Below are 57,671 nucleotides of genomic sequence, written 5' to 3'. Positions count from 1 at the left end.
GAAAGCAGCTTTTCTGTCTGGGCATCGCAAGCGTCTTTTTTATAGCCATTGATAAGCATAGGAAGCGCGATATTTTTCTCAACATTCCACTCCTCGATGAGCTTATAGTCTTGAAACACTATGCCGATTTTCTGCCTTAGGCGCTGGATATTGCGCTCTTTATGCTTAGTAAGATTGATGTCGCATACGCTTAGATTCCCACTCATAGGAGTGAGCGCGCCATAGAGCGAGCTTAGCAGCGTGCTTTTCCCGCTCCCACTAGGTCCTGAGATAAAAACAAAATCCTTGCGATTGATTGTGAAACTCGCATTGACAATGACAGGCTCTTCACGCTGATAGCCAAGCGTGAGATTGCTAGCTGTGATGATACTCATAGTCGCTCCAAAACTTGGGTTAAAATACGCACGAACAACGCATGGGCTTTGTAATTTAGCTGCGTGGGTATAGGGGGCTCTGGGAGATAGCAGCCCTGCCCGGATTCTGCAAAAAGCACAAGGCGGCTACACGGATAGGCAAAATCCCCAAAACTCACCAGCAGCGCAAATCTGCGCGCAGTGCTTGAAGCATACATATCAACAATACGCAAAAAACCACGCGCACTAGATTCTGGCTTTAAACCTGCCTTAGCTTCCAGTGCGGATTCTGTGCCAGAATCTTTGGTAACACTCAAACCAAAATCCAGCTTGCCAAAATCCAAATCACCAGAATCTAGCACAAACTTTTGCGCACAAAGCCAATCCGCTATGCGCGAAAGCCTCACAAATCCATCTGCCGAGGACTCCGCTTCAAGCACCTTTGCCAAAAGGGATTTTACCAATTTTTCATCAAAACTAAACGCAAAATTTTGCGCACTAGATTCTAGTGTGGTGGGAGAATCCACAATCACATCTGCACTAGAATCTTGCTCAAACCCCTTGCTAGAATCTCCGCTAGCATTGCCCCTAGAATCTGGTCGCACGATGATAGTATAAATATCCTTGCTCTGGCGCAGCCAGCGTGCTTCATATTTACTTGTAATCGCTTGGCTTTCATTGATACTATGGCGCACGCAAAAGGATTTAGGCGCAGTAGATTCTAGCGCGTTTGCCTCTTCGAGCACATCGTTGAAATATTCCCTGTCATCTGTGCGAAACTCCAGCATACCAGCCAAATCCAGCACGCGCAACGCTTCTTGCAAAAGCTTGCCATTAAGCACACGGCGGTGCTTGGCTTTATTCCAAGGCACTGGAAAGTGAATATATATCTCGCGCAGGCTATGGCTTGGCGCACATGAGAGAAATACACGCGCATCAAGGCAAGAGAGATAGAGATTCTCTAGTCCTAGAATCTCTATCTGGCGTAGCACCTGCTCAATGGAGGGCGTATGGATCTCTAGCCCTAGCACGAGAGCATTGGGATTTTGCCTAGCTAAGTGAAGGATATGCCTACCACTGCCAAAGCCAATTTCTAGGATAGTAGAATCAAAGCGTGCCTTAGGTTCTACGGATTGACCAAAATCCAAAGCACTAGCCTCTCGCGCCACAAGATCCAAAATCTCCCTCTCTCCAAGCAAAAACGCACTGCTCACCTGCTGCTTTGACGAGCTTAGGGAGAGATTATCCTGTAGCACCTCATAGTGTGCGCTTAGGCGAGAGAGCGCATCTTTGGCTATACCTATTGGTGTGGGGCGCAGGGATTTTACGCATTTTAGCAGCACATCACACTCGCGCGTGATCTCATGTAGAAAACAAAATCTAGCAGAGCTCTGGTAGGTGTAGGGCATAGCGATAAGGGCGATATGTGGGGAGCGGATACTTGGGAGCTTAAATGCACCAGATTCTAGCTTGAAATCAAGAGTAGAACCAGAATCTGGCATAGTGATCTTGGCTGGAAGTTTGGCGATGAAATGTGGCATTATTGTAGTAGCAGCTCGACTTCTTTGCTTGGGAGCGACTCATTCCCCTCACTATCCACAGAGACGACTTTGTAGATATATCGCTTACCCTTGTGCATTTCTTTGTCAATAAAAGTCGTTTTTATCGTGTTGCTAAAGCGCAATGGACTGCCTAGTCGCCCCTCGTAGCGATAGACAGCATAGGCTTTCACACGCGCATTATTGATGACTTCCCATTCAATCAGCGCATGAGAGTTTTGGATCGTGCCCTTGGTGATTTTGGGCGTGGGTGGTGGCGGGAGCGTAGCGCCTTTAGTCGCACCATTTGCCAAATCGCTTGCGACATCTTTGTCATCAATCGCACGCACCTTATAGAAAATCACTGCACTATCCTTGCCCACTTTATGCGTATAGTAGTTTTTATTCACCTGCACAAGCGGTTTGTAATTGCCATCAAGGCTCGTGGAAGCGTAAATCTCATAGCGCGCTACATCAGGCACGACCTCCCAGCTTAGCTGGATTTTCTTGGCTAGATTTTGAGAGGCTTGGAGAGTGGTGATAGCTTTTGGTTTTTGGCGTGTAGCACCCTCTATTTCTGGGCTTGGGCGTGATTTATTCCCAGAGAAATCCTGCGCGATAATGCGATAGGTATAGCTCTGCGCATCGGCTAGATTCTCATCAAAATACTCTACAAGCAAGCGATGTTTAATCGTGCCGATATTGACAAACTCCCCGCCTGTATTTTTCGTGCTTGCGCCTTTGGTGCTTGTATTTTTGCGCTGGATAATGTAGCGCGTAATGCTAGGATTTGGGTGGGGACTCCAAATAAGCTTGATTTTTTTCGCATAATCGCTTGAGGCAAAAGCTTTTTCAATAGGATCGATATAGGAAGTTTTGACACGCAATGCTGGGGATTTTTGCGAGATAGCATTATCTGTGCCAAGCGTAGCGATAGCAAAGACATAGCCAGTCTCTGGCAGTAGAGAATCTAGCACAAAATGCGTGGCATAAGGGTTTTTAATCGTGGCAACCCGCTTGGTATTGTTATTAGCATTGATTTGATAGATAACAAAACCTTTTATTGCGTTTGGGTCAGCTACCCTATCCCATTCAAAGGCAATTGAACTGACATCTGCAATCGTGCGCACTTTGGTGATTGTAGGCAAGTTTGGATCAAGTCTATCTTGCGGATTTAGAAAGCTTAGCGAGGTGTTTTTGCTCCCGCAGCCACTAAGAGCCAGTAGAGTCAAACTGAGAAAAAGCCCGCAAAATAGTCTCTTGCTGGATTGCTTCATCAAATTCCTTTGCGCCAAAAATTCTGTGCGCGCATTGTAGCATATCTGTAAAAATACTCGCGCAAAATGCAAGCTTCTCGCCTGTGGCAGGGTGATTGAGATAGAGCAGATAGGCATGTAGCATGACACGCTCAAAGCCTTCGCCTTTATAGCCATAAAGACTATCGCCTAGAATATGGCGATTGATACTCTCTAAATGCGCGCGGATTTGGTGCGTGCGCCCGGTGTGGAGCTTGATAGCCACAAGTGAGATAGAATCTGTGCAAAGCAGTGGGAGAAAAGTGCTTTTAGAAAATCGCGCACCTGATCCAGCCCTGCGCATATTATCGACATTTGCCATTTTGAGGCGGTTATTTGGGTGGCGATCAAGCTGGCAAGTGATAACACGCGGCTCTCTTAGTGGAGCATCGATAAGAGCGAGATAGTAGCGCCCCATGCTACGCTCCTTTAGCTGCTGGCTTAGGTTTGCATGTGTGTGGTTTGTTTTAGCAATGGCGATTGCCCCGCTGGTCTGTTTATCGAGCCTATGCACAATCCCTGCGCGCTGCTCCCCGCCAAGGCTAGAAAGCAATGTGCCACGCGCCTGAAGCCAATCCACAAGCGTGGGTTCTTTCACGCTTGGCGCACCATGGACAACGAGATGTGGGGGCTTATTGAGGATAAGCAATTCGCCATCTTCATACAGGATTTCTGGAGAGATCTTTGGACAGATTTCAAAACATGCTTCTTGGGAAAATTCCATAAGCATGTTTGCCCCAGAATCTAACGGGGCGAAGTCTAGGGCTTTGGTTTCTGGGGCACTAGATTCTAGCAGGCTGATACAAATCTCGCTCCCTTGCGCGAGCTTGATTCCACACTTTTGCGTGTGCTTGCCATTGAGCATTACGCCATGACGCTTGATGAACTCCTGGGCTTGGCTTCGTGAGCTTCCAAGTGCGCGCGATACACACTCATCAAGCCGCACCCCAGAATCTACCAGCTCACATTCACGCCCATCTATCACCACCTGCACCACGCAAATCACCCCTACATCGACACGCAGGTAAAATCTGGCACACGGCTAGAGCGTGATTTGGAGCCTGGCATAGCAGAATCCAGCGCGCTAGAATCCGCCCCTCTAGATTCTAAGACAAGCTTGGCTAGACATTTTTGCCTAGGGATCAGCGTAGCTACTTCATCATATATCGACTCCACGACTGCCAGCCCCTCACTCCTTGCCATAATTGCACGCTTAATGTCCTTTGGACTCTCTATGAATGCAAAGGACATGAGATTTAGCCTAAATGCAAAATCTAGCAAAGCTTTAGCATTTTTAGGCAGGTGATTAAGCATGATTGCATCTGCGCCATACACGAGTGCCTGGAGCATCTGGTAAGGATTGATGAAATAGTCCCTAAGCACGATGAGTGCGTTTGTATAATGGCGCAAATACCCCACACACTCTAGCCCCTCGCCACTTGGGCGCGCCAACTCATCGCGTGCGAGATCTAGCACGATAAGCGCGGGCTGCTTGGCGACAATCCCCTCTAGTGCCTCAAATCCAAAACCTCGCACCATGACTGCAGGCATATTGACACTTGTAGAATCTAAGCTAGGAAACATCTCCTTAAAGCGTGGTGGGTAGGGATTATAGGAGAGTGAGCGCCCCAGCAAATCAAAAGGCGCTATCTCCTGCTCTCGTGCGAGATTCTGCTCCAAATGTGCAAAAAACTCGCTAGTAGCGCGCGTGCTACTAGCGCTATGATCGCGCGCTAGAGCAGAATCTAGCCCGCCAGAATCCAATGCTTTTAAATCTAATTGCCCAGAATCTAAGGAAGTCAAATCCATATCATCTACTCTTTTGTGCTTTTTGGTGTGGGGTTTTTAGGTGCTGGGCTTGGCAGAGATTCTTTAGCGGATTTGGCAGGATTCTGGCACACCCCTAGGATTTGATACTGATGTGCGCGCAGCTCCTCTTCTCTCTCCACCTGATCTTTTGGGATTTGGGCAAACGCCTTAAGCGCGTTTTCACAATCCCCAAGCTTGTAATACCCCCACGCCAGCGAGTCGATATAAGCAATAGCATAAGGCTCAATCACTAGAGCCTTTTTGACATACTCTACACCACGCTTAATATTAAGCTCATAATCAATCAACAAATAGCCATAAAAGTTATAAAAAAACGCATCTTGAAACACATCTCTCTGGAAAGAATCTTGCGATGTAGGCTTTTTCTTAGATTCTAAAGCTTCTTTTTGAAGAAGTGTAATGGCTTTGTCTAGCTTTTTGGCGATTGCTTGGGCGTCTGCTCGGGTGGGCTGGGAAAGCGCATTAAAACTATAAATCGCCTCTAGAGCGAGAAATCGAGGATTACCACTTTGCGTATAAATATGAGTGGCTTCTTTTTGGGCTTTGACAAAATCGCCCTGCATGACATACAAATCAAGCAGTAATCCCTTATCAAATGGAAATGCCTTAGCCACACCCTGGGCTTCTTGGTAGTCCTTAAGCACGATTAACACGCGCATGAAATTCGTCGCATTTGGGATTGTGGGGTTGGTTTTGTAGATTTCTTCAAAGACATTTTTTGCCATGTCAAGCCCCTGCAAATCCTCATAAAACCGCAAACTCTCCTCGCAAAACGCCCCCTCGCAGCCAACTTCAAGCAAATGCCCTGAAAGCGTAGCTAAGGCTTCCTGGTGCTTTTGCTGAAATGCCAAACACATGAACAGCTTTTTTAGCAGCTCTGTATTGCGATTTTCTGCATAGAGCGCAGCGTAAAGCCCCTGGGCTTTGGCGGCTTGCTGGTTTAGCATATACATATTGGCGAGCACTTCAGTGATTTCTGGCGTGGGCTCTTGCTTATACACGCGCTCAAGCACCTGCAAGGCTTTTGTGATTTGCCCTTGCTTGGCATAGCTATCAGCCAGAATCTTATTCACCACGCTATCGTCGCGATCGCCACTTAGCTTGATATATAGCTCGGCTAGCCGCTGGGCGGCTTCTAAGTCGCCTTTACCCATCGCTGCTTGAGCTGCAAGCCTAGCGTAGTAGGGCTCGTGCGTCTCATCAAAGAGCACGATAAACTCATCAAATGAGCTTGCAAAATCCCTATGATATAGGCTATCTGCCCCACGCAGCATGGCAGCGTCCTCGCCACTATGCGCCCAGAGCATAGCAGAGCATAGCATTACGCAAGAAGCCATACGAAAGAGTGCCCCTCTCATGGGTGCGCCTTGTTTGGTGGCTCTGCTTTGTTTTCACAGCGCACAACACCCGGGCAAAGTGCGCAAAGCTCCGCAAGCTGCTCTCTTGCCCTAAGTCCCTCCCAAAATGGAAACTCCCTGCACTGCGCTGGGCGAGTGGCATAAATCCCGCACTGCTTTTTTGCGGTGTCAAAAAACACGCACGCAAAGCCATCTTCATAAGGCTTTTCAATCAGTGAAAAGCGATAGCCCACCTTTTTCACATAGCGCAAGACAAAGTCCTCAAACCCCACCCCTAAAAATGTGGCGATAGATTCTGCTTCTTTGAGCGTGAGAAAGATATAGCCACTCTCGCCCACGCAGCACCGCCCTCCGCAGCTCCCACAAGCAGAGCTATCAAAGCTAAACTCAAAGCCCTCTTTATGCTCTATACTCATAGCCGCGCCTATGGAGTGATATTGTGGGATTTAAGCTTGATAAGCACGCGCTCAAGCAACGCCTGCTCGCTAAGCCCCACCGAGTGCTCGACACTCTTTGTATCGCCGTGCGGGACAAAAGTGGATTCTAGCTCAAGGCTATAAAGTGGCAGCAGCACCTCCCACGCGCTTGCCTGCTCCAATATCGCGCTACCCACGCCGCCATCTCTATAACTATCGCTAAAGACAAAGGCGATTGTATGACTGCGCAAAGTGGATTCTAGCTCTTGTGGTAGCGGCTTGCAAAAACGCAGATCAATAAGACTAGGAGCAAAGCCCAAATCACACAAAGCGCGATAGACTTTATCCGCCCTGCCCACGCCATTGCCATAGCCAATAAGCGCGATTTGCCTGCCCTGCTGCAAAACTTCTAGCTCACCTAGCACAAATTCCCTTGCTTTATAGCTACCTTCTTCTAGGCAGAAGGCATTGCGCGGATAGCGGTAGGCACAAGGCGCGCTAGAGAAGTTGTAGGCAAACTCTATGGCGAGCTTAAGCGTAGCATTATCACGCGGAGCGAAAAGCACAAGCCCCGGAATCATACGCAAATACGCAATATCAAAAAGCCCTTGATGTGTCTCGCCATCTTCGCCTACAATCCCAGCCCTATCAATGCTAAAGCGCACCGGCAGCCCCATAATCCCCACATCGTGGATAATTTGATCAAAGGCACGCTGCAAAAATGTCGAGTAAATACTCACAAAGGGGATAAAGCCCTCCTTTGCCATCGCCGCCATAGAGGTTACACTATGCTGCTCGGCAATGCCTGTGTCCCAGAATCGATTAGGATAAGTGTCAATTAGCTCGCCTAGCCCCGTGCCTCCGGGCATCGCTGCTGTAACGCCTACAACTCTTGCATCATCTTTAGCAAGTTTTGCTAGTGTGGTAGCATACACCTGCGTGGGCGTGGGCTTTGGGCTGGGCTTTTTGAGTGCCTGCCCTGTTTGGAGATCAAACGCCCCTACCCCGTGCCACTTCTCATAAGGACCCTCAGCAATCTCATAGCCCTTGCCCTTAATCGTTTGTGTATGCACAATCACTGGTCGCCCCAAATCCTGCGCCCTTTTAAAGCAAAAGATGAGATCACTAAGACTATGTCCATCAACTGGACCGATGTAGTCAATCCCCATTTCTTCAAACAAAATCCCGGGGGTGATAAGCTTTAGCGACTCTTCAAAGCGTTTGGCGAGATAAGTCGCAGAATCTGGCATTTTCTCTAGCCATTTTTTTGTGAAATTGCGAAACGATTGATACATTGGGTGGGAGATGATTTGCGATAAATGCTTAGAAATCGCGCCTATGGGCTTGGCGATACTCATTTCATTATCATTCAAAATAATAAGCATAGGGTATTTTCTATCGCCTAGCTCATTTAACGCCTCATACACAAGCCCAGCACTCATACTCCCATCGCCAATCAGCACAATGGGCATTGCTTTTTCACCGCGTAAAGCCATAGCCTTTGCCGCGCCCACACCTAGTGAAATCGAAGTCGAGCTATGCCCGGCGACAAAATAGTCCGCGCTTGACTCCCTAGGAGCGCAGAATCCACTCACCCCCCCAAACTTCCGCAAGCTCGCAAACTCATCATACCGCCCTGTTAGGAGCTTATGCGCATAGGCTTGGTGGGAGACATCAAAGATAAAGGGGGATTTTGTGTAGTCAAAGACATAGTGCATAGCCACGATTAGCTCCACTGCGCCAAGTGTCGAGCTCAAATGCCCACCATTTTGGCTCACAACCTCTAAAATTCTAGCGCGAATATCAGCGCATAGCTTCTCTAGCTCTGCTAAATCCATTTGCTTTATGGGTTTTTGGGGGAAAACTGCCATACAACGCCCTAGTCTTTCAAATTATCCAAAACGCTTTGTTTTAAAGTTTTATAGCGATTGGTGATAGTGCCATCGATGATCCCACCGCCATTTGCGATAATCACACCACCTTTGGTGATAGCATTATCCGCTTCTATTTTTAGCTTGGGGTGATCTTTTAGCTCTTGGGTTAGAGTGTGGTAGTCAAGCGGATTGACGCGGATTTGCACATCAGTGGCATCGGCGATTGAGCCTAGCAGCTCCTTTGCCAAGGCTAATGCCACAGCCGCGCTATCTTTCTCCACTTCTTTTGCGATCACCTCTCTTGCAATATCCACAGCAATGGCACTTAGCTCTTTCTCTAGCTCGCGCAAATGCGTCTGGGAAGCTTGCATAGCTTTGTCAAGATTGATAGCAGATTCTACAAGGGCGGCGCGCTCCTTTTGCACATCAGTCTCTAGGGCTTGGCGTGTTTTTTCTTCACCTTCTTTTAGCCCATCTTTGTAGGCGTCATTGCGTGCAGTATTGACCCTCTCCTCCATTTCAAGCTGCTGCTTTTCAAACTGGATTTGCAGCTTTGCAAGCGAGCTCGAGAGCTCATCGGTTTTTTGCAGCAGCTTTTCTATCAGCTCTTTTTCTATACTATCTTCTCCAATGCTCTGTGCTGCTGGGGGCAAGCTGGGGGCTTGAGCGGATTCTGGGGCTTTGGGCTTAGAATCCACTTCATCTGTCACAATAGGGCGGAACTCATACTTGCTGATTCTATGCTTTTCAATATGATTTTTGGTGATGAGACTATCTTCTGAAAAATTACTCAACGACATCCTCCTCTTCGCCTACTTGGATAAGCCCCTGCTCTGAAAGTGTCTGCACCGCTTCTACGATCTTGCGCTGGGCAGCTTCGACATCGCGCATACGCACCGCGCCCAAGAACTGCATTTCTTCAATGAATTGCTCACTAGCCCTGGTGCTCATTTGATCAAGGAATTTTTGCTTCAAGCTGTCATTGGCAGCTTTTAATGCCATTGTAAGGTCTTTTTTATCCGCGACTTTGAGAATCTCTCTAATAGCATTTTTATCAAGATTGACAATATCTTCAAAGGTAAACATCATCTCTTTAATCTCATTTGCTAGCTGCTCATCGATTTGCTCGATATAAGAAAGCGTGGATTTGGCAGCCTTTTGCCCAAGGCGGTTAAACATCTCCGCAACTGCCCTTGGACCGCCCACTTCGACTTTGTAGCTCGTTAAGGATTCTAGCTTGTTTTCTAGCACGGTGGAGACGCGCTTGACGACATTTGGTGAAATATCGCCGAGATTTGCCATACGGATAGCGATTTCTGCGCGCATATTATCATCGCTAAAATGCCCCAAGGTCTCTGCCGCACTGCTTGCGTCCATATGCGCAAGGATAAGCGCGATAGTTTGGGGGTGCTCATTGACGATAAAATCTGCAAGCTGTTGCGGGCGGATTTTACTAAGATAGGCGAAGTTTTTGGCAGATTGCATAGTTTTGGCAAGCTTGTCCAAAATCCGCTTGGCTTCTTCTGGTCCAAGAGCTTTATTAAGTAGCTCCCTAGCATAGTCAAGCCCACCGCTGTTGATGTATTGATTAGACTGAAAAATCGCATAAAACTCTTCTAGCACCGCACCGCCGATGGCTTTGTCCGTGCCTTTTAGCTGCATAATTTGCTTGGAAACTTCGGTAATCCCATCGATATCAAGGTTTTTGAAAATCTCGCTGGTAAGCTCCTCGCCTACTTGGATTAGCAAAATAGCGATTTTCTCCGACATTGAGAGCTCATCATATTGTGCTCTTTGGCGTTGATTTAGCTGCAAACTCATCAAATCCTCCTAGCTAGACTTCTCTAAGCCGATTTCATCGTGGATAAGCTTTTGGAATAGAGAGGCGATTTCCTCTGGTTTCTCCTGAATGGCAGCTTTGATTTTTTCAAGCAGCACTTCGTATTTCACCTCATCTTCACTAAATCCACCCCCACTAATGCCAAGCTGCTCTTCAACTCGTTTGCGAAGCTCGCCAAAGCGCGAGCTCGCTTCATCATCGTCATCATCAACCTCAAAGAGCGATTCAATCTTATCGTCTTCTGCATCTTGGACTTCAAGCATACGCTCTGCAAATGGCGCGATGACTTTTTTGTAAAAGATGAAGATGATAATGGCGATGATGACATATTTAAGCAGTGGGACATACTGCATCATGAAGCTTGTGGCTCTCTCGACAAATGTCTTTGGCACTTTGATCGCTTCGCCTTTGGAGAAATCCCAGTCAGACACAGTTACAGAATCCCCGCGCTTTTCATCAAAGCCTATGGCATTTTTGACAAGATTTTCAAGCTTGGCAAGCTCCTCTGGTGTAAAAGGCACATATTCTGAACTCTCTTGTCCATCATCACCCACCACCAACTTGTGCCCACCATTAACAAGCACGGAAGCCGTGAGGCGCAGCGGCTTACCCATAGCATGCTTAGTTGTGATTGTTTCAGTACCAATCTCGTTATTAGCGATATTTTCTGTCGTGCGTTCTTTGATTTGCCCATTATCAGAATCTAGATTCTGCACAGGACCGACATTACTCTCCACACCCGGAATCCCACCAATCCGCTTCTCGCCTGGACCCTGCTTCTCCTGCTCGAAATCTTTTGTTGAGCGCGGGACAACTTGGGCAGGATCGAATGTCTGCTTGACAGATTCTTGCTGATTCCAGTCGTATTGGAGATTGACGATTGCAACAACTTTGTTGGAACCTCCAGCACGCGGAGAGAGCAGGCGCACAATATTATCTGCGAGCTTTTGCTCATCGGCATGGACGATTGCCTGGCGCTGCTTAAGCACTTCATTGATTCCGGCAAGATCATTTTCCTCTCCAAGCGGAATCCCATTGCCATCAACAATTTTTACATTCTCTGGCGTGAGCTTTGGGATAGCAGCAGAAACGAGATTTTTAATCCCGGTAATTTGAAATGATGAAAGCGCACTGCCAGGCTTTAACTGCACCATAACAGCCGCTGTTGGCGGGATACTTGTGGAGACAAAGAGCGATTCTTTAGGGTTGGCAATCTGCACATTTGCTTTAAAAATCGGCTCCAAAGCTTCTATTGTGCGCGTAAGCTCGCCTTCCGTGGCGCGCAAGAATTTGACTTGCTGAGTGAAATCCGTCTCGGCGATATTATTGATATCAAAAACCTCAAAGCCCACTTTAGAGGTCTTAGGTATGCCTTGAGCTGCTAGCGCGATACGCTCTTCTGCCACGCGCTCACTGGGGATTTCTATCACATCACTACGCGGGATTCTGTAAGGGATTTGGTTGTCTTTTAAATACTGAAGAATTAGGGCATTATCCGAGGAATCCATGCCCTCAAACAGCACACCATAGGAATTTTGCACCTGCTTATTAGAAAAAACAAGCAAAAATACAAAAAACCCAATAAGCAGGATAATCGTTGCGGTGATGACGATTTTTTGCTTACCACTTAGGTTATTATAGATTTTAGTTATGCGTTCAAAAAGCGTTTTGGTATCCACTATTTGTATCCTTACAAAATTTTCCTATTACTACTTACTGCCATTCATGCTAGCTCGAGAATATCTCGCCAAGTGCGCATAGCACGCGATTATTTTGCTCCTGTGTGCCAATGGTTATGCGAAAGGCATTGATACCATAAGAAGCAAGATTGCGAATGATAATCCCCTCTCGCAAAAGTGTATCGCAAATCACAGAAGAATTATAAGGATTTGACAAAACAAAGGTGATGAAATTGGTATAAGATGGGATATAGCTAATCCCCCTAGATTCTGCAAACTCTTCATATCTGCGCATTTGGACAAAATTGCTCTCAATCGTGCGCTCCACAAACTCCATATCATCAAACACCTCACACGCTGCCACAAGGCTAAGCGTGGTGATATTGAAAGGTGCGCGAAGCTTATAAAGGGCTTGAATGATAGAAGCTTGCGCGATCCCATAGCCCACACGCATACCACCAAGCCCATATGCCTTAGAAAATGTCCCCAAATAAATCACATGCGAAAAGCGCGAAATAAGATCATGCGGGCAAATACGCTTGCTCGAATCTTTATATGCGGCAAATTCCTGATATGCACCATCAAGCACCACAAGCGTCTCGCCATCGCTCTCATGCCCTATGCGATCGATAAATTCATACACTTCATCGCGCCCTAGACACTCGCCCAGAGGGTTGTTTGGCACACAGAGAAACACCACATCAGGACGATGCTGGATAAAAAGCTCATAGAACTGGGCAAGATCGTGTGTTTGGCTAGGTGTTTTGATAACCTCTACGCCAATATGCTTGGCATAAATCTCATACATAGCAAATGTAACACCAGCGATGAGAATCTTGCTTCCCTTATGTGTTTTGGCATGCATACACAGCTCAATGATCTGGTCGCTCCCTGCACCAATAATACACTCTGTATCTTTAATGTGGTAATGCGCGCAAAGCCGCTCAATAAGCGCACGCATAGAATCATCTGGATAGAGATGAGCTTTGTGCGCATTGTCTTTAATCGCCTGCACCACGCGCGCAGAAGTGCCATAAGGATTTTCATTGCTCGCAAGCTTTATGATGTCCTGCTCGCGTAGCTCGAAGTTTCGCACAACTTCTTCAATAGGCTTACCCGCCTGGTATGTGGCAATACTGGCTAACTCTTCATTAAATCGCATAGGCTTACACTTGATTCCTTACTTTAGATTCTAGTCATTTCTTGCCCTGACTACTCGCATGCGATATTTACGCGAGCTCTAAGGCTAATAGGCTCACTCTGATCCAGCGGTAGGCTAATATCCTCTGGCGTGGTAAATCCCCCACTAGCCCTACGATTTGAAGCTAAAAACTGCGGCATTTCATGGCTCGAGACTAGGCGGCAGGATTTTTGTGTTTTCTCTGCATAAAATGCTACGCTAGAATCTATCTCGCCCAAAATCTCCCCGCGCAACGCGAGCGTGGCTTGCTTTATCTGCTCCTGGGTGATTGTGGGAGTAGGCGCGGAGATTTTGATCTTAAGCAATCCACTCTTAAGCGCGAGATAGTCAATTTCTTTTAGCATAGCTTTATATGCAGGCAGATTCTGGCTATATATTATGCAGCTAATATCGCTCTCTATGGCAAGAGCGGATTCTGTGCGCTTATGAAGCTTGGGGGTGGCTTTAATCTGGCAGAGATTGCCCTCTGTGCCACGCTCTTTACCAATGCGATCGGTGATTTTAGCAAGCACTGGGGTAAGCATAGATTCTGCGTTACTGGGATCGGATTCTACCTTTTTATATGGCTCGAAGCTTATTGCGCTTATGTAGCGCTCATAAGGGATTTGCATGGTGGCAGAGAGATCTAGTGTATATGTGGTGTTTAGACTCTCTGTGCGCAAAAGCGCCCTGATTTCTGGCATAAAAAACACAAAAATCCCACCACATGCAAAAATCAGCACACTAAACAGACAAATCAAAACATACTTAACCCAGCGCATTCCAGTCCTTTAAAGATATACAATAATGCCTGCATTATACCACTTAATCGCGCCAAATTTTGCCCACAAAAAGCAAAAAGCCACAAAAAGCCTAAGAATTAAGGGCGATTTTTGCTATACTTTCAGTTTATTTCACTACAATAATAGCAGCGCCAGGGGCTCCACACTAAAATAAGAGATTTCTTGAAGGATTGAGACTTTAGATGTGGAGCCTCACAGCATAAGCGCAAGAGGCTAAGTAAAGGATCACACATGGCAAAGCACGCAGTCCCTGATAGAATATTGAGAAAAATTTTTCAATCGCTACCAAATATCGATGAAAACCAGCTTAAAGCATTGCGCCCCTATGTCACGCAATGCACATACAAAAAGCTACGCAAGCTTTCGGGATTTATCAATCAAGATGTCATCAATGATTTGAAAAGGGAAACTCAATCACTCATGCAAATGGCAGCAGAGCTTACAAGCGACATCAGCTTTAGCAATCTTGTCGAAAAATAGCCACACAAGCATAGAGCAGGCGAGTCCAGCCCAGAATCTAGCAGCCAAAAAGTAGCCAGAGTAGCCTAGCCAACAAGAAGTCAAGAGACACAAAAGCGCAAGAGCTTGTCTCAAGTGAGCCTACGCCCAATATCATCAAAACAACACAAGCTAGACAATGATAAAAAAACTCCCAAATATTCTTACAATTACTCGCATCGCGCTTGCGGTGCTTTTGCTGTTTTTTCTCCTGCATAGCGATCTTGTCCTGCCTACTTGGGTGCATGTAAGCTGGGTTAATTACTTTGCTTGCTTGATTTTCTGTCTTGCGTCTTTGACAGATTTTTTCGATGGCTATATTGCGCGAAATTATGGAGTAGAATCCATATTTGGCGAAGTGTTTGACCCTCTAGCAGATAAAATGCTAATCCTTAGCGCATTTATCGGGCTTTTGATTCTAGAGCGTGCCAATGCATGGGCAGTGTTTATTATCCTAAGTCGCGAGTTTTTCATCACAGGTTTGCGCGTAGTAGTAGCCAGCTCTGGAAGGTCTGTGGCTGCAGGCTATCTTGGCAAATACAAAACAGGCTTTCAAATTGCGGCTATTGCATTTTTGCTCGCGGACTTTTTCCCTGGAGGCGAGGTGCTACTATGGATTGCGACATTTATGACATTCTACTCTGGCGTTGATTATAGTGTGCGATATTACAGAAGTATGAAATAATGGGACTTTTTAGCGCGTTTTTAGCTCTTTGCTTCTTAATATTTTTCCACGAGTTAGGGCATTTTTGCGCAGCCCGGATTATGGGCGTGAAAGTGGAGGTTTTTAGCATTGGCTTTGGGAAAAAAATTTTACACAAAACCATTGGTGGCACGCAATATGCCCTCTCGCTAATCCCCCTTGGCGGCTATGTCAAGCTAAAAGGGCAAGACGATCTCGACCCACTCAAACGCGACATCGCAGATGATAGTTACAGCAGTAAAAGTCCTTGGGCAAAAATCATTATCTTAAGTGCTGGTGTGGTATTTAATCTCTTGCTGGCATTTCTGCTCTACATTGCAGTAGCTAGTGCTGGGATCAAGGTTCTGCTGCCAGTCGTGGGCTCAGTGCAAGAAGACAGTCCAGCCCAGCGCGCTGGAATCTTACCGGGCGATCATATTGTGGGAGCTCGCGTTATAGATTCTGGGGATTCTAGCCTAGGCGTGCTGGATTTTGCTTCACCAGGAGAGCCTGCTTCATTGATAGAAATTCTCTCGTGGCAGGATTTGAGCGATATTATCTCACAAACACCCCAGCTAGATTCTAGCCCAGGATCTGGCGAGCTTTTTGCTCCACTTGCATTTGCGATTATGCGCATCACAGGTGATAAGACAACCAAACTCACACTTATCCTACGCCCAGAATCTAGTAGCCACCAAAATCTTTTTGGCGAGATGATACGCCAGCCTATGATTGGCATTAGCGCGCAAGGAGCTGTGGGAGAGATGCGGCTTAATTTCACACGCGCAGTGAAATTTGCCTATAAGGAGTTACTACGCTCCTCATTGCTGATATTTGAAAGTCTAAAAAAGCTTATTCTTGGCGTGATACCGCTTGATCAAGTCGGTGGTGTAGTAGGGATTGTTGATGTCATGGCAGAAGTCGCACCTAGTGGATTCTCGGCATTTGCTATGCTTATAGCGCTCATTTCTGTCAATCTAGCCGTAATAAATCTTCTGCCAATCCCAGCCCTTGATGGCGGACAAATCCTCTTTGTCTGCTATGAGGCGCTCATGCGAAAACCCATGAGCGATCGTGTGCTCTACGCCCTCACACTGCTTGGCTGGACACTCTTGCTAGGACTTATGGTGCTTGGAGTATATAATGATGTCTTGCGTATTGTTACAAGAAGCTTCTAACACATCAATCAAGAAGACAAACAATGAATAATCTTCAGCCCCTAAGTGTCAGCGCGCTTAATGCGCAAATAAAATCACTACTTGAGGCTACATTCCTGGAGGTATGCTTTGAAGGTGAGGTGAGCAACTTTACCCACCACCAAGCAAGTGGTCATCTCTACTTTAGTGTAAAAGATTCTACAAGCTCGATTCGCTGCGTGATGTTTAGAGGCAATGCACGCTCGCTTCATTGCATGCCAAGCAATGGCATGCATATCCTTGTGCGTGGTGCGTTAAGCGTGTATAGCGCTCGTGGAGAGTATCAAGTCATCTGCAAAAGCCTGCAAGAAGGAGGTATGGGCTCGCTGGCAGAGCGTTACGAGCAGCTTAAAGCCTCTCTAGAATCCAAAGGATTTTTTGCTAAAGAGCGCAAAAAGCCACTCCCGCCGTTTCCTCGCAAAATCGCCCTACTCACCTCGCTCTCTGGTGCAGCTTTGCAAGATATGAAAAAAGTCGCTGCCGCACGCTGGAGTCTCACTAAGCTTGTCGCTTTTGACACACTCACACAAGGCACGCAAGCAGGCGCACAAATCGCTCGCAACATCGCCTATGCTGATAGCTTTTTTGGCACAAAGGACGCCTTTGATATTATCGTCATAGGCAGAGGTGGGGGCAGCATGGAGGATTTATGGGGGTTTAATGAAGAAATTGTCGCGCAAGCGATTTTTAACGCACGCACGCCCATTGTCTCTGCTGTGGGGCATGAGATAGATTTTGTCATCAGCGATTTTGTCGCCGATTTGCGCGCACCTACACCATCGGCTTGTATGGAGATGATTTTGCCAGATAGGCAGGAGTGGCTCTTGCGCCTTGATGAAATTTCTGCCCAATATGCCCAAAACATGCAGCACACACTTTCTTACGCGCAAAGTCTCTGCACACAAATCGCCGAGCTCTATAAACACATAAGCCATGAAAGCAAACTTACACACGCAGGGGAGCAGATTCTACAGCTTCGCACGCTATTGGATTCTGCGCTTTATCACGAGCTGCGCCATAAAAGCGCAGCGCTAGAGGCGATAAATGCACGATACAGAGCGCTTCCACTCCTGCGCGAGAGGGAGCAGGAGCTTGAGCTGCTACACAAAGGACTACAAGCATTTGCTCCAAGTCGCTTGAAGCTAGAATCTGGGGCAGAGATACTACAAAACGGGCGCAAAACCCAGCTTAGCAAGCTGCGCAAGCATGATGAGATTGAACTCTGTGATGGCGAGTATCTCGTCAGTGCCAAAATTTTGGGGGTAGAACACCTAGAGACAGCAAGCTCTTAATGACCAAATCAAAGACCAAGATGTTTTTAGCCAATCGGGGCAGTATGATTTAAGCAAATCCAGCAAGCCCAGAATCAATGCAAATCCCGACAGCAGCCATTGCCCAGACTTTAGACTCTAAGTTTGCCCTAGAATCTAAAGGCGTGTCCTGTGACTAGAATCTAAACTTTTGGAGATTGTGAGTAGGGGTGGAGAATAGCTGGATTCGCAAGCAAGCACACAGAAGCCGGATCTTTGCCATCGTAGTCGATTTTGCTAAGTAGATCGCGTGCGATATTAAGGCGTGCTGCCTTTTTATCATTGGAATCCACGATAATCCATGGCGCATAGGGTGTATGCGTGCGTGAAAACATTTTCTCAAATACCGCTGTGTATTCGTCCCAGAGATCAAGCGACTTGGAATCGATTGGGCTTAGCTTCCACATGCGTAGCGGGTCAGTTTTTCGGCGCTTGATTCTGCGTTTTTGCTCCTCTTGCCCCACATCAAGGAAATATTTAAAAATCATCGTGCCACTGCTAATAAGCATTTGCTCGAGATTGCTTACTTGGTAGATAAATTGCCGATACTCCTCTTGCGTGCAAAACCCCATGACGCGCTCTACACCTGCGCGGTTATACCAGCTACGATCAAAAAACACAATCTCACCCCCACTTGGCAGCGTGCTGATGTAGCGAGTGAAATACCATTGTGTTTTCTCGATTTCTGTTGGCTTAGGAAGCGCAACTATGCGGAATCCACGCTGATTCAAATGCTCTGTGAGAGCCTTGATTGTCCCACCTTTACCAGCAGCATCTCGCCCCTCTAAGATAATGACAATCTTTTGATTAGTCTTTTTGACCCAGTTTTGGAGTTTGAGCAGCTCGACTTGGAGTTTTTCAATCTCTTTTAAATAGAACTCATCTTTAAGCCGTCCATTTTTCTTGTAAATATCTTTTGTGCGGGTTTTATCGGATTCTGGGCGGATTGTGATAGCCTTTTTCGTAGGCTTGGCGTCTTTTTTGTTTTGCATGTGTTGCTCCTTTGTGGGGTAAGGGATTATTATATGGGATTAAGTTAAAAGATACTTTAAAAGCTGTTTTTTCAAGCGATTTGGCTAGAATCTGGCACAAAAGCTGAATGTGCCAACCCCACTACCAAATCTCGTATCTTTAAAGGAGCAAAGGTGCAACAACAACTATCACAAAAATTAGCGTTCTTTCTTAATATGGATATGGATTCTGCTCGAATTTTATGTGCGGAGATGATTGCTCGATTTGGGCTAGTGTGGGAGGATAGAGGGGCATGTGCGCAAATTTGGGGCGAGCATGCCGAGCTAGAGCGATTTGAGCGCTGGGCATGTGGGTTTTTTGGCACTAATATAGGGTTTGGGCACACTCTGGAAGCTATAGCACTGGCTCGACTAGAAAATCTAGGGCTTAAACTCGCAACTGCGGAGAGCTGCACAGGCGGACTACTAAGCTATCGCTTCACTAGAATAAATGGCGCTTCTAGCGTATTTGTCGGCGGAGTGGTTAGTTATGCCAATGACATAAAGCGCGAGATGTTGGGTGTAAAGCCCGATGTGCTAGAGGATTTTGGCGCAGTGAGCGAGCCTGTTGTATCACAAATGCTCTCTGGCACGCTGGAGAGATTTGGCGCAGATGTGGCGCTAGCGAGCTCTGGAGTAGCAGGTCCAAGCGGTGGAAGTGAGCAAAAGCCCGTAGGGTGCGTGTTTCTAGGAGTGCAGGCACGCGGTAAGCTGCCGCTTATCGAGCGGCACTTTTTCCACGACAAAGTAAAAACCACTAAGGAAGCTAAGACAGAAGCTGGGCTTCTAAAGCAGCAAGAGCTTTTGGATTCTAGTATGGTTAGCGGAGATGGCACGCTATCATATCGACTTAGCACACGCGAATATATCCAGCTTCAAGCCAGCACCAAAGCCATAGAAATCCTTATAAAATATCTTGAATCTGGCTCCAACCCTTGACAAAGCGCGGCAAAAATCTTACAATCTCGCTTTTATTTTTGACCCGCTAGCTCAGCTGGTAGAGCAATTCCCTTTTAAGGAATGGGCCGTTGGTTCGAATCCAACGCGGGTCACCATTGATTAAGTAGTGGCCCCTTCATCTAGTGGTTAGGATACCACCCTTTCACGGTGGCTACAGGGGTTCAAATCCCCTAGGGGTCACCACTTTTTCTCTTCTTTTTGTTCTTGCGTTTTTTCGGTCGCTTAGCTCAGTTGGTAGAGCGCCACCCTTACAAGGTGGATGTCACAAGTTCGAGCCTTGTAGCGACCACCATTTATATTTGCTTTTGCAGATTCTACATATCTCCTTTGGAGCGGTAGTTCAGCTGGTTAGAATACCTGCCTGTCACGCAGGGGGTCGCGGGTTCGAGCCCCGTCCGCTCCGCCACTTCGCTATTCTTTTTGCTACTTGATTTTGATTGTATTCTCTCGCAAGCTATCTTGCTTTTATACATCATAAAATAACACACGAAACTGCAAAAATACATACGATATGGATTCTGTGCTAGATATTCATATCTTTTCTATAATGTGATTTAGCTCTATGGTTTTTGCTTTGTGATTGATAAGTGTCTTTTCAAGCGTTTCTAGGGACTTTGGGCTGATGTATTCTAGGAGTTCTACAATGTGGCTATATTTAGCGAGATTTGGGTCTTGTAAGCAGAATCTTTGAAGCATTTTGTGCGGTGAGCTTTGGGAGAAAAGCTCCTGCTCATACACGCCCAACGCATCAGCGATAAATGGAATCATATCTGCCTTTAGCTCGATATTGCCATTAAGATAGGCATAAATGCTAGAGATTGTGGGCGTCTCACCTGTTTTATTTGCACGCAAGCCTAAGTCTATAAGGCGATTGGCAAGCTCTTTTTTGCTTAGATTTTTTCGCTTTAGAATCTCATTTATGCGATCAATAACTTTCATTCTACTTTCTTCTACTCTTTGTTGGTTTATCAAAGATGTAGATTTTAGTCAGTAAATTATAGGTTTTATATATATAAATTATCGTTTATCAATAAAGCAGTTTCATACAATGCTAGCTCAAAATTTCATTGAAAAGGAGCTGTTATGGCAAAAATCTGTGTAGTAGCGGAAAATAGAGCAGAAGTAAAATGTTTCAAGGTAGATAAGGATTTTAAGGCAGATTTGCTTGTGTATGAGGTAGATAAAGACTTTAAAGCAAAGCACGATGGTTTGTGGTATTTTGTAGAAAAAGATTTTAACGCAACAACTACTATTGCTTGGGTAGATAAGGATTTCAAAGCCGATTTAAAAGTATTTTTTGTAGATAAAGACTTTAAAGCCAAATGGAAAAAGCCACATAAGCTTCAAAATAGACTTTAGCATTATGAATACTTTTATTCATTCTAGGCTGTTTCAAGGCTTAGTGCTTGGTGTTATCATTTTAGATTCTATAGTTTTGGGAGCATTGACATTTTCATTTTTGAAAAACAATTCTATTCTTATCGCTATTGATAGAATGTGTTTATTGTTTTTTTGCATTGAAATGTGTGTGAAAATCCTTGTGCTACGCAAAGAGTTTTTTCTCTCAAAATGGAATCTCTTTGATTTATGTATAGTGGTTTTATCTGTCTTACCGACGACAATCATAGGCAATATTGCTATCCTACGATTGTTTAGGGTGCTTAGAGCCGCGCGACTCTCTTCATCTGTGCCACAGCTTCGGTTTGTCATCGCAGTTATCACAAGGAGTATCCCCAGTGTTGTATCCATAGGTGTTTTGCTCTTGCTTGTGTATTATATCTATGCGGTGCTTGGCACACAGCTTTTTGCCACAGCTGCGCCAGAGTATTTTGGTGATTTGGGCAAGAGCTTTTTCACACTTTTTCAAGTGATGACAGGGGAGAGTTGGAGCGGAGCGATAGCACGACCTATTATGCGAATATATCCTTATGCGTGGATATATTTTATAAGCTATATGATCATTGTGAGTTTTATCGTGCTAAATATGGTCATAGGCGTGATTGTTGATAGTATTAGTGAGATAAAAGCTCAAAAACTAGAAAAGGAAAATAACAATGTATGACTACGACATAGACAAGCGATTTAGCGAGAAAAATGCGAGATGGTATGAATGCTACTTAGAAGACTCTCTCTACAAAAGCGATAGCGTAAGTGCGGGAGCAAATACAGGGAGTGGGGCTAAAGGCGGCAGGAAGCTAAAGGACTTTTACAACAAGCTTTGTCGGCATATTTTTGATATAAACCTTAACCTATGTGAGTGTGAGCAAATAGGAGACTTTCCTATCGTATATAATGAGCGTAGCAACTCTGCAGCTATCGCTATGGCACTCTCCCGCCTCACGCCTTATGTGATAAGCGAGTATGGGGTAGATTGCAGGGGTGTAAGCTTGGGGCAAGAGGGTGAAAAGCACAGGCGCACGATTGACTTCTGGTGTGCGATAGAGGATAATAGGTTTGATATATGGATAGAATCTAAGCATTTATGGCTTAATGTCGGCAAAAATACAAGGAAAGCAAGGTGGGAGTTTAGCAGCAGATGCATAAAGCGCATTAAAAAAGCCATTACACAAGTGCGCGATATAGGGCAGTTACAGCAAGCAGGAAAACTCGCGGATTATGATGACTTTAAACTCGCGCTTTTTTCTATCAATGTCTATTGTGCTAAAGAGCAAGCCCCGGATATGCAAGAGCTAGATTCTATTCCCTACGAAGTGGCAGAGATGATACAAAATGTCGCAAAGCAAATGGGTGCAAGCCCACAAGGTGTGCTATGCTCCGCCCTTGACTTACGCCCTAGTATTAACACGCCTAAGCAAAATGTCTATCATCTCTATGAGAAAGAATATCTCCCCTTTATCCTGCTTGGCGCAGTTGTGCTGCCCTAGCAAGCTTCCCTAGAATCGCCCTAGAATCTAGACTCCTACAAACGACAATAATGCTCATATACTCGCTTGATACCAGATTCTAGATCGATACTAGGCTTCCAGCCAAGCGCTATAATCTTGCTAGAGTCCATGAGCTTGCGTGGCGTGCCATCAGGCTTACTGACATCAAACTCCAGCTCCCCGTCAAACCCAACAATCTCACGGATATGCTCGGCTAGCTCGCGGATACTCACATCGCTACCATAGCCGATATTGATATGCGTATTGCGTATTTTTCTGGCTTCTTTAGCGCTTGGATCTTGCGCACCATAATCCGCACACCCATTAGAATCCCCGCCTGCTAGTGCAGGTTGCACCATATCTGCTAGCTCGCAAAAGTCGATATTTCGCAGCACATGCACACATGCTCGAGCCATATCCGCAGCGTGCAAAAACTCACGCCGCACATTCCCGCTCCCCCACACACGCACGCTCTTTGCGCTTATCCCATGTTTAGCCAAAAACCCCATGATAGATTCTGTATCAAGCTCTTGGCTAGTATCATAGCGACGCATATCACGCGCGATCCCATCTATATCGCCGCACTTTAAGAGCTTGGCTAGATGCATTTTGCGCAGCAGTGCGGGGAAAACATGAGAGTTTTCAAGATTGAAATTATCCTGCTCGCCATAGAGATTAGTAGGCATGACACTGATGAAGTTGCAGCCATACTGCAGCGCGAAGCTCTCGCAAAGCTTCATGCCAGCGATTTTAGCGATTGCATAAGGCTCGTTAGTGTATTCTAGCTCGCTAGTGAGCAGGGCAGATTCTACGATTGGCTGGGAGGCAAGCTTAGGGTAGATACATGAGCTTCCTAGGAAAAGCAGCTTTTTCACACCATGTTTGTAGGCATTGTATATCACAGCGTTTTGGATAGCGAGATTTTCGTAGAGAAAATCTGCTCGATAGGTGTTGTTGGCGTAGATTCCGCCGACTTTTGCCGCAGCTAGGATCACATACTCTGGACGCTCTTTAGCGAAAAATTTCTCCACTGCACCCATATCGCCTAAATCTAGCTCTGCATGCGTGCGCGTGATGAGATTGGCAAATCCCAGATTTTGTAGCTCCGCTGTGATTGCACTGCCCACAAGCCCTCTATGCCCCGCGACAAAAATCCTAGAATCCAACTGCATACACACTCCTTAAATCGCCACATTTGTGAAGCGCGCATTATAACAAAATCGCGCAAACTCGCAGAAGTTGTGTATAATACGCGCTTCTAAACCCCACAAAACAAATCATTACAGAATCTTGGGAGAGTTGCGCGATGGGCGGATCGAACTTGCTGCGGTTTTTGGTGGTAGTGGCGTTAGGGCTTTTTGGATTTTTTCTCTACACGCTAGATTTATTTACCAGCACACCCATTACCGCCCAAGCATACTTGCACCTAAGCCCCACCGAGCAAATCGCCATAAGCGACAAATCCGCCTGGAATCCAGATCGCAGAATCTCAATCGAAGTCCAAAGTCAAAGCAAGATCAAATCCTACAAGATCAAAGCCACCACAGGCGATGGGCTTGTCGTGCTAGAGCAAGAAGAAGTCGTTACCAACCGCCCAGAGAAGCTTAAAATATGGCTACCGCGCCCAGAGATCGATCTGCCTGATAACACAAAGCTACGCTATGAAGTAGCTATTACAGATTGGAGCAATGCGAATTTTTTCAGCGGTGCGACTTTGCTAAAGCAGCTAGATTTTATCATTAACGCCAAGCAGCCTACCATCACAATCCTTGCCCACTCGCCCAAAATCAGCTACGGCGGTAGCGCGCTAGTGGTCTTTAAAATCGATAGTGTAGATATCAAAGATATCCAAATCACCAATGGCAAAAACACTTTTATCCCATTCCCTTTTGTGCGTGAGGGCTATTATGCTGTGATTTTAGCCTGGCCCTTGGGCAACACAAACTTCAGTGGCAGAATCCAAGTTTCTGACACCGCGCTAAATACCAGACGCATTACTATTCCATTTATCAAAGACACTTCCCCGCGCTATCAAGCCTCCACGCTTAAATTGCACGAGCATTTTTTGCGCGAGAAAATGGATAGCTTAATTAGTGAGGTAAAGGCGATCCGCTATGAGCCTAAGCTTGATGAGCTAGATGATGATTTTGAAAAGTTTGTGTATATCAATGAGCAAGTGCGTTTAAAAGATGAGGAGATTATCGCACAAAGTGCGCACCAAGCCTGCTTGAGCGATGCGCAAAACACAAGCTTCCCTGTTGAGTGGAGTCCATTTATCCCGCTAAAGGGTTATAGCGTGGTGGGGCGATTTGGCGATAAGCGCACCTATATCAATGCGCAGGGCAAAACAAGTCAGTCTATCCACCTAGGGCTTGATGTCGCAAGCGTGAAAAACGACAAAATTATCATCGCCAATGATGGGCGTGTGATTTTAGAGCAAAAGCTAGGCGTGTATGGCAATACGATTATGGTTAGCCACGGATTTGGCGTAGCAAGTTTATATGCGCATTTGCAAGAATTTTTTGTAGGCAATGAGCAAGAAGTGCTTGCTGGCGATGTGGCTGGGCTTACAGGACAAAGTGGCTGGGCATTTGGCGATCACTTGCATTTTGGTATGCTTGTGCAAGGGCTCAATGTCCGCAATGTCGAGTGGCTGGATTCTCGGTGGATTAAGCACAATATCACCGATATTTTGGCACAAGCCAAATCACTCATCAATGCAGAAGCTAAGTAGATGAAAACACGACAACATCGCGCACAAATTCTAAGCTTTGAGAGTGGAGATAGCACGGAATGGCGCAGCTTTATTGAGAAAAATGCCATTTTACTGCGAAGCTTTCTCCTGCACTTTCCCACACCTATCGATACGGACTTGCAGGAGTTGTGCCGCTCTTTTGGGCTTTTATACACTATTGGCACTCTACCTAATAAGCCCAAGCTAGAATCTACACAAGCCCTAGATTCTATACTAGGCAAGCAGGAGAAGCAAGCCCCGCAGCCACTTCCGCAGCCAAGTAAGCAAGCTTGCACACTTATCCATAAGGTGCGCAGTGGAGAGGAGATCACGCTAGAAGATAATGCTGTGATTTTAGGCGATATAGCGCACGGAGCATATATTTATGCCAAGCATAGTCTTGTTGTCTTTGGGGATTGTGCTGGGGTGCTGCGCGTAGAAGGGGAGTTTTTTATCTTGCGCAATCTCACTTCTGGGCATATTATCTTTTGCGATGCTATCTTGCCAGAGCCTATTGTCGCTAAAATCAATGCCAGCAATCATTTAAAAATCATTATCAAAAATAGCGATACAATAGCGGTCCAAGAGATTATATAGGAAAATTGTGTAGGGGGATTCTATGAAGCAAAGGACGATTAAAAAAAGAGTCGAGCTAACGGGCATAGGCTTGCATAAGGGCGTGCCTGTTACGCTTGTTTTAGAGCCTTTAGAGGCAAATAGTGGGATTGTGTTTTACCGCAGTGATTTGGGCGTGAGTATCCCGCTTGTGCCAGAATCCATTATTGATACCACTATGGCAACGGTCATCGGCAAAGGCTTGGCAAAAGTCTCTACAATAGAGCATTTGATGTCGGCGATTTATGCCTATGGGATTGATAATCTAAAAATCAGCATAAACAACGAAGAAGTCCCCATAATGGACGGCAGCTCCATAGCGCATTGTCTGCTGCTTGATGAAGCGGGCATTGTGGAGTTTGATGAGCCGCGCAAGCTTATAGAGATAAAAAAGCCCATAGAAGTGCGCGATGGTGAAAAGTTTGTGCGCCTAGAGCCAAGCCACAAGACGATTTTTGACTTTTCTATCGATTTTGCACACCCTGCTATCAAAGAGCAGCAATACACCTTTACTTTTTCTAAGCCTGCCTATATCGATGAAATTGCCAAAGCTAGGACATTTGGCTTCCTGCAAGAAGTCAATTACTTGCGCTCTATCGGGCTAGCAAAGGGCGGGAATCTTAATAATTGTATCGTGCTTGATGAAGCAGGCATTATGAATAAAGAGGGCTTGCGCTATCCAGAGGAGTTTGTGCGGCATAAGATTCTAGATGCCATTGGCGATATGGCGATTTTGGGGATTCCGCTGCTTGGGAGCTATATCTCCTTTGCCGGCAGTCATAAGCTAAACTCCCTGCTCACCCAAAAGCTTCTGCACGAAGAAGGCGCGTATGAGGTCATAACTGCTAGGGAAAGTGAGAAAGTCGCGGAGTTTGAAAAAGCAGTGGCGATTAGCTAAATGCACGCTTGCAATCTTCTAGTTGTATGTATCAGCTCTCCCTTGCATTACGCGATTTATGATGATGATAGGCTGCTAGAGTCCTTTAGCATTGATGAGAAGCCCTCAACTGCCCTGCCACTCATGTATCAGCGCCTGCGAGAATCAAGCATGCGCGTGAGCGGCATTTACTATGCTAGCGGTCCGGGCAATCTTAGCGCACTGAAACTCACACATACTTTTTTGCATAGCTGGGCGATTGTAGAGTCTATCCCGCTATACGCCACACACAGCTTCGCTCTCCTGCCAGAGCACTACATCTACGCCTTTGGGAAAAAACACTTCATAATGCGCGAAAACATAGCGCCTAGCCCCACCAAAAGCCCAGAGCAAAATCTCGCCCTAATCACTGCAAATATCGAATGTGTGCTATGTGAAAACCCACCACACAGCCCGCCTTTCACCCCGCCGGCAGTCCTGCCAAAATCCAGCTTCTGCCTACCCTGTGAGCCAATCTATATCCTCCCACCTGTGTAGCGTTACAAGAGATAGGAGCTGATGTGAAGTTAGGCTTGAAAAATACTGCAAGAAGTAGCCACACAAAGGAGCAAGTATGAAATGCGAGGTTAGAGGGATATGTGGCGGGTGTGATCCTGCTCAAAGCACAGACGCCAGCCCACATAGCAAAAGTGCGCTCACCACAAAAGCCACCGCACTTCGCACCCTGCTACGCGCCTACACTCTCCCTCACCTTAGCATATATGCTTCGCCAGATTCTGGCTATCGTGCCAGGGGAGAGTTCCGCGTTTATAAAGACTACAAGCCAGATTCTGCACCCAAGCTCTCACTCTCTATGAGCGCTCGAGGACATAACTCTCGGGTCAAACTCTCAAATTGCCCAATTCTCCTCCCAGCCCTCCAACGCACCTTAGAAAAGCTCATGCCCCTGCTAGAATCTAGCCCACTTCTCTCCCACAAGATCTATGCCATAGAGGTGCTAGGCTCTCGATTTGGCACGCTAGACTCTGCGGTAAAATCCGCAACCCCGCCACAATCCATAAAGAAAACAGCACTAGATTCTACTACCACGCTCTATACAATCGCGCATGATCACGCACAGCACAGCGATGTCATCATCACACTTATCTATCATAAACCCTTGGATTCTAGCTTCTGCCACGCTACAAACAACCTGCTTGAAACCCTGCGCGAAGCCCTCCACACAAATTGCCCTCCCCCACTAGCAAATCCCCCGCACCAGCCACACGCCACAATCCAAGCCCTAACCCTCATCGCCAGAAGCAAAAATCAAAAGCACATTTTCTCTTCAACCCCGCCAGAATCCACCTCCGCCAAATCTCACTTCCTAGAATCTAGCGTGCCAGAATCTAGCACCCTAGATTCTATGGACTCCGGCGCAGCTATGCGCAAGCCCCCAAACCAAGGAGAATCCACACTTGATACCAGGGATATGATTTGCGATGTGCTTATGCTTGATAAACCCTACACCTACTTGCGCCAGGAGGGGCGATTCTGCCAGCCAAATGCCTATATGAATCCCTGCATGCTCTCCTTTGTCAAGCGCAAAATCCACGCCCATACGCGCGAAGATCTGCTTGAGATGTATGGTGGAGATGGTAATTTCTCCATCGCTTTGGCAGAGTGCTTTGACAAAGTGCTAGTAACCGAAGTCGTCAAATCCGCACATGCACTCATCGCACACAACGCCCACCGCAACAATATCACAAACATCACTTCCGCACGCCTTAGCGGAGCAGAGACCATAAGTGCATTGCGCAGGCAGCGGGAGTTTTTCCGCTTGCGTGGGGTGGAGCTTGAGCAATTTAGATTCTCGCATGTGCTTGTCGATCCGCCAAGAAGCGGTATAGGCGATGAAGCCATGCTTGACTTCCTAGCAAGCTTCCCCTACATTATCTACATCTCATGCAACCCAACAAGTCTAGAAGCCGACTTGCGCATATTGTGCCAAAGCCATGTCATTGAGCATTTCGCGCTTTTTGATCAGTTCCCTCACACCAGCCACAAAGAATGCGCGCTACTCCTACGCAAATCCAGCTAACACCACCCACCAAGCCCTTGCACCAATTACACCGCCTTTTGACACCATTTTCACACCCACCAGAATCTAGCTCACTCGATTTACCGCCAATCTCCGCTCGCCCCTGTGTCTGCATGCGCTGGTATCAAGGGATTATAAAGCCTTTTATGCTATGATTCAAGGATTATAGACCACTTGAAGGAGTAGTTATGAAGCAGGTCGCTGGTATTACATTTATGCAGCAGGTAAAAACCATACGAGATATAAATTTACGCGATAAACATATCCTAATCCGCGTGGATTTTAATGTCCCAATGGACGAGGATTGTGATATTAGCGATGATACAAGGATTAGAGAAGCCCTGCCTACGATCAACTACTGCATCGACAATGAGCCAAAATCCATCGTGCTTGTCAGCCACCTAGGACGCCCCAAAGGCGTGCAGCCAGAGCTCTCGCTAAAGCACATCATCAAGCGTCTTGAGCGACTTTTGGAGACAAGCGTGCTATTTGCAGATTCTATTGAAGCGGTCAAAGATCTCCAAGAGAGCGCGCCTAAGGGAAGCATTATCCTGCTAGAAAATATACGATTCTATAAAGAAGAAGAAAAAAACGACGAGACCCTAAGCAAAAAGCTAGCTTCCTTGTGTGATGTCTTTGTCAATGACGCCTTTGGCACAAGCCACCGCGCGCACGCCAGCACCTATGGGATCGCAGAATTTGTGGAGCAAAAAGTCGCAGGACTCTTGCTCAAAAAGGAGATCGACTCCTTTGCCAAAGCATTGGCAAATCCGCTAAAGCCCGTGCTACTCATCGTAGGTGGGAGCAAGGTAAGCTCCAAGCTCGAGCTACTCTCAAATATCCTTGATGTGGTAGATAAAATCATCATCGGCGGGGCTATGAGCAATACATTCTTAGCATCACTTGGCTTTGATATGGCAAAGTCGCTTGTCGAAACCGAGCTTATCGATGAAGCGCGCAATATCTTGCAAAAAGCCGCGCAAAAGGGCGTGAAAATCTATCTGCCTGTCGATGTTGTCAGCACCGATGATATTGCTACACATACTAATATCAAAATCACCCCCGCCCAAGATGTCCCAAGCGGCTATATGGCAGTAGATATGGGACCTGCCACGACTAAGCTCTTTAGCGAAGTGATCCAAGCCTCACAGACAATCATTTGGAACGGACCGCTAGGGATCTATGAGATCTCGCAATTTTCAAGGGGGACATTTAACCTCGCCCATACTATCGCAGACACCTACGCCTTTAGCTTGATTGGCGGGGGAGATACAGCCGATGCGATCGAGCGCGCAGGCGAGCGGGACAATATGAGCTTCATCTCCACAGGTGGAGGAGCAAGTCTTGAGCTTTTAGAGGGCAAGGTCCTCCCTGCATTTGAGGTGCTGGACAAAAAATAGCCCAGCGCTTCAAATGCAATTGGCTTTGTCTTTTGATGAGTAGTAGCGCAAGCCTGGCGCGATAGGAGAGAGTGATGATGAATGTGTTTTTCAAAAAAGATGGCGCAGTTTGTAGAAAAGATATCAGCAGCGCAGAGAGCCTAGCACTCCCCCAAGGCGTGCTGTGGATCGATTTATTGCGCCCATCGAGCGCTGAAGTCTCCTACATCGCCCAAACCTACGCACTCGATATCCCTACAAAAGAAGAGCGAGAGGAGATTGAGCAGTCCGCGCGGTATTTTGAAGACACCCAAAGCATTACGATAAACACCTATTTTCTCATGCGCTCCACTACAATGGATTTGCACAACGAAACCGTTACTTTCATTCTCTTTCAAGGCATACTTTTTACCATTCGCTACGCAGATTTCAAAGTATTTAACGAAATCCAGCAAAGCGTGCTTATCAGCCCCAAAAATTTTGAAGATGGCTTTGATCTCATCAGTAAAATCTTTGAAGTGCGTGTGGAGCAAGATGCCGATATGCTAGAAGGAGCAGCGCAGCTTACCAAGCTACTGCGCAAAGCGGTCTTTGACGAAGAAGCAAGCGATCACACCGCCCAGCTCGCCAAGCTCTCAAACTTGCAGGAGTTTAACCTTAGCGTGCGCGACTCGCTCTTTGACAAGCGGCGTGCCATTACAGCACTGCTCAAAAGCTACAAAGTCGATCCTGAGATCAAAAAGGACCTAAGTATCGTGCTAAAGGACTTAAACTCACTTGTAGAATTTACCACCGTCAATCTCAATATGCTCGATAATACCCAAAGCCTCTTTGCCAGCCGTGTCAATATCGAGCAAAACAAGATTATCAAGCTTTTTACCGTGGCGACTATGGCGATGATGCCCCCCACACTTGTTGGCACGATTTATGGAATGAACTTCAAATACATGCCCGAGCTTGAGTGGGAATTTGGCTATCCGCTAGTCATCGTGGTGATGATCATCTCCACCGTCATTCCCATCATCTACTTTAAGAAAAAGGGCTGGCTATAATGGCACTGCTCGCTGACCCGCAAGTATGGGCTTCCCTGCTCACACTAGTGCTGCTAGAAATCGTGCTAGGCGTGGATAATCTCATCTTCCTAGCTATTTTAGTCGCAAGACTGCCTAAGCACCAGCAGCGCAAAGCACGGATTCTAGGGCTAGGATTCGCGCTTATCACGCGCATTGCCCTGCTTGGTGCGCTTTTTTGGATTACCAAGCTTACAGCGCCGCTTTTTAGCGTGCTTGGGCTTGCTATCTCTGGGCGCGATATTGTACTTATCACCGGGGGGCTTTTTCTTATGTATAAAAGCGTGCAAGAAATCCACAACCACATCACCCACGCGCCAGAATCCCACACCATAAAGAGCAAGCATGCCGGGCTTTTTAGCACGATTGTGCAAATAGGGATCATCGATATTGTCTTCTCGCTAGATTCTGTCATCACCGCTGTGGGTATGGCAGAACATTTGGAAGTCATGGTTTTGGCTATCATCATCGCAGTGCTTATGATGATGTTTGCCGCTGAAGTTATTTCAAAGTTTATCGACACCTACCCCACGCTAAAGATTCTAGCCCTAGCATTTTTACTCATCGTTGGCATTGTGCTGCTTGCCGATGGGCTTCACTTTGAAATCCCGCGTGGCTATGTGTATTTTGCGATGTTTTTCTCACTTGGCGTGGAGCTGCTCAATATCCTAGCCCACGCTAGAAAATCTACCAAAGACTCTTAAGCATAGCTACAAAGAGTCCCAAAGCGCAGATTCTAGCCTTACGCCCCATCTCTCTCACTTGCGAGAAAATCCGCAAGAATTTTCGTGGCAAAGCAAGCGCAGCCGCAGCAGGTTTCTTTAGAAAGCCAACGCCTTTTAGAAAAAGTAATGCCACCTTACAGAAGCATTATGCGTAATCCCTAACTCCCCACCTACTACCACATAGCCTGCAGAGAAGTTTCCTGCTTTGTCTGTGTGGTAATTTATCACAAAGGTGCCTTGGTAGAAAAATGGTGCTAAATGCACTGCTGCTGCTCTACCTGTCTTTTCATCAATGGTATAAGCCTTGCCATTGAGTGTTGGCATAATGTTTATATCTGTATTCATTAGATACCTAAATCCACCACCTAGTGTAGTAGAAATCCTTTTGCCATACTCTTGGTAGTAGTTGAGATTTGCTTGGGCATAAGTAACAGCATAGCCTTGGCTTAGTCCTCCATAGCGTAGCTCACCAGAGCGGTCTGTCCTCATCTCAAACTCTCCTAGATAGCCACCCTCTACACCTACACCAACTGAAGGGAAGAGGATAGATTTGCTTCCATACATATACACAGATGAGCCTAGTCTCAATGATGAGCCAAAGTTGATATTCCCTACATTAGCACTAAATCGCATACCATTCATATCTTGTCCTACAGACATATCACTATAGCCACCATTGACATCAGCCATATAGTAGAATCCTGCTAGCTTAGTCTTAGCAAAGATATGGGAGAATCTAAGCCCTAGGAAGCCTGTGTGTCCTTGGGCATCGATATGGGCTTGCTTATAGCCATTGTAGATATACTCATACCCACCATAGAAGCCGATATTCCCACTTGTTTGTCCAAGCGCTAAATCCCAAGTCGAGCCAAAGAGTGTGCCCACACTCCAAGAGTTAGTTTGTGCGCCATTGGTTGCTTTATGTGAGCCTGTCCCACCATAGGCACGGATAAAGAAATCCCCTTGGACTTTATGCTTAGCTAGTAGCTCTGCACTTATCTCTCCAAGCTTAGGCTCTTGTGGCATTTCTGGCTTGCTGGCTAGGATTTTAGGCTTAGTAGGAGCTTTAGGCTCTACTGGGGCTTTGCCAGCTTGTGCTAGCTTTTGATTGTCTTTATCCCATTTGGCTTTGTCTTTGTCATATTTGGCTTTATCTTTTTGATATTTGGCTAGGGCGTTTTTATGCTCTTTTTGTGCTTTATCATAGGCAGCCATTAGCTTTTTATAGTCTTTGTGATCTGGCTTGACATTGGGCTTTATAGGAGCTTTTGGCTCTTTAGGAGCTATGGGAGCTGGCTTAGAGCTTGCAGCTAGCTTTTGATTGTCTTTGTCCCATTTGGCTTTGTCTAGCTTGTATTTGGCTAGATCTTTTTCATACTTGGCTAGGGCTGCTTTGTGTGCTTGCTGTGCTTTGGTGAAATCTGCCATAGCCTTTTTGTAGTCTTTGTGGTTTGGCTTGAGATTTGGGCGCACGGGAGCTTTAGGAGCTTTTGGCTCTACTGGAGCTAGTTTGCTAGCTTGTGCTAGCTTTTGATTGTCTTTATCCCATTTGGCTTTGTCTTTGTCGTATTTGGCTTTATCTTTTTGATATTTGGCTAGGGCGTTTTTATGCTCTTTTTGTGCTTTATCATAGGCAGCCATTAGCTTTTTATAGTCTTTGTGATCTGGCTTGACATTGGGCTTTATAGGAGCTTTTGGCTCTTTAGGAGCTATGGGAGCTGGTGTGGGGCTGCCTGAAAGCTTTGCTTTATCTTTTTCACTAAGCTTATCCCATTTTGCCTTGTCTTTTTGATACTGCTCTAGGGCTTTTTGGTAGGCTTTGTCCTCTTGCTCGTATTTGGCGATTAGGGCTTTGTTCTCTTTGGTGCTAGCAAGCTTATCCCATTTGGCTAAGTCTAGCTTGTATTTGGCTAGGTCTTTTTGATACTGGGCTCTTGCATCTGCTAGGGTGGCTGCTTCTATGCGCTGCTCGGTTCTGCGCTCTTTGTTTTTCAAACTTCTTCTGTTTTGTTCTGCGAGATAGGTGTCTATAAGCATTTTTCGGCGCATAGATTGGCGCACGACTACGCTTGTCATACTTGCAGCCAAGGAGGCTTCTACCTCAAAGATAGGGGTGCCATCGGGATTAAACTTCACACCTATGCCTTGGAGCTCGGGGCTTGATTCAAAGGTGGGCTTAGAATTGTTATCGACATAGCTATGGCTGGTGCCAGATGATACATAGTCTGTGAGATTTTTGCTAATGCTTTTTGCAGGGTCAAAGCTGCCATCAAGATAGGTTACTTGGATTTTATTGACGGCAAATTCTTTGTTGCCACCATTACCACCTGTATTATTATTTATTGTTACTCTCTCTATAGCTTGGTTGCCTTTGAGTCCTACGCTTAGGGTATCAACGGTGAGTTTAGCGTCTTTGGTGATGTTGATATTAGAGAGTGTATGGGGCTCTATTTTACCTGCTGTCCCTTGTCCTACACCATTTAGGGTGTTTATGGTGGCATTGCCGCTTGTTACATGTAGCTCTTTGATGATACCACTTGCTAAGCCACCGCCTGTGTTATACACAGCATTATTGGTTACGCTATCAGCGTCTTTAGTAAGCTCTAGCTTGTCGATTGTGCCGTTGTTGGTGATGTGGTTGGTAGCGGCAGCTTGGGCATTGCGGAGGGCTCTTGTGGTGGTAGTGCTGGTGGTGAGTGTTTCGATAGAGCCGTTGTTGGTAAAGGAACCACTCGCTAGAGTAAATTTAGCAACCTTACCTATGATAGTGTGATTGCCACCCTCTTGGGTGATGTTAGCAAAGGCAGAATTTGTGCCATTGACAAATGTGCTGCCACTGCCACCAGCTTTAAGCACGACATTGTTAAGTGTGCCGCCATTGTGGGTGAATGTGCCACCGGAGAGTTTAGCAGTAGTGATCTCTCCACCTGATTGGGTAAAGTTACCGCCATTGAGATTGGCAGTTCCTATCGTGCCGCCTTTTTGCGTGGCAGTGCCGCCTGACTGATTGAAGTCAGTTACACTGCCTCTAATTTGCTCAAACGCACCATTGCCGCTTAAATCCACCTTTGTGATAGTGCCGCCTGTGATTTGGCTATCACTATAGCCACTAGGGTCGCCATTATGCTTACCTTGATAGAATGTCCCATTAGTGATATTTAGGTTGGTAATCTCACCTACAAGCTGATGTGTTTTACCACCGCTAAGATTGAAGTCTGTTATTGTTATATCGAAAACTTGCGTGTCGCTATTCTCGCTGGTTTGATTAAATGTATTGATGTCTAGCTTACCGCCACCACCTTTTAGATGTAGTAGATTGGCTGTATGATTTAGGGTGGTTATGGTGCTGGTTCCATTCTCTACTCTAAGCTCAACTCTCATCTTTCCTTCAATATTTGCCGTCCCTATGGTGGATCCATTGAGCACACCATTAGCCCACACCCTGCTTGAATCCACAGATGTTGTAATAGTATAGTTATTTAAAGTAGTCTTGTTTAGTCTTAGGGTGTAGCCTCCACCTGTTTCATTTGTGCTAAAGCGTGTCCAGTCCCCTTGACATTTATCCTGACCATCTTTGGGACTAATTACAAAAGCTTGACCACTTATTATCTCAGCTTTACAGCCTTTTTGTAATCCTTTGTCAGCATCTAGATGCCATATAGCATAGAGATTTGTCAAACTTAAGCACGAGATACAAGCGATAGATAAAGCAACCTTTTGAGAGAATCTAGTAGAAGCATTGAGAGAGAGATTATTTACCCCCCCCCCCCCGTTTATATGGGGCAGTGTTATGAGTAGATGTTTTCATTATGTCTCCTTAAAAAGGTTAAGTGAAAGTTTAAAAAGCCACATTGTAGCCAAAATCAAAAAAAAAAAAAAAATAGATTTATGTTTGGGATTGGATTACTAAAGAAGCTGCGGCTGCGCCTTGCTTTGCCACGATTTGCTACGCAAATCTTGTGATGACGGAAAAACACGATTAAGTAAAAGTGGATTCTAGGGAGTATTTAGGAAGTATGTTAGAATTTCAGTAGAGGTTGCCCAAGAGAGTTGCAGCCTCTCTTGGCGTAGCCTACTTTTCACAAAGGAGGTTACGATGAGTAAGATTTACCAGAAAATCTTAGTCGGCATTATACTGCTATGTATAGTAGTAGTCAAGTGCTACTAGGATAATCCATAGCCTACCTTGAAAAAGCCTTTGGTCGTTAAGGGGGTGGGCTAGTCTTACTCAACTCTCCTACTTAACGCGTGTTAATCTGCTTTAAACTTGCTTATTTACTTTACTTTTGCTGTGTTTATGGATTGCCACGCCGATTTCATCGGCTCGCAATGACGGGAGATATTTCGCCTAAAGGCTCAATATGACAAGAAAAGGGCGTTATTTGAAAAAGTGGATTCCGGGGATTCTGGATTGTGCTACTTCACTGGGCTAGGACTTCAAACTCCACGCTAGAGCTCTGCCCATTTTGCGTGATGACATAGAGCGAGTTTGTGCCATTTTTAGGAGATAGACGCATGCGCCCAAGGTCATTTGCGCCGATAAACTCGCCATTGAGAAAAAAATACGCAAGCGTTTTTTGCTGCAATAGCGCGATGACTCCGTCTTCTTGGGTGCTTTCATCACGCATGCTTGCTAGTGAAGCGCGCGAGAAGCGGATACCAGGCGTGGGGTAGGCGATGATCGAGCTTGGGCGTGGGGCTTGCGCGGCGGTGCGTAGTGGCTTGGCATAGTAGGGCATATAGGCGATTTTGCTGCTAGGGGTGGTGCTACTAGAATCTTGCTTGCTGGAGTCCCCGCCACTAGGGTCTTGCACGCGGTAGCCGTTTGTATCGATTCGCACTTCGCGCATTTTGGGCGTATTGCTCCATTTGCCTACCTGCGCCCAGCTGCCAAACTCACTGACACTATCCCCATGAAGTAGCTCAAAAATATCAAACATAGCCACCCCTGCGATTTCCCTGCCTGTGAGATTCACGCTTGCTTTTGCGCTGAAGTTCCCGCCCCATACCGCTACGACATAGCGATCGCTTATGCCAATCGCCCAGCTATCGCGATTTCCAAAGCTTGTGCCGCTTTTCCAAGCGATTTTATGCGCGAAGCGGGAGCTGCGGGCGTTTAGCGGGAGATTGAGCAGGGATTGCAGGGTGAGATAGGCGGCTTCCTTAGAAATGCCAAAATTGGTCTGTGTGGAATTATTGATGTAGTCTTGTGTGAGATTGCTGGGGACTTGGGTGGATTTTGGTGGGCTTATCATGCTGGACTCTAGCGCACTAGAAGTCATCGCGCTAGAATCTGCGGGGCTTGTCGCTCTGGCTAGTGCGTGTGGCGTAGCGGAGAAATCCCCGCCATGTCGTAGTCCTAAGTAGAGCTTGGCAAGCTGAAAGAGACTTAGCTCTTTGGTGCCTAGGATTAGTGAGAGTCCATATTGTGCGAAGTCGCGCTCGCTAAAGGGCGCGTTTGCACGCAAGAAATAAAAAAACTCTTCCACGCCATAGTCTTGCAGCAGTGCGACAAATGGTGCGTTTAGCGAGTTTCGCAGGCAAAACAGCGCGCTTTTGCTCCCGTAGAATCTGCGCGAGGCGTTGTGTGGGTTGAAATTCCCATAGAATTGATTGCTATCAGCGAGATTTGTCTGGGGAATGATGAGCCCAGAATCTAGTGCAAGCGCGTAGAGAAAGGGCTTTAGCGTGGAGCCGACATTACGCGCAGCTTGCACGCCATCAATCGCGCCTAGGCTGCTTAAGTCATAAAAATCCTGCGAGCCTGCATAGCCTACAATCGCGCCATCGCGGCTATCAAGCACGAGTGCGGCGAGATTATGCACGCCTTTGTCTTGGATTATGGTGGCAAACTCGCGGAGCTTGGATTCTAGGAGCTCTTGGGTGGGCTTGTGGAGTGTGGTGTGGAAGACTTTGGTGCCTGGGTTGTGGCGGGGGAGCCATAGGCTTGCGTGCGGGGCGATTGAATTGCTGCGGTAGAGGGTTGGCAGGGGCTCTAGGAGAGCTAGGCGATACTCCATGTCTGTGATGAGATGAGAATCTAGCGCGCGCTTTAGCAGGGAATCGCGCTTGGCTAGGAGTTTGGCTGGGTTTGTGAAAATAAGATTTGGCGTGTTTGGCATGATAGCTAGTAGGGCATTTTGCGCAGGGGAGAGCCTATGCAAGGGCTTTTTGAAATACAGCAGGGCGGCGGATTTCACGCCAACGATATTGCTGCCATAGGGGGTGTTATCAAGATAGAGGCGCAGAATCTGGGGCTTATCCTTTTGCCACTCTAGGCGCAGGGCTTGCAGAGTTTGGGTGAATTTATTCCACCAGGTGCGCTTCTGCTGGCTGCCGAGCTTGGCTACTTGCATGGTGATTGTGCTAGCGCCATGGCGCTTAGCGTGGGCGAGATTACCCCAAATCGTGCGTGCCAGGGCTAGGGGATCTACCCCAGCATGTGTGAAAAAGCGCTTGTCTTCATAGAGTAGGACAAACTGCTGTAACTGCGCTGGCAAATCTTGGCTCTGCAAGCTGACTTTGAAGTTGTCGCGCTCATTGACAAAAAAGCTTAGCAGCTCGCCATCTCTATCAAAGCTCACTAGCGATTCTGGCTCAAAGGTGAGCGTGCTCGTGTCGCTAAGGATAGCGCCCCCTACGCATAAGCACATCAAGCAAGCAAGTATGGCAAAGGTGCGGATAAAGGGCTTTTCGCGTATGTGTTTAGGCTTCATGCGTGTGCTTTATGTGGCTTGTGTCCTGTGGATTTTGCGTGTATTGTAGTATATTTCTCAAAAATCAAAAAAAAAAAAATGCTACAATCTCTGCTAAAACTTTACCACAGGGGGAGTCATGTCAAATCCAGCTCAAACGCCCAGCAAGCCTACGCTGCTATCTAAGTCAAAGCTCCTTGTCCTGCTCGCACTCATCGTGGCTGTCGCGCTTGCGCTTGCGGCTGGGGTGCAAATCTCCAAAAGCTCTGCTAGAGCGCAGATAAACGCGCTTGCCGCAGAGTTTGGCACGCCGACTTTCACCACTCTCAAAGATGAGAATCGCACGCAAATCTCGCTGCCAATCTTTACCAACACGCCACTAAGTGCTAGCGAGCTAGAATCTAAAATCTCCATAGATTCTGCGCCTATGCCTAAGGATAGCAAGCTCGCTAGCCTCCAGCAAGTAAGTGAGCATGAGTGGAATCTCCTTTACACTCCTAAGACAAATGGCAAAAAAGAGCTGCTTATCAAGCTTGATACAGCTAGCGCAAACATCGCCCTAGAATCTGGCGATACTGCTAAGGTGCTTGATGCAAAAATCTATGGCAAGCAAAAGGCGATAGAGATTTTTCTCGATCGCGATATTGGGCTGGATTCTGCCAAGGCGCAGGGGAGTATTCGCGTATATAGTGGGAACTACGCGCCGCAGGTAAAAGCACTCGTGCAGGGCAGTAAAATCACGCTTACTGGGGATTTTGAACCGGGTCTAACCTATAAACTCACATTCAAGCACCCCATAGAAAGCGAGGAGATCACGCTACAAAGCAAAAGTCTCTACCCAAGCCTGCGGTTTGCCCAAGAGGGCAGTATGCTTGCTAGCAGTCGTGATGTGAAAATCGGTGTGATAAGCACCAATATCCGCAAAAGCACACTGGCTATCTACAAGCTTAGCACCGAGAATCTGCGCAGTGATAGCAATATACGCGAGTATATCACCAGAAATAGCAGCTATATTGACACCTCATCTATGGATAAAATCTGGGAGAAAGAAATTACCTTTGACCTTAGCAAAGATGAAGTGCAAACCGCGCTTGTGCTAAGTGAGCTGCTGGACAAAGATCTCGAGCAAGGCGCGTATGTGCTGGAGTTTCGCACTAAGCGCGCGGATAAGATTTACCCAAATGATAATGAATGGGAAGAATACGATAATGGAGACGCATATAGAAGTGCTATTAAACTGCTTGTCGTCTCTAATGTCGCGCTTGTAGCAGAGAGGGCTGGGGATAAGCTCATCGCCTATGCGCTGGATTCCACCACGGGCGAGCCGCTCTCTGGCATAAAGCTCTCGCTCTACTCCACTTCAAACAAACTCATAGAATCTGTGAGCACAGATTCTGGCGGCTATGCGGAGTTTAGCACCTATAAATCCACCGCACTTGGCGGGCAAATCATCAAAGATAAGGACAATGAGCCTTCTAGGGATTTTGCGCTAAAACCTGCGATTTTAATCGCAGAATCTAGCGACAAAGGCGGCGAGATCAGCTATCTAGGGCTTCACTATGATAGTAGATTTTACGATGGGCGCGATACAAGCGGTGCGCAAAAGCGCAAACGCAAGGTGTTTGCCTACACGGATAGGGGGATTGCCAATCCTGGGGAATCTATCCAGCTCAATGTCCTTGTGCGCGATGAGCGGATACAAAATGCACCAATTAAGCTTAGTATTTTTAACCCGCGTGGCAGCAAGATTATCAGCGAGCAGATTATCCAGCCCATAGGCTATGGGCTTTATAGCTATACATTTGCCACAGATACAAGCTTCATCACAGGGGGCTATCGCGCGGCATTTAGCATAGGAAGCGAGAAATTCTACAAAAACTTCCAAGTCGAATACATCACGCCAAATAAAATCCGCGTAGATATTGATGCGCCCAAATCCCTAGACCACGCCAAAAAGCACCTAGAAGCGACGATACAAAGCGCGTATCTCACAGGGGCAAGCGCACAAGGGCTAAAATACAAGCTCAATCTCCAAGCCACGCCGCTTGATTACAAATCAAAGGCGTATAAGGGCTTTGATTTCTCCCAGAGTGAGAGCGAGTCCTATCGCTTTGATAAAAGCTTTGATGGTGTGCTCGATGAAAGTGGCAAAGCGCACTTTAATTTTAATCTCGCCGAGCTAGATTCTAGCTATAAGCATTTGCGCCTGGCACTTAGGGCGCAAGTGCTTGAAAGCACCGGACACCCTGTCTCAAACGCTGCTGCGGTGCAGTATTTTGGCACAGGCAGTATTATCGGGGTGGGCGAGATTCCGCACTATGTCGATTTACTCCATGCTCCGCTTGAGCTTCCGCTCATCGTGCTCAATCCATTTACCGACAAGCCAATCGCAGATAAATCAATCCGCTACAAAATCTACCGCAACAATCGCTACTGGTGGTTTGACTATGATGTGCAAAAAGACTTCAATGCTAAAATCAAAAGCGACATTAACACCACGCTTATAAAAGAGGGGAGTATCACTTCTAAGGGCGCGCCATTTAACTTGCGCGAAGATCTTTCAAGCTTGGTGGAGGACTATGATTCTGTGTTTGTCGAGCTAGATGATGGGAGCAATCCCCCTAAAATCGTCTGGCTCGTGGCAGATGCGTATGGCGATGCTGCGATAAAGGCAAACCCATCACAGCTGCCCCTAGAGCTTGATAAATCTTCTTATGAAGCAGGCGAGAAAGCCATAGTGCGCTTTAACTCCAAAGGCTTTAGCAAGGCGATTATCACGCTAACCCAAGGCGATACAATCCTAAAAAGTGAGATGATCCAAATTTCTGGCAATCAAACAAGCTATGAAATCCCGCTTACAAAAGAATATGCGCCAAACATCTATGTAAGTGCGACACTCATAGCCAAAGACCCAGATAAGTCGGGCGAAGATTTTGACAAATCGCAAAAGCACACACAGCAAGATATGCGAAAAACCGCGATAGTCAAGCGAAGCTTTGGCACGATTAGTATCCCTGTGCAAGACCCAGCCCTAGCACTCTCTCCTGAAATCATCGCACCAGAATCCATAAAACCAGCTTCCAAGCTCCAAATCACAATCCAAAACCCCAAAAAGCGCAAAATGGCTTACACGCTTGCGGTGGTTGATGAGGGGATTTTGCGTATTATCAATTTCCAAACGCCAAACCCACTCAAAGGCTTATATAGCAAAATCAACGATGAAGCGATCCACTATGATAATTTTGACGAGTTTATGGCGCGGCTATTTGGCGTGGTGCATCAAAGTGTGCTTATCGGTGGAGATGAGGAGAGCCTGGGACAGGCGGCAGATTTTAGCAAGAAGCGCCGCGAGAATCTCATCTACTTCACCAGCGGAGTAAGCGATGAAAGCGGCAAAGCGACTATAGAGTATCAGCTGCCAAACTTCGTGGGCAGCGCGCGTGTCATGCTCATCGCAAGCGATGAGAGCAGTGTGGGACATGCAGAATCTCATGTAACAATCGCCGAGCCCGCCAATCTCTACTCCAATATCCCAGAGGAGATGAAGCGCGATGATACAATCATCGCACCTGTGGAGGTGCTCGCCCAAGATAGCGCAAGCCTAAGTCAAGTTGATATTCAAGTAAGCGGCGATGTCGCGGTTAAAAAGCTAGAATCTAGCCTTGATCCCAAGCGCAAACGCTTTATGCAATACCTTGCTATCACGCCAAAATCCATAGGCAAAGCCAATATCACAATCACCATGAAAGCCCAGGTAGAAGTATCGCCAGAATCTAGCGTAGATTCTACCAAGAGTGGCACAAATAGCGCAAAAGCTCCTGTGGCAAAACAAACAATCACACAGAGCAACCACTACGCCATAAACATCAGCACACCTCTGCCACCACAAACAGACGAAGAGCTCTCCACACTCAATGCTAAAGAGTCTAAGACTCTCCAAGCCAAGCAGCAATATATCCAAGGCTCGCTCGCACAAAAGCTCATCATCTCACCATCGATGATTTTCTCCTATCAAGACAAAGTCGAGTATCTCTTGCATTATATGTATGGCTGTATCGAGCAGAGTGTTTCTGCGACTATGCCACTACTACTAGGGCTCCAAGGCGCAAAAGAGCAGAGCGAAGAGATCGTGCGTGAGCGAGTGCAGCGGTCAATCAATCGTATTGTGAAATTCCAGCGTGGGAATGGCGGGTTTGGCTACTGGATAGATTCTAATGAGACTAGCGACTATGGTAGCGACTATGCCGCGCTTTTTCTTCTCCTAGCCAAGCAAAAAGGCTATCAAGTCCCAGAATCTGTGCTCAAAAACTGGAGCGCCTATGCCACCAAACGCGTGCAATCTAGCTCTACCCCGGCTCTGCAGGCATACCCGCTGTTTCTCCTAGCACTCCAAGGCACGCCAAATATCTCGGCGATGAATGAGCTTTATACTTATCACTTCAAAGAGCTCTCCTTGCGCGAGAAACTAAGCCTTGCTGCGAGCTATAAGCTAAGTGGGCTAGATGATGTGGCTAAAGAAATCCGCGCCAAACTGCCTGAAAATCTCCTAGATATGCAGCACTATGAAAAGCCTTATAGTGATAGGTGGGATTACTATACGCGCTATTACTACTATGGTAGCGCATTGACAAACCAAGCCATGAGTGCGTATTTTCTCGCACTCATCGATAAGTCGCCAAACCTTACCCTGCTGCACTCCATTGCCAAAACTTTAGAAAACGAGCGCTGGCTGGGCACACAAGACATTGCCACAAGTCTGCTAGCACTTAGCATGAGTGCGGATTCTAGCGACAAAGGCGTGCGATTTACCCTCAATGGCAAGGAATACTCCACAAACAAGCGCATGAGCATTGTGCTTGATCCTCATGCTAAAAATACCCTGGAGGCTAAAGACAAGCTCTATATCTCGCTAGTTAGCACAGGTGTGCCAGATGTCAATCCAATCACAATCCCTGCTAAATCGCAGAATCTAGAGCTATCGCGCCGGATTTTTGCCATTGACAAAAGTGGGCAGGAAGTGGCACTTGACCCTAGCAATATCAAGCTTGGCGATGAATTCTACATCGAGCTAAAAATCACAAACACTTCGCAGACTAAATCGCCTAGAAATCTCGCACTAACCCAAATTATCCCAACAGGCTGGGAAATCCAAAACACCAGAATCAAGTCTCAAAGCAGCGATAGCCAAGAGAACGGCAGGGACAAGGAAGAGGCGCTAGGGGATAGGGCGTTTATGAAAGCCAATGATCGCGTGGATTATATGGATATCTTGCGCGATAGGGTGATGTTTTTCTTCGATAATGGGCTTGTGGATTCTGGCAAATCACAGGTGGTGTATATCAAATGTGTCGCGACACTCACGGGCGAATATGTGCTAGGCGGTGCGCTTGCCGAAGCCATGTATGATAGCGACTTTATCGCGCGCACAAGTGCGCAGGCTGTGCGCGTAGCGAAATAAACTTGAAGCAAATTGTGGTTTTCATTGTATCATTGCAGTTTCCCAAGGAGTAGAGATGATAGAGTCCCTAAAGCAAGCAAGGCATAAGGCTAATGCGCGATTTCTCGCCAAGCTTTGTGCGGTGTTTCTGGTGTTTTTGATAGGCTTTTTCTTGCTGTTTAGCAGCTATTGGCTTGAGCTAAATTTTGAAATCCAGCATTTTGGACAGATTCTCTTCCACCTGCAATTCCCACTGCTTGATATGGATTCTATGGTCGTGCGCTCATTTATTGTAAATGTGGTATTGCCTAGTGTGGTAAATGCGTTGCTTTTGAGTGCATTGCCATATTTTGCTGGATTTTTGCGCAGTAATTTTAGTGCGCTTGTGGGATTTTGTGTGGCATTTGTGCCGCTTTTGATACTATTTCTTCCCATTGCTATGGAGCTACATAGATTCTGGCTTTTTGTGGCATTTGAGAAGCGTGTGCTGTTTCCAAGTATGCTTATCGCACTTTTCACGCCCTATGCCCTGACTCTCTGGCAGCGCATGAGCGCTCGCTATACTATTGCTCGGTATCTGGCATTTGCACTGCCACTTGCTACGATTGTCATCGGGGGTGCTGTTGCTAATAATAAGCTCCACATCACTCAATATATCAAATCGCAAGCCGCACCATTTTCAAGCTTCTATGAGTCAAACTACATTACCCCAGAGCCCAGCTCTTTTGCCAGCTCCCATACTGGTGCAAAGCCCAAGCAAAATCTTCTTATCATCTTGGCAGAATCCCTAGAATCTACCTTTATCACTACAACAGATTCTAGCGCTATTGCTTCTGTGCGCCCACACGCCAAAACGGGGGGGGGGGGAACACTTCGCACTCTAGCGTAGCTTCAAATCCACCCCAAAATCTCAATACCACACTAAACCCTGCACTAAGTATCACGCCAAATCTCGCAACCCTCGCTAGCAGCTATGTAAATTTCAGCCACACTGCTGGCATAGGCGGGCTAGAGCAAGTTAGCGGCACTGGCTGGACGATTGCTGGGACGATCTCCTATCTCTGCGGGATTCCACTCGATATGCCAATAGCTGGGAATTCGTTTGCGAATAAATACTTTTTAGATTCTGCGGTGTGCGTGAGCGATGTGCTAAGTGAGCTTGGCTATACGCAGCGCTATCTCTCTGGGCTAGATTCTAGCTTCTCTGGTATGCGCTACTTTCTAGGCTCGCATGCGATTTCCGTGCTTGATCTCCCAGCCTTGCAAGCGCAAGGCAAAGTGCCAGACCCACTGCCAAAGGAGCTGCAAGGCTTCTGGGGGCTTAAGGATTCTGCGCTCCTGGCACTTGCCAAAGATGAGCTAGAATCCCTGCCAGAGCCTTTTGTGCTCTATGTCTCTACTATTGATACCCACCACCCAAATGGCTTTGTCGATAAAGAAGCTTGCCCAGGACTAGGCGACTCGTATCAAGAGGCATTTACTTGCGCAGATAGACTGCTAGCAGAGTTTATCGCCAAAGCCCAAGCGCAATTTGGCGAGAGTCTTACTATTATCCTGCTGGGCGATCATCTCTCGCATAAGGGAGATGGATTTTTTGACACCTTTGGCAAGCGGTCAATCTACAATCTCTTCATCAACCCCAAATTCACCGCCAAATACAATCAAAGCTCACTCAAAAAACGCCAGATGAGTCATTTTGACATCACACCGCTCATACTAGATTCTCTCGGGGTGGAGACACGCGCCTTTGGACTAGGGCGCAACCCACTCTATGGCGCTACGCTACTAGAATCTACCTATACCAAATCCGCGCTAAATGCCGAGCTTGGCATGAGAAATCGACTTTATAACTCATTTTGGGAGGTTAATTATGAAAAAACTCGTCGCTAAACAATCGCTCATCATTGGTGCCATTGTGCTGGTGGTTTTGGCTATCGGGGCTGTGTGCTTTGATAGATTTGTGCTCAAGCTCTCACTAGTAAAGTCGCTTAGGCACTACTATCCGCTTGCTGTGTCATATAAGCTTGCTGATGAGAAATGCGAGTTCAACCCACGCTATAATCCAGCTATCACAACGCTGCCACATCGTAACTTCATCGCGCATGCTGGTGGTGCAATCTTGAAAAACGCGCAAGGACAGCCCCAAACCTACACTTACACAAATTCCAAGGAAGCCCTGCTCCAAAGCCTACAAGAGGGATTTTCGTTTATCGAGCTGGACTTAATGCTCGATGATGCAGGTGGGATTTTCGCTGCGCATGATTATAAGCACTTCTACTCGCTAGTTGGCAAAGAAGTGCAAGGAGATGAGGCGCTCACTGCACCAAGCAAGCAAGAAATCCTAGAATCCAAAATCCATGGCTTCCTAACCCCGCTTGTAGCAGAATCTATCACGCAGATTTTTCAAAGCTATCCGCATGCCTATCTTGTAACAGATAAACTCAATGATTTTGCTGCGATTAAAGCGCAGCTGCCTTTTACACAGCGCATTCTCATCGAGGTTTTCTCCCTGCGCGGCTACTACCAAGCTAAACAAATGGGGCTAAAGCCCATGCTATCTATCAGCGACATTGCTTTAGCTAAAGCTCTGCGTATCCCTATGGTCGCCACGCATACAAGCACGATTAGTAAGAATCCCCAACTCGCTCAAGAATACATCGAGCAAGGTGGGTGTATCATGGCATTCTCGAGCAATGAAAAAGACTTTATCGAGCGCCACAAAGACAAAAGCGCGACGATGTTTTACACAGATTATTTTGACATCAATGCCAATGATTGTAAGCTAGAACACTCTAGGTGCGAGACATACTGAAGCGCTAGAATCTAGCACCAAGCAGGTATTTAATTTTCCAGCAAATTTGACGATATGTCTCCTGCAGATTTATATGAAATTCTAAAGGAGTAGAAAATGGTAGCGTGCATAAAAAGCATGGCAAAAGGTGTGATACGCGCAAGCGTTGGCGTGGGGATTGGCATGTGTGTGGCATACGCACAGGAGGCGGAGACGCCCATCGTGCCAGAGGTAGCGAGCGTGAATGTCAAACAAGCCCCATTGCAAGTGTCGATGTATGAGAGTCCGCTCATTGCTTCTGTGCCAGAGCAAGATATCCTAGAAATCGAAGCAGTAGGCATTGGTGTAGCTCCCACAGAGTCCTGCTCGCCAGCCCAGGCAGTCGCACTTGCCAAGCGTGCTGCGATCATCGATGCGTATCGACATTTGGGCGAGCAGATGTATGGGATCAAAATCAACTCAAACGACACCGTGCAAAATATGATACTCAAAAACTCAAGTATCAAAACTAAGCTAAATGCAGTTATCCGTGGTGCGAAAGTGCGCGAAAGTGCGTGTGAGCAGGGGATCTGCCAAGTAACCATGGAGCTAAAACTTGATGGCAAAGTCTGGGCAAATGTGCTTGGCATATAGCTCATTCTACAACTAAGCTGGAGCTTGCGCGCTAGATTCTGGAGAAATTTATAAGACTTAGATTCTCAAGTCGATGACTGCAGGATTTTCTCCGTGCTGGCATTGGGTTTTAAGACCGCCAAGAGTCCTGCAAGCAAAAGCAAGCTCCCTGCTTCTATATGTAAAGCCTAAAACTACACTAAGACCCTACACCCCAGAGCTATATCCCAGAATCTGGCAAAATTTTATCTTGCAAATATGTTTTATGGCAGGCGAGCATATAGCCTTCACCTGAAATATTTTGCACAAGCTCACCGCAGTGCTTTTTCAGCCGCACAACCGCCATGCGCAAAGTATTGTAGTTGATATACTGCCCATCATAGACATGTGTGATGAGTCGATCGTAGCTTACGACTTGATTGTGATTGCAGTAGAGAATCCAAAATAACCGCTTGAGCTTTGGGGTTAGGTGTATGGGGGTTTGGAATTCGTCTTGATAGATTTGCTCCTGCGCCTCATCGCAAAATAGACAAACCCCCTCGCCAGAGCTTTTGCTAGCACTAGTCCCCATCGCAGAATCTTCCTTAGCGCGCTCTTTTATGAAATGCTCGATGGGCGAAAGCATGACCTTGGATCGCGATTTGAGCTTGAAAGCGATTTGACTTAGAATGATTTCTAGCTCTCTGTGGCTATATCGCACATAGGGGAGACCTAGCTTTAGGCACTCCATGAGATGTAAATCATCGTCCCTAAAACTCATCACGAAAATATTTTCTTTAGGGTTATAATACAAGATATCCCAAATCACTTCTTGGTGATCTTGTATATCGCTTGTCGCTACCAGCACTGCGTCAAACTTCCGCTCTCTATACATCTGCATGGCATTATTCGCACCATCTATAAAGCTTGCTGGAGAAAGCGAGGAGACTGCGCGTATTTTCTCGTCATTGTCCCCGATAACCAAAACCTGCAATCTAGCAATCAAGTCCTGTAATCTCAAAAGCCCTATCTCCCAAGTAAAATCCTTTATGCGTGTTAGCCATTGACTATCACACATAATGAAAGTCCCATACAGAGGGATACATGAAACCAATGGGCTAATTTTATCAAAAAAGCTCGCTAATCTATAATAGCATCGATATAAATACGCGAGATTAAGGTGCGCTGGCAAGGCAATATCCATAATCACTGCCACAAACAATACCCCCAAACAATCCTTGTGCGTTACTTTTTTGTTACATAGGGATTCTATAATGCAGCCCTATTTCAAAAAAGGAGTCTCCAAATGGTTACAAAAAACATGTTTGCAAAAGTGCTGGCTGGTCTAGGTGCTGCTGTGCTAAGTATTGCTGTGGCAAATGCCGCTCCGCTTAAAGAAGGCACAGACTACACAACGCTAAAAAGCCCACTTCCAAATGCGAAAAACACCGTCATCGAAGTGTATAGCTATGCGTGTCCATTCTGCTTCAAATATTCAAAATTTATTCCACAAATCGCTTCTTCTCTGCCAAAAGGTGCAGTATTTAAACCATACCACCTAGAGCAAAAAGGGGATTATGGCAAGATTGCAAGCGAGCTATTTGCTGTGCTTATCGTGAAAGATCAAGCAGCTGGTGTTGATATTCTGTCTGATAAATCAGCATTCCACAAAGCAGAAGAAGCGTATTTCAACGAGTATCATAAGAAGAATAATCGCTGGGGTGGGGGTAAAAACCCTGACGCGTTCCTCCAAACAGGTCTAGACGCAGCTGGTATCTCTAAAGCAGATTTCGAAGCTGGGCTAAAAGACGAAAAAGTGCAAGCACTGCTTAAAGAGTGGGAAGCTAGCTATGAAATCGCAAGTGTGCAAGGTGTCCCTGCATTTGTCGTAAATGGCAAATACCTTATCTACACAAAATCAATCGCCTCACTTGATGATTTGCAAGACAAAATCAAAACTCTACTTGCTCAATAAGTTTTGCAACTGCGATAAAGGACTACTATGAGTATATGGAGCAGCTTTAAAGCCCAGCCCATGCAGAGTATTTATCAGTGGCAGCAGGCTCGGTTTTTGTGGCTTTTGATGGTGGTAGTGTGCTTGGCACTTGTGCTGGTGGCACACTATGTTTTCCAAGAGTATGGCTATATGAAGCCTTGCGAGCAGTGTGTGTATATCCGCTATGCTTTCCTCGTGATGGCACTGGGCGGAATCATCGCTGCAATCAATCCCAAAAACATCGTGCTTCGCGGGATTGGCTATGTTCTTGCATTCTATGGGACAATTCGCGGAATCATGTTCTCAATCAAGCTTGACAAAATCCACGAAGCAGCTCATGGCGACGATCCTTTCGGCGTGCAAGGCTGCTCTGCAGTGCCTAGCTTTGACTTCGGTCTGCCACTGCATGTGTGGTTCCCAAGCCTCTTTAACCCAACGGGGGATTGCGGATTTGATGCACCAACTGTGCCAGAAGATGTTGTGCTTGAAGGCTTTAGGAAGTCATTTGTAGAGTTCTATGAAAATGGCTGGTATCTTATCCCAAGTCAAGAGTTTGGCAATATGGCGCAGTGCTGTCTCATCGCATATGTAGTGTGCTTTGTCATTCTTGCTATCATGCTAGTCTCGCATTTCTCCAAGGCAAAAGCGTAAGGAAGCTAGACAAAGCCTAGATTCTGCGCTTTTCGCGCCCTACAATCTCGTGGGGCAGACTCTCCCCTATCATCATTACCCAGGCTTTCTCTTAAATCCCAAATCACACAAACATAATCACATAGACACGCCAAACCGCTCCCTATGTCCAGCTGCTAAGCTTACTCCACGGTTACAGATTTTGCGAGATTTCTAGGCATATCTACATCATTGCCTAGTCGCACGGCAATTTCTAGCGAGAGTAGCTGGAGAGCTACCATCATGGCAAAAAACTCCTCCATGTAGCTACCCGCCGGACTAATGGCAATCCAGTCATCTGCAAGCGCAAATTCCTCTTGCGCAATCGCACAAATTGTCGCATCTCGCGCACTAAGCTCCTCAACATTAGAAGCAATTTTCTCATGCAACAGATGTTTTGGCATGAGCGCTATGGTGAAAAGATTTGCATCTACTAGCGCGATTGGACCATGTTTCATCTCACCACTTGCATAGCCCTCTGCATGGAGATAACTGATTTCTTTAAGCTTGAGCGCACCCTCTAGTGCGAGCGGATAGAACACATCGCGCCCGATGAAAAAGAACCCATGCCCATGCAGATACCGCTTAGAAAGCCGCTTGATACGCTCATGTAGATTCTGGCTCACCTTTGTCGCTGCAATTGCTGCAATCATATTTGCACGCTCACGCTCCCTCTCACGCTCGCCTAGCACTCCACGCTCCACCCCCAGAAATGTCGCCAGAATCCACAGCAGCATGACTTGTGTAGCAAATGCTTTGGTGCTTGCCACACCCTTTTCAATCCCTGCGCGCGTGAGTAGCACCGCATCTGCTTCACGCACGATCGAGCTATTATCGACATTACAAATAGCTAGCGTGCGAAGCCCTTGGGACTTGGCAAGCTTTAGCGCTTCAAGCGTATCAGCCGTCTCTCCACTCTGGCTAATAACAACAAACAACTCATCTTTTAGTAAAATCGGCTTGGCATAGCGAAACTCACTTGCAAGCACGACATTAGTGCGCACACCTGCCATACGCTCAAGCAGGTATTTCCCTACCATGCCCGCATGATAGCTCGTCCCACACGCACAGATACTTATCTCGCTAATCCCATCAAAAAGCGCCGGGTCAATCTCATCAAGCACGATGGCATCTTCTTTCACTCGTCCTAGCATGGTTTCCAGCAGCACTTGTTCTTGCTCATAAATCTCTTTCTCCATAAAATAGCGGAATCCATCTTTTTGCGCGAAAGACTTGGAATGCGAGAGTGGGACTTTGGGGCTAAGTGTGGCAAAATCACTAGAATCCCCCACCGCACCATCTTCAAGATACACCACCATATCTACAAGCCCGATAAGTGGCGCATCTGATGAGGCAAAGTAGATTTCGATTTGGGGTCTTTCTGCTCCTTGCGCGCTCTCTAGCGATTCATGCGCCTTAGATTCTCGCCCAGAATCCAGCGTAGATTCTGTCCCCTTGCCCGCGATGATAAGTGGCGCACCATGTTTAGCATAAAATATCCTATCAGGTGCGGCTTTAGTGATAAGCAGCGTCGCGTATGCGCCTTTTAGCCGTTTGGCAGTGCTCTCCCACGCGCTTCTAGGGTCATTGCATTGCGAGAAATACTGCTCAAACAAATGCACGATAACTTCCGTATCTGTCTGGCTTAGGAATGTATGTCCAAGCGCTTGAAGCTCGTCTTTTAGCTCTTTGTAGTTTTCTATAATCCCATTATGCACGACATAGCTAAACTCTCCAGTGTGCGGGTGGGCGTTGATTTCAGTAGGCTTGCCGTGCGTCGCCCAGCGTGTGTGCGCAATCCCTAACCCAAAGCCATTAAAAGTAAAGTCCTTAGTCTTATCGGCAAGATTTTTCAGCCTGCCTGTGGCTTTGAAGCTCTGCATTTGCTCGCTCCCACGCTCGCCTGTAAGCACGGCAAACCCAGCAGAATCATAGCCACGATATTCAAGCTCTTTTAGCCCATCAAGCAAAATCTCTCTTTTTTCTCTCGCTCCCATATAGCCCACTATCCCACACATTTTCACTCCTTATTCTTCCGTAATTACGCCACTTTGAAGCGCGCATTGTAGCGTATTTGTGTAAATTCTGGCGCGCTGGGCTTAGGCGGATAGGGCAGATAGATGAGGGGGCAAAACTAGATTCTGGAAGAAACGCTTAAATTATAAAAAGCATGCAAAGGATTCTAGGGTTTATGGAGCTAGAATCCACTTTTTATCCTAAAGCCTATCATGCAAGCTTCATCTACGAGTCAGCATTGTTTAACACAAGAAACTAACTCTGTTTTATCTACAAAAACAAAACAAGTGATACTGCTTAGGCTGTGCCGATGTTTTAAAGAAAACCTGTCGCCTGTGAGTTTATTAGTGTTTCAGCTTTTGACTCGTTATTGCGAGCTGATAAAATCAGGGTGGCAATCCACACTAAAATCCATAAAACACATCAGGCATAAACCCCACAACACACAGAGAAGAACCGGCGTATTGCAAGCTTTGGAGAATCATGCTAAGATTAGTCGCATGCAAAGCTACATAGCACCTAGAGCCAGCACATGCCAAAGCTTGGCGTAATTTCTGTAAGGAGTGTATATGCCCACACTTTTTAGACTCATTGGCAAGGGGCTTTTGGCGTTAGCCCCTGTGATTATCCTGCTGTGGATTCTCACTTTTGCGTATGGGATTTTGGCGCGGATTATTGGCGTGATTTTTAATACCACTGCTAATAACACTACTGCTACATTTGCGATCATTGTCATTTTACTTTTGATTCTAGCCTATGCTGGGTATTTGCTAGAGAAAAACAAAGACTTCATCTTGCTTAAACTTTCCGAGTTTGTGATTGATAAAATCCCCGGAGTCGCCTCGGTCTATCATGTCATCAAGGATATGGTCAAGATGTTCTCGGGATCTGGGGGTGCAGAGTATCTGGGCGTGGGCTATCTACGACTAGGTGAGCACCAGGTGGTGGGATTTATCACTAAAGAGGAGGGGGAATTTGTGTGGGTGTTTGTCCCCACTACGCCAAATCCTACTTCTGGATTTTTGTTTCGCGTGGAGCGTGAGAAAATCGAGCGCACAGATATTAGCGTGGCAGATGGCTTGAAAAAGGTCGTCTCCCTGGGGATTAAGTGAGTGCAAATGACTAGCACTTGGCATAAACTACGACTCACTATCTCGCGCTTCAGCGAGCTAGTCGCCTTTGAGCACACAATCTTTAGCGCGAGTTTTATTTTGATAGCGATGTGTGTGGCAAGCTTAGAGACAAACGCTAGCCTCTGGGTGGGCTGGAGGACATTTCTACTCTGCGCGCTTGCTCTCATTAGCGCCAGAAATTTTGCCATGGGATTTAATCGATTCTGCGATAGAGATATTGATAGGCGCAATGCACGCACGAGTAAGCGCCCAAGCGTAGATGGCAGAATCTCAAGCCAAGCCATGATCGCCTTTTGCGTATTCAATGCGATACTTTTCATCGCTACAAGCTATGCGATAAATTCGCTTGCTTTCGCACTTAGCGTGCCATTCCTGCTTATCCTTGGCGGATATAGTCTCATGAAGCGCTTTAGCTCCTTAGCGCACTTGGTGCTTGGGATTTCACTTGGGCTAGCACCAATTGCTGGGGTCATCGCGGTGCAAGGGGCTGTGCCTTTGTGGAGCGTGCTGCTTGCATTTGGCGTGATGTTTTGGGTGGCAGGCTTTGATGTGCTCTACTCTCTCCAAGATATCCAAATCGATAAAAAAGAAGGGCTATTCTCTATCCCTTCGCGCTTTGGAGTGGAGAAGGCGCTGTGGTTTTCTCGTGTATTTCATGTGCTGGCTGTGGTGCTGTGGTGTGGGTTTCTCTACCTCGCAGGGCTTGGAGCATTAGCATGGTTTGGAGTAGGGATAAGTGCGGGTATGCTTGTCTATGAGCAATATCTCGTGCATAAAAACTTCGCCAATATCCCGCGTGCATTTTTCACGACAAATGGCTATCTGGGATTTGTGCTGCTTGTGTGCATTGTCCTTGATAGCACATATAGCCTGCTAGTAGGCAAGGCAGGCTAGGCATGCAGACACTGCGAACTTTTACCAGCGCTCTGCATGACCATGGGATACAGACGCGTCTTATTGAGTGCGCGATTCCTATGGATTGCAGTTTGCTAGATTCTAGTAGTGCTGCGATAGATTCTGGTGATGATGAGTGCTTTATGAAAGAGTATGAGCTGCTAAATGCTAGTAGCAGCGATCTAATCGCGCAAGCTTTGCATTTTTCCGCGAAAGAAAAAAACACTTCTCTTGTCGTGATTTTAGAGCTTCTTATCGAGCTTCACCAGAAAGTCTCACGCCTTGAGCAACATCTCTTAGAGCAAACACAAGCTAGGCTCACTCTCAAAGAGCAGCACACAATCCATGCACTAGGGCATGGGGTGCTTTGCTGTAGAGAAGCGAGCTTCATGCTAGATAGATTTTACTATGTGCGCTTTGCTTTGCCTAACGCCCAGCAGCGCGACATCGGGCTGTTTGCGCGCGCGATATCTCCAGGAATCCTGCAAATCGCGCGCATACATTCAAGCAATACCAGCGCGCTTGATAGCTTCATCGTCGCAAAAGAAATGGAGCAACTTCGACAAAAAAGGACTGCATGTGATTGACCAAGAATTGTTTTTACTCTGTGTTGGTGGGATTGGATTTGTGCTTGTGTGCGTGCTTGCGTATATGATTGTCAAAGACAAAGACATCTCTAAGCGTATCTCTCGCTTTGAAAGCGCCATAGAAACTATTGCCAAAGAAATCTACAAAATCCAAAAAACCCAGCAAAAGCTAGAGTCCGCCCAGGCAAGCCAGGAGTTTCTCGCAAGTGAGAGTGGGGAGTCCAAAGCAACAAGCGACAAGCTCATCGCGCTCAATAAAAAACTCATCGAGTTTGACAAAGATATTGATTTGCTGCGCAGTCATTATGATGAGAAGATCATAAGCCTTGAAAATCGACTGCGCGAGTATGGTGCATTTGGCTCAAGCGGTGGGGACATTGATGAGAAAAAAATCATCGATATGTTTCAAAATGGCTTTAGCGTGGATTCTATCGCCAAAGAATTGCGCATAGGGCGCGGTGAAGTGGAATTTACTTTGAAGCTAGCTAATATCAAATAAAGCTTGCACTTGCGCCTAGCAGAGGTATTTTCTCCACCACGCAATCCCTGTGGCTACTATAAAGATCGCTACTCGTGTTTTCGCTATTTCTATATCCAAAACTGCTCACGCGCATTTTGTCAGGGGCTTGTGGAGCGAGGGTTTCGGCGCTTTGGCGAGTATTTTTTCACCCCTATGTGCCAGGGTTGCAGCGAGTGCGTATCAATCCGCCAGCTTGTGCATGAATTTACCCTAAGCAAGTCCCACAAACGCATCATCGCCAAAAATCTCAACACTTCTGTGCTCATCACGCGCCCAAGCATAAGCCAAGAAAAGCTCCTACTCCATGAGAAATACCACCAAATCATGGCACAGAAAAAAGGCTGGGCGTTCCAGCGCATGAGCCCAGAATCCTATGTAGAAAGCTTTGTTGAAGGCTTTTGCGATTTTGGCTATGAGATTTTGTATGAGATTGAGGGGAAGCTCGTAGGGGTTGGGTATTTCGACATGCTGGAGAATGCGATTTCTGCGGCATATTTTTTCTACGATCATGAGTTTTCTTCCCAGAGCCTAGGGACATTTAATATCCTAACTCAGCTACTGCTGGCTAAAAGCAAAGGGCTTAGCTATTTTTACCCGGGGTATTGGATAGAGGGTCATCATAGTATGGGCTATAAAGAGCGATTTAAGCCTTTTGAGATTCTGGTAAATACACCCGATATTTTTGAGCTGCCACTATGGAAAGCACCAGAATCCACAACCCCCTAGATTCTCGCACCAGCCACGCATGAGCGAGCCTTGCCATTAAGGTAACAATGAGATTTCTGTCGATACAATGCGCTTCCATCTTACTTATAAAGGCGTATCTATGAAAGTTGCGTTACTAATGAGCGGGGGAGTAGATAGCTCCTACTCAGCTTATTTACTACAACAGCAGGGCTATGAAGTGCTTGGGATCTACCTAAAGCTGCACAATAAAGAAGAAAAGCACAAAGTCTTTATCCCAAACTGCGAAAAAGTCGCTAAAAATCTAGGCTTTGAGTTCATCGTCCTAGAAGCGCAAGAGCAGTTTAAATCAATTGTCTATGACTATTTTGTGCGCTCCTATGAAAATGGCGAGACGCCAAATCCTTGCGCTATGTGCAATCCTAATATGAAATTTGGCTTCGCACTGCAAAAAGCCCTAGAGCTTGGCTGCGAGAAAATCGCCACAGGACACTATGCGCGCATACAAGAAGTCAATGGCATAAAGCGCATTGCCAAGGCGGTGGATTCTAGTAAAGATCAAAGCTACTTCCTCTATGCCATCTCTCAAGAGGCGATTGATCGGCTGATTTTCCCACTTGGCGATATGCTAAAGGCTGAAGTCAAGCCTTTAGCCTTTGAAGCGATGCCGTGGTTTGGGACTTTGGAGACCTATAAAGAGAGTCAAGAAATCTGCTTTGTGGAGACAGATTATATTGATATTTTAAAAAAGCACACCAAAGTTGATAATCCCGGGCTCGTGCGCGATACGCAGGGCAATGTCGTGGGTAGCCACAAAGGCTATATGCAATACACCATAGGCAAGCGCAAGGGCTTTAGCGTCAAGGGCGCGCTAGAGCCACACTTCGTGCTAGATATTAACCCCAAGGCAAATGAAATCATCGTAGGCAAAAAGCAAGATCTAGCAAAAAATCTCGTGCAAGCAAGCAATGTCAGCCTATCTACACTCTATAACGATAAAGAATACGACATCAAAATCCGCTATCGCTCCGAGCCTACAAAGGCTAGGCTTGAAGTGCGAGATGATGGGATTGTCGCGCATTTGAGCGAGCCGGTGTTTGGCGTGGCAAAGGGACAAGCATTGGTGGTGTATGATGGAGATTGTGTGCTAGGCGGTGGGGTGATAAGCTAGCCCTAGAATCTGCCTTACACGCAAAGCCTCCCCTAGAGTCCATTTCTCTGTCATTGCCAGACTTCTGCAAGGAGTTTCGTGGCATTCTATAAATCCACGCAAACGATTCTAGGATTTGAGCTTGTATGTTGTTTTGTTGTTGCTTATGGATTGCCACGCCGCTAACGCGGCTCGCAATGACAGGAGAAAAGCTAAAAAACTAAAGAGTCGTAAGCGGTGGGATTTCAAAAGTGGACTCTAGGAGTGAAGTTAGTTTAAGAGTAAAACGATTCTAAGGGTTGCGGTGTTGCTAGTGGGGTT

The 57,671-nt window shown here is 46.5% G+C and carries 50 protein-coding genes and 4 tRNA genes (1 of these 54 running past the window's edge); 33 read left to right on the top strand and 21 right to left on the bottom strand.

Going from position 1 to position 57,671, the window contains the following annotated elements; translation table 11 throughout:
- The 13 genes in view from Q0171_RS08240 to Q0171_RS08180 are tightly spaced (at most 50 nt apart) and all read right to left on the bottom strand, a layout consistent with a single transcriptional unit that may run on beyond the window.
- Positions 1-374: the 5' portion of an ABC transporter ATP-binding protein gene (locus Q0171_RS08240; protein WP_299328860.1), read on the bottom strand. Its footprint begins 301 nt before the window's first position; 374 of the gene's 675 nt are visible here — the first part of the coding sequence; its start codon is at positions 372-374; the stop codon falls past the left edge of the window.
- Complete coding sequence (trmB, locus tag Q0171_RS08235; RefSeq protein WP_299328858.1) at positions 371-1,894, bottom strand: tRNA (guanosine(46)-N7)-methyltransferase TrmB; 1,524 nt, start codon at positions 1,892-1,894, stop codon at positions 371-373. Before trmB ends, Q0171_RS08240 begins: the two co-directional genes overlap by 4 nt.
- On the bottom strand, positions 1,894-3,168 hold the full coding sequence (locus Q0171_RS08230; RefSeq protein ID WP_299328855.1) for a hypothetical protein: 1,275 nt from the start codon (positions 3,166-3,168) through the stop codon (positions 1,894-1,896). The genes trmB and Q0171_RS08230 overlap by 1 nt, the downstream gene beginning before the upstream one ends.
- A complete protein-coding gene (locus Q0171_RS08225; protein WP_299328852.1) occupies positions 3,104-4,180 on the bottom strand; it encodes an RluA family pseudouridine synthase in 1,077 nt (358 codons plus the stop codon). The genes Q0171_RS08230 and Q0171_RS08225 overlap by 65 nt, the downstream gene beginning before the upstream one ends.
- A 14-nt stretch (positions 4,181-4,194) precedes the next feature.
- The gene (locus Q0171_RS08220; protein ID WP_299328850.1) at positions 4,195-4,995 is read right to left on the bottom strand and encodes a hypothetical protein; all 801 of its coding nucleotides are present in this window, start codon (positions 4,993-4,995) and stop codon (positions 4,195-4,197) included.
- A gap of 5 nt (positions 4,996-5,000) precedes the next feature.
- Complete coding sequence (locus tag Q0171_RS08215) at positions 5,001-6,374, bottom strand: ATP-dependent nuclease subunit B (RefSeq protein WP_299328847.1); 1,374 nt, start codon at positions 6,372-6,374, stop codon at positions 5,001-5,003.
- Positions 6,371-6,790, bottom strand: coding sequence for a YkgJ family cysteine cluster protein (locus Q0171_RS08210; RefSeq protein ID WP_299328844.1), 420 nt, complete (start codon positions 6,788-6,790; stop codon positions 6,371-6,373). Before Q0171_RS08210 ends, Q0171_RS08215 begins: the two co-directional genes overlap by 4 nt.
- Before the next feature lie 8 nt (positions 6,791-6,798).
- Positions 6,799-8,661: a 1-deoxy-D-xylulose-5-phosphate synthase gene (gene dxs / locus Q0171_RS08205; protein ID WP_299328842.1), complete on the bottom strand. Its 1,863-nt coding sequence runs from the start codon at positions 8,659-8,661 to the stop codon at positions 6,799-6,801.
- Between the two features lie 8 nt (positions 8,662-8,669).
- Entirely contained in the window at positions 8,670-9,464 is a 795-nt protein-coding gene (fliH, locus tag Q0171_RS08200; protein WP_299328840.1) for a flagellar assembly protein FliH, read from the bottom strand.
- Complete coding sequence (fliG, locus tag Q0171_RS08195; RefSeq protein ID WP_299328838.1) at positions 9,451-10,485, bottom strand: flagellar motor switch protein FliG; 1,035 nt, start codon at positions 10,483-10,485, stop codon at positions 9,451-9,453. Before fliG ends, fliH begins: the two co-directional genes overlap by 14 nt.
- 9 nt (positions 10,486-10,494) lie before the next feature.
- Positions 10,495-12,183, bottom strand: coding sequence for a flagellar basal-body MS-ring/collar protein FliF (fliF, locus tag Q0171_RS08190; RefSeq protein ID WP_299328836.1), 1,689 nt, complete (start codon positions 12,181-12,183; stop codon positions 10,495-10,497).
- Between the two features lie 49 nt (positions 12,184-12,232).
- Positions 12,233-13,345 (bottom strand): histidinol-phosphate transaminase, encoded by a 1,113-nt coding sequence (gene hisC, locus Q0171_RS08185; protein WP_299328833.1) that lies wholly within the window; start codon positions 13,343-13,345, stop codon positions 12,233-12,235.
- Positions 13,346-13,395: 50 nt separating this feature from the next.
- The gene (locus tag Q0171_RS08180; protein ID WP_299328830.1) at positions 13,396-14,145 is read right to left on the bottom strand and encodes a hypothetical protein; all 750 of its coding nucleotides are present in this window, start codon (positions 14,143-14,145) and stop codon (positions 13,396-13,398) included.
- Between the two features lie 252 nt (positions 14,146-14,397).
- On the opposite strand from Q0171_RS08180, the gene Q0171_RS08175 reads away from it, so the two are divergent.
- The 4 genes from Q0171_RS08175 to xseA all read left to right on the top strand — a co-directional run bounded on the left by Q0171_RS08175 (position 14,398) and on the right by xseA (position 17,834).
- Complete coding sequence (locus tag Q0171_RS08175) at positions 14,398-14,646, top strand: hypothetical protein (protein ID WP_299328827.1); 249 nt, start codon at positions 14,398-14,400, stop codon at positions 14,644-14,646.
- Positions 14,647-14,806: 160 nt separating this feature from the next.
- Positions 14,807-15,349 (top strand): CDP-diacylglycerol--glycerol-3-phosphate 3-phosphatidyltransferase, encoded by a 543-nt coding sequence (pgsA, locus tag Q0171_RS08170; RefSeq protein ID WP_299328938.1) that lies wholly within the window; start codon positions 14,807-14,809, stop codon positions 15,347-15,349.
- Positions 15,349-16,524 carry an RIP metalloprotease RseP gene (gene rseP / locus Q0171_RS08165; RefSeq protein ID WP_299328824.1) on the top strand — a complete coding sequence of 392 codons (1,176 nt, stop codon included), beginning with the start codon at positions 15,349-15,351 and terminating at the stop codon, positions 16,522-16,524. Before pgsA ends, rseP begins: the two co-directional genes overlap by 1 nt.
- A 23-nt stretch (positions 16,525-16,547) precedes the next feature.
- Positions 16,548-17,834, top strand: coding sequence for an exodeoxyribonuclease VII large subunit (xseA, locus tag Q0171_RS08160; RefSeq protein ID WP_299328823.1), 1,287 nt, complete (start codon positions 16,548-16,550; stop codon positions 17,832-17,834).
- A gap of 161 nt (positions 17,835-17,995) precedes the next feature.
- Here xseA and ppk2 read toward each other — a convergent pair whose 3' ends face one another.
- Positions 17,996-18,844 carry a polyphosphate kinase 2 gene (gene ppk2, locus Q0171_RS08155; protein WP_299328820.1) on the bottom strand — a complete coding sequence of 283 codons (849 nt, stop codon included), beginning with the start codon at positions 18,842-18,844 and terminating at the stop codon, positions 17,996-17,998.
- 153 nt (positions 18,845-18,997) lie between these two features.
- Here ppk2 and Q0171_RS08150 point away from each other — a divergent pair, with 153 nt between their 5' ends.
- The 5 genes from Q0171_RS08150 to Q0171_RS08130 all read left to right on the top strand — a co-directional run bounded on the left by Q0171_RS08150 (position 18,998) and on the right by Q0171_RS08130 (position 20,228).
- Positions 18,998-19,801, top strand: a complete 804-nt coding sequence (locus tag Q0171_RS08150; RefSeq protein WP_299328818.1) for a CinA family protein — start codon at positions 18,998-19,000, stop codon at positions 19,799-19,801.
- Positions 19,802-19,841: 40 nt separating this feature from the next.
- Positions 19,842-19,917 (top strand) — tRNA-Lys (locus tag Q0171_RS08145).
- Between the two features lie 13 nt (positions 19,918-19,930).
- Positions 19,931-20,005: transfer RNA gene (locus Q0171_RS08140), tRNA-Glu, on the top strand.
- Between the two features lie 33 nt (positions 20,006-20,038).
- Positions 20,039-20,114 (top strand) — tRNA-Val (locus Q0171_RS08135).
- Positions 20,115-20,151: 37 nt separating this feature from the next.
- Positions 20,152-20,228, top strand: a tRNA-Asp gene (locus Q0171_RS08130).
- 125 nt (positions 20,229-20,353) lie between these two features.
- Here the strand turns inward: Q0171_RS08130 and Q0171_RS08125 are convergent.
- Positions 20,354-20,761, bottom strand: a complete 408-nt coding sequence (locus tag Q0171_RS08125; RefSeq protein ID WP_299328815.1) for a helix-turn-helix transcriptional regulator — start codon at positions 20,759-20,761, stop codon at positions 20,354-20,356.
- A gap of 144 nt (positions 20,762-20,905) precedes the next feature.
- Between Q0171_RS08125 and Q0171_RS08120 the strand changes: the two genes are divergently transcribed.
- The 3 genes from Q0171_RS08120 to Q0171_RS08110 are packed head-to-tail and all read left to right on the top strand — an operon-like array spanning position 20,906 to position 22,707.
- The gene (locus Q0171_RS08120) at positions 20,906-21,181 is read left to right on the top strand and encodes a DUF6150 family protein (RefSeq protein ID WP_299328813.1); all 276 of its coding nucleotides are present in this window, start codon (positions 20,906-20,908) and stop codon (positions 21,179-21,181) included.
- Positions 21,182-21,185: 4 nt separating this feature from the next.
- On the top strand, positions 21,186-21,884 hold the full coding sequence (locus Q0171_RS08115) for an ion transporter (protein ID WP_299328811.1): 699 nt from the start codon (positions 21,186-21,188) through the stop codon (positions 21,882-21,884).
- Positions 21,877-22,707 carry a hypothetical protein gene (locus Q0171_RS08110; RefSeq protein WP_299328809.1) on the top strand — a complete coding sequence of 277 codons (831 nt, stop codon included), beginning with the start codon at positions 21,877-21,879 and terminating at the stop codon, positions 22,705-22,707. Before Q0171_RS08115 ends, Q0171_RS08110 begins: the two co-directional genes overlap by 8 nt.
- A gap of 35 nt (positions 22,708-22,742) precedes the next feature.
- On the opposite strand, the gene Q0171_RS08105 is transcribed toward Q0171_RS08110, so the two are convergent.
- A complete protein-coding gene (locus Q0171_RS08105) occupies positions 22,743-23,879 on the bottom strand; it encodes a GDP-L-fucose synthase (RefSeq protein ID WP_299328806.1) in 1,137 nt (378 codons plus the stop codon).
- Positions 23,880-24,013: 134 nt separating this feature from the next.
- On the opposite strand from Q0171_RS08105, the gene Q0171_RS08100 reads away from it, so the two are divergent.
- From Q0171_RS08100 to Q0171_RS08065, 8 genes are all read left to right on the top strand, one after another.
- Entirely contained in the window at positions 24,014-25,441 is a 1,428-nt protein-coding gene (locus Q0171_RS08100; protein ID WP_299328803.1) for a M23 family metallopeptidase, read from the top strand.
- Positions 25,442-26,038 carry a septum site-determining protein MinC gene (locus tag Q0171_RS08095; protein ID WP_299328800.1) on the top strand — a complete coding sequence of 199 codons (597 nt, stop codon included), beginning with the start codon at positions 25,442-25,444 and terminating at the stop codon, positions 26,036-26,038. It begins immediately after the preceding gene.
- 22 nt (positions 26,039-26,060) lie between these two features.
- The gene (gene lpxC, locus Q0171_RS08090) at positions 26,061-26,954 is read left to right on the top strand and encodes a UDP-3-O-acyl-N-acetylglucosamine deacetylase (protein ID WP_299328797.1); all 894 of its coding nucleotides are present in this window, start codon (positions 26,061-26,063) and stop codon (positions 26,952-26,954) included.
- Positions 26,955-27,470, top strand: a complete 516-nt coding sequence (locus tag Q0171_RS08085; protein WP_299328795.1) for a hypothetical protein — start codon at positions 26,955-26,957, stop codon at positions 27,468-27,470.
- Positions 27,471-27,546: 76 nt separating this feature from the next.
- A complete protein-coding gene (locus Q0171_RS08080; protein ID WP_299328792.1) occupies positions 27,547-29,013 on the top strand; it encodes a hypothetical protein in 1,467 nt (488 codons plus the stop codon).
- A 188-nt stretch (positions 29,014-29,201) separates the two neighbouring features.
- Complete coding sequence (locus tag Q0171_RS08075) at positions 29,202-30,413, top strand: phosphoglycerate kinase (RefSeq protein WP_299328789.1); 1,212 nt, start codon at positions 29,202-29,204, stop codon at positions 30,411-30,413.
- 74 nt (positions 30,414-30,487) lie between these two features.
- Positions 30,488-31,444 (top strand): magnesium/cobalt transporter CorA, encoded by a 957-nt coding sequence (gene corA / locus Q0171_RS08070; RefSeq protein ID WP_299328786.1) that lies wholly within the window; start codon positions 30,488-30,490, stop codon positions 31,442-31,444.
- Complete coding sequence (locus Q0171_RS08065; protein WP_299328783.1) at positions 31,444-32,166, top strand: TerC family protein; 723 nt, start codon at positions 31,444-31,446, stop codon at positions 32,164-32,166. Before corA ends, Q0171_RS08065 begins: the two co-directional genes overlap by 1 nt.
- 135 nt (positions 32,167-32,301) lie before the next feature.
- On the opposite strand, the gene Q0171_RS08060 is transcribed toward Q0171_RS08065, so the two are convergent.
- Together Q0171_RS08060 and pbpC are read right to left on the bottom strand one after the other, a co-directional pair.
- Positions 32,302-35,568: a hypothetical protein gene (locus Q0171_RS08060; protein ID WP_299328780.1), complete on the bottom strand. Its 3,267-nt coding sequence runs from the start codon at positions 35,566-35,568 to the stop codon at positions 32,302-32,304.
- A gap of 1,040 nt (positions 35,569-36,608) precedes the next feature.
- The gene (gene pbpC / locus Q0171_RS08055; RefSeq protein ID WP_299328777.1) at positions 36,609-38,903 is read right to left on the bottom strand and encodes a penicillin-binding protein 1C; all 2,295 of its coding nucleotides are present in this window, start codon (positions 38,901-38,903) and stop codon (positions 36,609-36,611) included.
- A gap of 118 nt (positions 38,904-39,021) precedes the next feature.
- Here pbpC and Q0171_RS08050 point away from each other — a divergent pair, with 118 nt between their 5' ends.
- The 5 genes from Q0171_RS08050 (at position 39,022) to Q0171_RS08030 (ending at position 47,743) form a co-directional block, all read left to right on the top strand.
- Complete coding sequence (locus Q0171_RS08050; RefSeq protein WP_299328775.1) at positions 39,022-44,340, top strand: MG2 domain-containing protein; 5,319 nt, start codon at positions 39,022-39,024, stop codon at positions 44,338-44,340.
- A gap of 55 nt (positions 44,341-44,395) precedes the next feature.
- Positions 44,396-45,208: a hypothetical protein gene (locus tag Q0171_RS08045; protein WP_299328772.1), complete on the top strand. Its 813-nt coding sequence runs from the start codon at positions 44,396-44,398 to the stop codon at positions 45,206-45,208.
- Between the two features lie 191 nt (positions 45,209-45,399).
- Positions 45,400-46,209, top strand: a complete 810-nt coding sequence (locus Q0171_RS08040; protein ID WP_299328769.1) for a sulfatase-like hydrolase/transferase — start codon at positions 45,400-45,402, stop codon at positions 46,207-46,209.
- Entirely contained in the window at positions 46,190-47,131 is a 942-nt protein-coding gene (locus Q0171_RS08035) for a hypothetical protein (protein ID WP_299328766.1), read from the top strand. The genes Q0171_RS08040 and Q0171_RS08035 overlap by 20 nt, the downstream gene beginning before the upstream one ends.
- Before the next feature lie 96 nt (positions 47,132-47,227).
- Positions 47,228-47,743: an LPP20 family lipoprotein gene (locus tag Q0171_RS08030; protein WP_299328763.1), complete on the top strand. Its 516-nt coding sequence runs from the start codon at positions 47,228-47,230 to the stop codon at positions 47,741-47,743.
- Positions 47,744-47,942: 199 nt separating this feature from the next.
- On the opposite strand, the gene Q0171_RS08025 is transcribed toward Q0171_RS08030, so the two are convergent.
- Positions 47,943-48,932 carry a helix-turn-helix domain-containing protein gene (locus Q0171_RS08025; protein WP_299328761.1) on the bottom strand — a complete coding sequence of 330 codons (990 nt, stop codon included), beginning with the start codon at positions 48,930-48,932 and terminating at the stop codon, positions 47,943-47,945.
- Positions 48,933-49,007: 75 nt separating this feature from the next.
- Here Q0171_RS08025 and Q0171_RS08020 point away from each other — a divergent pair, with 75 nt between their 5' ends.
- Complete coding sequence (locus Q0171_RS08020; protein WP_299328758.1) at positions 49,008-49,676, top strand: thiol:disulfide interchange protein DsbA/DsbL; 669 nt, start codon at positions 49,008-49,010, stop codon at positions 49,674-49,676.
- Positions 49,677-49,703: 27 nt separating this feature from the next.
- On the top strand, positions 49,704-50,348 hold the full coding sequence (gene dsbI, locus Q0171_RS08015; RefSeq protein WP_299328755.1) for a protein-disulfide oxidoreductase DsbI: 645 nt from the start codon (positions 49,704-49,706) through the stop codon (positions 50,346-50,348).
- Between the two features lie 5 nt (positions 50,349-50,353).
- Here the strand turns inward: dsbI and Q0171_RS08010 are convergent, their stop codons facing one another.
- Entirely contained in the window at positions 50,354-50,482 is a 129-nt protein-coding gene (locus Q0171_RS08010) for a hypothetical protein (RefSeq protein WP_299328752.1), read from the bottom strand.
- Positions 50,483-50,509: 27 nt separating this feature from the next.
- Complete coding sequence (gene glmS, locus Q0171_RS08005) at positions 50,510-52,384, bottom strand: glutamine--fructose-6-phosphate transaminase (isomerizing) (protein WP_299328749.1); 1,875 nt, start codon at positions 52,382-52,384, stop codon at positions 50,510-50,512.
- 567 nt (positions 52,385-52,951) lie between these two features.
- Between glmS and Q0171_RS08000 the strand changes: the two genes are divergently transcribed.
- The 6 genes from Q0171_RS08000 to mnmA all read left to right on the top strand — a co-directional run bounded on the left by Q0171_RS08000 (position 52,952) and on the right by mnmA (position 57,371).
- Entirely contained in the window at positions 52,952-53,494 is a 543-nt protein-coding gene (locus Q0171_RS08000; protein WP_299328746.1) for a DUF502 domain-containing protein, read from the top strand.
- Positions 53,495-53,500: 6 nt separating this feature from the next.
- The gene (mqnP, locus tag Q0171_RS07995; RefSeq protein WP_299328743.1) at positions 53,501-54,409 is read left to right on the top strand and encodes a menaquinone biosynthesis prenyltransferase MqnP; all 909 of its coding nucleotides are present in this window, start codon (positions 53,501-53,503) and stop codon (positions 54,407-54,409) included.
- Between the two features lie 2 nt (positions 54,410-54,411).
- Positions 54,412-54,996, top strand: a complete 585-nt coding sequence (locus Q0171_RS07990; RefSeq protein ID WP_299328740.1) for a hypothetical protein — start codon at positions 54,412-54,414, stop codon at positions 54,994-54,996.
- Positions 54,989-55,495 carry a hypothetical protein gene (locus Q0171_RS07985; RefSeq protein WP_299328738.1) on the top strand — a complete coding sequence of 169 codons (507 nt, stop codon included), beginning with the start codon at positions 54,989-54,991 and terminating at the stop codon, positions 55,493-55,495. The genes Q0171_RS07990 and Q0171_RS07985 overlap by 8 nt, the downstream gene beginning before the upstream one ends.
- 9 nt (positions 55,496-55,504) lie before the next feature.
- Positions 55,505-56,242, top strand: a complete 738-nt coding sequence (locus Q0171_RS07980) for an arginyltransferase (protein ID WP_299328735.1) — start codon at positions 55,505-55,507, stop codon at positions 56,240-56,242.
- Between the two features lie 100 nt (positions 56,243-56,342).
- A complete protein-coding gene (mnmA, locus tag Q0171_RS07975) occupies positions 56,343-57,371 on the top strand; it encodes a tRNA 2-thiouridine(34) synthase MnmA (protein ID WP_299328732.1) in 1,029 nt (342 codons plus the stop codon).
- Positions 57,372-57,671: the final 300 nt, after the last annotated feature.

The organism is uncultured Helicobacter sp. (genome assembly GCF_937906905.1).
Classification (GTDB): Bacteria; Campylobacterota; Campylobacteria; order Campylobacterales; family Helicobacteraceae; genus Helicobacter_B.
This window is presented reverse-complemented; position numbering and strand designations above follow the sequence as displayed.

Bases quoted from the DNA above. Each gene is read 5' to 3' on its own strand.
- Q0171_RS08100 (WP_299328803.1), top strand. From the start codon at position 24,014: ATGGGCGGATCGAACTTGCTGCGGTTTTTGGTGGTAGTGGCGTTAGGG.
- Q0171_RS08215 (WP_299328847.1), bottom strand. From the start codon at position 6,374: ATGAGAGGGGCACTCTTTCGTATGGCTTCTTGCGTAATGCTATGCTCT.
- Q0171_RS08175 (WP_299328827.1), top strand. From the start codon at position 14,398: ATGGCAAAGCACGCAGTCCCTGATAGAATATTGAGAAAAATTTTTCAA.
- dxs (WP_299328842.1), bottom strand. From the start codon at position 8,661: ATGGCAGTTTTCCCCCAAAAACCCATAAAGCAAATGGATTTAGCAGAG.
- hisC (WP_299328833.1), bottom strand. From the start codon at position 13,345: ATGCGATTTAATGAAGAGTTAGCCAGTATTGCCACATACCAGGCGGGT.
- pbpC (WP_299328777.1), bottom strand. From the start codon at position 38,903: ATGAAGCCTAAACACATACGCGAAAAGCCCTTTATCCGCACCTTTGCC.
- Q0171_RS08105 (WP_299328806.1), bottom strand. From the start codon at position 23,879: ATGCAGTTGGATTCTAGGATTTTTGTCGCGGGGCATAGAGGGCTTGTG.
- Q0171_RS08030 (WP_299328763.1), top strand. From the start codon at position 47,228: ATGGTAGCGTGCATAAAAAGCATGGCAAAAGGTGTGATACGCGCAAGC.
- rseP (WP_299328824.1), top strand. From the start codon at position 15,349: ATGGGACTTTTTAGCGCGTTTTTAGCTCTTTGCTTCTTAATATTTTTC.
- Q0171_RS08115 (WP_299328811.1), top strand. From the start codon at position 21,186: ATGAATACTTTTATTCATTCTAGGCTGTTTCAAGGCTTAGTGCTTGGT.
- Q0171_RS08095 (WP_299328800.1), top strand. From the start codon at position 25,442: ATGAAAACACGACAACATCGCGCACAAATTCTAAGCTTTGAGAGTGGA.
- corA (WP_299328786.1), top strand. From the start codon at position 30,488: ATGATGAATGTGTTTTTCAAAAAAGATGGCGCAGTTTGTAGAAAAGAT.
- Q0171_RS08075 (WP_299328789.1), top strand. From the start codon at position 29,202: ATGAAGCAGGTCGCTGGTATTACATTTATGCAGCAGGTAAAAACCATA.
- Q0171_RS08020 (WP_299328758.1), top strand. From the start codon at position 49,008: ATGGTTACAAAAAACATGTTTGCAAAAGTGCTGGCTGGTCTAGGTGCT.
- fliG (WP_299328838.1), bottom strand. From the start codon at position 10,485: ATGAGTTTGCAGCTAAATCAACGCCAAAGAGCACAATATGATGAGCTC.
- Q0171_RS08080 (WP_299328792.1), top strand. From the start codon at position 27,547: ATGAAATGCGAGGTTAGAGGGATATGTGGCGGGTGTGATCCTGCTCAA.
- Q0171_RS08220 (WP_299328850.1), bottom strand. From the start codon at position 4,995: ATGGATTTGACTTCCTTAGATTCTGGGCAATTAGATTTAAAAGCATTG.
- Q0171_RS08000 (WP_299328746.1), top strand. From the start codon at position 52,952: ATGCCCACACTTTTTAGACTCATTGGCAAGGGGCTTTTGGCGTTAGCC.
- Q0171_RS08110 (WP_299328809.1), top strand. From the start codon at position 21,877: ATGTATGACTACGACATAGACAAGCGATTTAGCGAGAAAAATGCGAGA.
- mnmA (WP_299328732.1), top strand. From the start codon at position 56,343: ATGAAAGTTGCGTTACTAATGAGCGGGGGAGTAGATAGCTCCTACTCA.
- trmB (WP_299328858.1), bottom strand. From the start codon at position 1,894: ATGCCACATTTCATCGCCAAACTTCCAGCCAAGATCACTATGCCAGAT.
- Q0171_RS07990 (WP_299328740.1), top strand. From the start codon at position 54,412: ATGCAGACACTGCGAACTTTTACCAGCGCTCTGCATGACCATGGGATA.
- Q0171_RS08035 (WP_299328766.1), top strand. From the start codon at position 46,190: ATGAAAAAACTCGTCGCTAAACAATCGCTCATCATTGGTGCCATTGTG.
- Q0171_RS08040 (WP_299328769.1), top strand. From the start codon at position 45,400: ATGCCAATAGCTGGGAATTCGTTTGCGAATAAATACTTTTTAGATTCT.
- xseA (WP_299328823.1), top strand. From the start codon at position 16,548: ATGAATAATCTTCAGCCCCTAAGTGTCAGCGCGCTTAATGCGCAAATA.
- Q0171_RS08060 (WP_299328780.1), bottom strand. From the start codon at position 35,568: ATGAGAGTTGAGCTTAGAGTAGAGAATGGAACCAGCACCATAACCACC.
- glmS (WP_299328749.1), bottom strand. From the start codon at position 52,384: ATGTGTGGGATAGTGGGCTATATGGGAGCGAGAGAAAAAAGAGAGATT.
- Q0171_RS08045 (WP_299328772.1), top strand. From the start codon at position 44,396: ATGATAGAGTCCCTAAAGCAAGCAAGGCATAAGGCTAATGCGCGATTT.
- lpxC (WP_299328797.1), top strand. From the start codon at position 26,061: ATGAAGCAAAGGACGATTAAAAAAAGAGTCGAGCTAACGGGCATAGGC.
- dsbI (WP_299328755.1), top strand. From the start codon at position 49,704: ATGAGTATATGGAGCAGCTTTAAAGCCCAGCCCATGCAGAGTATTTAT.
- fliH (WP_299328840.1), bottom strand. From the start codon at position 9,464: ATGTCGTTGAGTAATTTTTCAGAAGATAGTCTCATCACCAAAAATCAT.
- Q0171_RS08180 (WP_299328830.1), bottom strand. From the start codon at position 14,145: ATGCGCTGGGTTAAGTATGTTTTGATTTGTCTGTTTAGTGTGCTGATT.
- ppk2 (WP_299328820.1), bottom strand. From the start codon at position 18,844: ATGCAAAACAAAAAAGACGCCAAGCCTACGAAAAAGGCTATCACAATC.
- Q0171_RS08085 (WP_299328795.1), top strand. From the start codon at position 26,955: ATGCACGCTTGCAATCTTCTAGTTGTATGTATCAGCTCTCCCTTGCAT.
- Q0171_RS08065 (WP_299328783.1), top strand. From the start codon at position 31,444: ATGGCACTGCTCGCTGACCCGCAAGTATGGGCTTCCCTGCTCACACTA.
- Q0171_RS08050 (WP_299328775.1), top strand. From the start codon at position 39,022: ATGTCAAATCCAGCTCAAACGCCCAGCAAGCCTACGCTGCTATCTAAG.
- Q0171_RS08120 (WP_299328813.1), top strand. From the start codon at position 20,906: ATGGCAAAAATCTGTGTAGTAGCGGAAAATAGAGCAGAAGTAAAATGT.
- Q0171_RS08210 (WP_299328844.1), bottom strand. From the start codon at position 6,790: ATGAGTATAGAGCATAAAGAGGGCTTTGAGTTTAGCTTTGATAGCTCT.
- mqnP (WP_299328743.1), top strand. From the start codon at position 53,501: ATGACTAGCACTTGGCATAAACTACGACTCACTATCTCGCGCTTCAGC.
- Q0171_RS08230 (WP_299328855.1), bottom strand. From the start codon at position 3,168: ATGAAGCAATCCAGCAAGAGACTATTTTGCGGGCTTTTTCTCAGTTTG.
- Q0171_RS08125 (WP_299328815.1), bottom strand. From the start codon at position 20,761: ATGAAAGTTATTGATCGCATAAATGAGATTCTAAAGCGAAAAAATCTA.